This window comes from Pontibacter amylolyticus (genome assembly GCF_014638845.1).
GTDB lineage: Bacteria > Bacteroidota > Bacteroidia > Cytophagales > Hymenobacteraceae > Pontibacter > Pontibacter amylolyticus.
Window position 1 is genome coordinate 403700 of sequence record NZ_BMFP01000003.1, and the last position, 57671, is coordinate 461370.

Annotated in this window: 43 protein-coding genes (2 of these 43 running past the window's edge); 29 read left to right on the top strand and 14 right to left on the bottom strand. The window is 54.7% G+C overall.

Annotated features, from left to right (window positions below; all coding sequences use genetic code 11):
- The 15 genes from IEV97_RS09880 to IEV97_RS09950 all read left to right on the top strand — a co-directional run.
- Nucleotides 1-155 carry the 3' end of a hypothetical protein gene (locus tag IEV97_RS09880; RefSeq protein WP_188501347.1) on the top strand. Its footprint begins 373 nt before the window's first position, so only the last 155 of its 528 coding nucleotides appear in the window; its start codon lies off the left edge, out of view; it ends in the stop codon at nucleotides 153-155.
- A 285-nt stretch (nucleotides 156-440) separates the two neighbouring features.
- Entirely contained in the window at nucleotides 441-905 is a 465-nt protein-coding gene (gene nuoE, locus IEV97_RS09885) for an NADH-quinone oxidoreductase subunit NuoE (RefSeq protein ID WP_188501348.1), read from the top strand.
- Between the two features lie 19 nt (nucleotides 906-924).
- Nucleotides 925-2226 (top strand): NADH-quinone oxidoreductase subunit NuoF, encoded by a 1302-nt coding sequence (gene nuoF / locus IEV97_RS09890; protein ID WP_188501349.1) that lies wholly within the window; start codon nucleotides 925-927, stop codon nucleotides 2224-2226.
- Nucleotides 2208-4943, top strand: a complete 2736-nt coding sequence (nuoG, locus tag IEV97_RS09895; RefSeq protein ID WP_188501350.1) for an NADH-quinone oxidoreductase subunit NuoG — start codon at nucleotides 2208-2210, stop codon at nucleotides 4941-4943. The genes nuoF and nuoG overlap by 19 nt, the downstream gene beginning before the upstream one ends.
- Nucleotides 4913-5890: an NADH-quinone oxidoreductase subunit NuoH gene (gene nuoH, locus IEV97_RS09900; protein WP_188501351.1), complete on the top strand. Its 978-nt coding sequence runs from the start codon at nucleotides 4913-4915 to the stop codon at nucleotides 5888-5890. Before nuoG ends, nuoH begins: the two co-directional genes overlap by 31 nt.
- A 425-nt stretch (nucleotides 5891-6315) precedes the next feature.
- Complete coding sequence (nuoI, locus tag IEV97_RS09905; protein ID WP_188501352.1) at nucleotides 6316-6831, top strand: NADH-quinone oxidoreductase subunit NuoI; 516 nt, start codon at nucleotides 6316-6318, stop codon at nucleotides 6829-6831.
- A 3-nt stretch (nucleotides 6832-6834) separates the two neighbouring features.
- A complete protein-coding gene (gene nuoJ / locus IEV97_RS09910) occupies nucleotides 6835-7392 on the top strand; it encodes an NADH-quinone oxidoreductase subunit J (protein WP_188501353.1) in 558 nt (185 codons plus the stop codon).
- An 11-nt stretch (nucleotides 7393-7403) separates the two neighbouring features.
- Nucleotides 7404-7697: an NADH-quinone oxidoreductase subunit NuoK gene (gene nuoK / locus IEV97_RS09915; protein WP_018477630.1), complete on the top strand. Its 294-nt coding sequence runs from the start codon at nucleotides 7404-7406 to the stop codon at nucleotides 7695-7697.
- Between the two features lie 4 nt (nucleotides 7698-7701).
- Nucleotides 7702-9588, top strand: a complete 1887-nt coding sequence (gene nuoL / locus IEV97_RS09920; protein ID WP_188501354.1) for an NADH-quinone oxidoreductase subunit L — start codon at nucleotides 7702-7704, stop codon at nucleotides 9586-9588.
- Entirely contained in the window at nucleotides 9585-11207 is a 1623-nt protein-coding gene (nuoM, locus tag IEV97_RS09925) for an NADH-quinone oxidoreductase subunit M (RefSeq protein ID WP_229733888.1), read from the top strand. Before nuoL ends, nuoM begins: the two co-directional genes overlap by 4 nt.
- A complete protein-coding gene (locus IEV97_RS09930; protein WP_188501355.1) occupies nucleotides 11204-12658 on the top strand; it encodes an NADH-quinone oxidoreductase subunit N in 1455 nt (484 codons plus the stop codon). Before nuoM ends, IEV97_RS09930 begins: the two co-directional genes overlap by 4 nt.
- A 312-nt stretch (nucleotides 12659-12970) precedes the next feature.
- Nucleotides 12971-13921, top strand: a complete 951-nt coding sequence (locus tag IEV97_RS09935; protein ID WP_188501356.1) for a GNAT family N-acetyltransferase — start codon at nucleotides 12971-12973, stop codon at nucleotides 13919-13921.
- 43 nt (nucleotides 13922-13964) lie between these two features.
- On the top strand, nucleotides 13965-15107 hold the full coding sequence (locus IEV97_RS09940) for an alpha/beta hydrolase-fold protein (RefSeq protein ID WP_188501357.1): 1143 nt from the start codon (nucleotides 13965-13967) through the stop codon (nucleotides 15105-15107).
- 281 nt (nucleotides 15108-15388) lie between these two features.
- Nucleotides 15389-16309 carry a lytic transglycosylase domain-containing protein gene (locus IEV97_RS09945; protein ID WP_188501358.1) on the top strand — a complete coding sequence of 307 codons (921 nt, stop codon included), beginning with the start codon at nucleotides 15389-15391 and terminating at the stop codon, nucleotides 16307-16309.
- Between the two features lie 142 nt (nucleotides 16310-16451).
- The gene (locus IEV97_RS09950; RefSeq protein WP_188501359.1) at nucleotides 16452-16970 is read left to right on the top strand and encodes a GreA/GreB family elongation factor; all 519 of its coding nucleotides are present in this window, start codon (nucleotides 16452-16454) and stop codon (nucleotides 16968-16970) included.
- A gap of 107 nt (nucleotides 16971-17077) precedes the next feature.
- Here IEV97_RS09950 and IEV97_RS09955 read toward each other — a convergent pair whose 3' ends face one another.
- The 4 genes from IEV97_RS09955 to IEV97_RS09970 form a co-directional block, all read right to left on the bottom strand.
- Entirely contained in the window at nucleotides 17078-18850 is a 1773-nt protein-coding gene (locus tag IEV97_RS09955; protein ID WP_188501360.1) for an efflux RND transporter periplasmic adaptor subunit, read from the bottom strand.
- A gap of 186 nt (nucleotides 18851-19036) precedes the next feature.
- Nucleotides 19037-20473 (bottom strand): TolC family protein, encoded by a 1437-nt coding sequence (locus IEV97_RS09960; protein ID WP_188501361.1) that lies wholly within the window; start codon nucleotides 20471-20473, stop codon nucleotides 19037-19039.
- Nucleotides 20470-24231 carry an efflux RND transporter permease subunit gene (locus IEV97_RS09965; protein ID WP_188501362.1) on the bottom strand — a complete coding sequence of 1254 codons (3762 nt, stop codon included), beginning with the start codon at nucleotides 24229-24231 and terminating at the stop codon, nucleotides 20470-20472. Before IEV97_RS09965 ends, IEV97_RS09960 begins: the two co-directional genes overlap by 4 nt.
- Nucleotides 24232-24331: 100 nt before the next feature.
- The gene (locus IEV97_RS09970) at nucleotides 24332-24751 is read right to left on the bottom strand and encodes an HYC_CC_PP family protein (protein WP_188501363.1); all 420 of its coding nucleotides are present in this window, start codon (nucleotides 24749-24751) and stop codon (nucleotides 24332-24334) included.
- A 225-nt stretch (nucleotides 24752-24976) separates the two neighbouring features.
- Between IEV97_RS09970 and IEV97_RS09975 the strand changes: the two genes are divergently transcribed.
- The 3 genes from IEV97_RS09975 (at nucleotide 24977) to IEV97_RS09985 (ending at nucleotide 27842) form a co-directional block, all read left to right on the top strand.
- Complete coding sequence (locus IEV97_RS09975) at nucleotides 24977-25435, top strand: DUF2892 domain-containing protein (protein WP_188501364.1); 459 nt, start codon at nucleotides 24977-24979, stop codon at nucleotides 25433-25435.
- Between the two features lie 76 nt (nucleotides 25436-25511).
- Nucleotides 25512-26579: a COX15/CtaA family protein gene (locus IEV97_RS09980; RefSeq protein ID WP_188501365.1), complete on the top strand. Its 1068-nt coding sequence runs from the start codon at nucleotides 25512-25514 to the stop codon at nucleotides 26577-26579.
- Between the two features lie 12 nt (nucleotides 26580-26591).
- Nucleotides 26592-27842: a GAF domain-containing sensor histidine kinase gene (locus IEV97_RS09985; protein WP_188501366.1), complete on the top strand. Its 1251-nt coding sequence runs from the start codon at nucleotides 26592-26594 to the stop codon at nucleotides 27840-27842.
- 3 nt (nucleotides 27843-27845) lie between these two features.
- On the opposite strand, the gene IEV97_RS09990 is transcribed toward IEV97_RS09985, so the two are convergent.
- Both IEV97_RS09990 and IEV97_RS09995 read right to left on the bottom strand, forming a co-directional pair.
- Complete coding sequence (locus tag IEV97_RS09990) at nucleotides 27846-28841, bottom strand: PorP/SprF family type IX secretion system membrane protein (protein WP_188501367.1); 996 nt, start codon at nucleotides 28839-28841, stop codon at nucleotides 27846-27848.
- A 6-nt stretch (nucleotides 28842-28847) separates the two neighbouring features.
- Nucleotides 28848-32861, bottom strand: coding sequence for an Ig-like domain-containing protein (locus IEV97_RS09995; protein WP_188501368.1), 4014 nt, complete (start codon nucleotides 32859-32861; stop codon nucleotides 28848-28850).
- A 232-nt stretch (nucleotides 32862-33093) separates the two neighbouring features.
- Here IEV97_RS09995 and IEV97_RS10000 point away from each other — a divergent pair, with 232 nt between their 5' ends.
- On the top strand, nucleotides 33094-33972 hold the full coding sequence (locus tag IEV97_RS10000; protein ID WP_188501369.1) for a patatin-like phospholipase family protein: 879 nt from the start codon (nucleotides 33094-33096) through the stop codon (nucleotides 33970-33972).
- A gap of 47 nt (nucleotides 33973-34019) precedes the next feature.
- Here the strand turns inward: IEV97_RS10000 and IEV97_RS10005 are convergent, their stop codons facing one another.
- From IEV97_RS10005 to IEV97_RS10020, 4 genes are read right to left on the bottom strand one after another with little or no spacing between them, the layout of a single operon-like run.
- On the bottom strand, nucleotides 34020-35651 hold the full coding sequence (locus IEV97_RS10005; protein ID WP_188501370.1) for a phospholipid carrier-dependent glycosyltransferase: 1632 nt from the start codon (nucleotides 35649-35651) through the stop codon (nucleotides 34020-34022).
- A 6-nt stretch (nucleotides 35652-35657) separates the two neighbouring features.
- On the bottom strand, nucleotides 35658-36308 hold the full coding sequence (locus IEV97_RS10010) for a lipid-A-disaccharide synthase N-terminal domain-containing protein (RefSeq protein ID WP_188501371.1): 651 nt from the start codon (nucleotides 36306-36308) through the stop codon (nucleotides 35658-35660).
- Nucleotides 36295-37071 (bottom strand): glycosyltransferase, encoded by a 777-nt coding sequence (locus IEV97_RS10015; protein ID WP_188501372.1) that lies wholly within the window; start codon nucleotides 37069-37071, stop codon nucleotides 36295-36297. The genes IEV97_RS10010 and IEV97_RS10015 overlap by 14 nt, the downstream gene beginning before the upstream one ends.
- A gap of 40 nt (nucleotides 37072-37111) precedes the next feature.
- Nucleotides 37112-38170 carry an NAD-dependent epimerase/dehydratase family protein gene (locus tag IEV97_RS10020; RefSeq protein WP_188501373.1) on the bottom strand — a complete coding sequence of 353 codons (1059 nt, stop codon included), beginning with the start codon at nucleotides 38168-38170 and terminating at the stop codon, nucleotides 37112-37114.
- 333 nt (nucleotides 38171-38503) lie between these two features.
- Between IEV97_RS10020 and IEV97_RS10025 the strand changes: the two genes are divergently transcribed.
- The 5 genes from IEV97_RS10025 to IEV97_RS10045 all read left to right on the top strand — a co-directional run bounded on the left by IEV97_RS10025 (nucleotide 38504) and on the right by IEV97_RS10045 (nucleotide 48694).
- On the top strand, nucleotides 38504-42877 hold the full coding sequence (locus IEV97_RS10025) for a CusA/CzcA family heavy metal efflux RND transporter (protein WP_188501374.1): 4374 nt from the start codon (nucleotides 38504-38506) through the stop codon (nucleotides 42875-42877).
- A gap of 4 nt (nucleotides 42878-42881) precedes the next feature.
- The gene (locus IEV97_RS10030) at nucleotides 42882-44027 is read left to right on the top strand and encodes an efflux RND transporter periplasmic adaptor subunit (protein WP_188501375.1); all 1146 of its coding nucleotides are present in this window, start codon (nucleotides 42882-42884) and stop codon (nucleotides 44025-44027) included.
- Nucleotides 44028-44054: 27 nt separating this feature from the next.
- Nucleotides 44055-45188, top strand: coding sequence for a VIT1/CCC1 transporter family protein (locus IEV97_RS10035; RefSeq protein ID WP_188501376.1), 1134 nt, complete (start codon nucleotides 44055-44057; stop codon nucleotides 45186-45188).
- A 7-nt stretch (nucleotides 45189-45195) separates the two neighbouring features.
- A complete protein-coding gene (locus IEV97_RS10040) occupies nucleotides 45196-45900 on the top strand; it encodes a phosphatase PAP2 family protein (protein WP_188501377.1) in 705 nt (234 codons plus the stop codon).
- Nucleotides 45901-46027: 127 nt separating this feature from the next.
- Nucleotides 46028-48694 carry a cation-translocating P-type ATPase gene (locus IEV97_RS10045; protein ID WP_188501378.1) on the top strand — a complete coding sequence of 889 codons (2667 nt, stop codon included), beginning with the start codon at nucleotides 46028-46030 and terminating at the stop codon, nucleotides 48692-48694.
- 42 nt (nucleotides 48695-48736) lie between these two features.
- Here IEV97_RS10045 and IEV97_RS10050 read toward each other — a convergent pair whose 3' ends face one another.
- Genes IEV97_RS10050 through IEV97_RS10065 form a run of 4 tightly spaced genes read right to left on the bottom strand, consistent with a single transcriptional unit; the run spans nucleotide 48737 to nucleotide 51739 of the window.
- On the bottom strand, nucleotides 48737-49954 hold the full coding sequence (locus IEV97_RS10050) for a DUF3570 domain-containing protein (protein ID WP_188501379.1): 1218 nt from the start codon (nucleotides 49952-49954) through the stop codon (nucleotides 48737-48739).
- On the bottom strand, nucleotides 49945-50172 hold the full coding sequence (locus IEV97_RS10055) for a DUF4266 domain-containing protein (RefSeq protein ID WP_188501380.1): 228 nt from the start codon (nucleotides 50170-50172) through the stop codon (nucleotides 49945-49947). Before IEV97_RS10055 ends, IEV97_RS10050 begins: the two co-directional genes overlap by 10 nt.
- 4 nt (nucleotides 50173-50176) lie before the next feature.
- On the bottom strand, nucleotides 50177-51238 hold the full coding sequence (locus IEV97_RS10060; protein ID WP_188501381.1) for an FAD:protein FMN transferase: 1062 nt from the start codon (nucleotides 51236-51238) through the stop codon (nucleotides 50177-50179).
- A 30-nt stretch (nucleotides 51239-51268) separates the two neighbouring features.
- Complete coding sequence (locus IEV97_RS10065; protein ID WP_188501382.1) at nucleotides 51269-51739, bottom strand: thioredoxin family protein; 471 nt, start codon at nucleotides 51737-51739, stop codon at nucleotides 51269-51271.
- A 312-nt stretch (nucleotides 51740-52051) separates the two neighbouring features.
- Here IEV97_RS10065 and IEV97_RS10070 point away from each other — a divergent pair, with 312 nt between their 5' ends.
- The 5 genes from IEV97_RS10070 to IEV97_RS10090 form a co-directional block, all read left to right on the top strand.
- Nucleotides 52052-52894, top strand: coding sequence for a universal stress protein (locus tag IEV97_RS10070; protein ID WP_188501383.1), 843 nt, complete (start codon nucleotides 52052-52054; stop codon nucleotides 52892-52894).
- 132 nt (nucleotides 52895-53026) lie between these two features.
- The gene (locus IEV97_RS10075) at nucleotides 53027-54364 is read left to right on the top strand and encodes a rhodanese-like domain-containing protein (RefSeq protein WP_188501384.1); all 1338 of its coding nucleotides are present in this window, start codon (nucleotides 53027-53029) and stop codon (nucleotides 54362-54364) included.
- 118 nt (nucleotides 54365-54482) lie between these two features.
- Nucleotides 54483-55130: a Crp/Fnr family transcriptional regulator gene (locus tag IEV97_RS10080; protein ID WP_188501385.1), complete on the top strand. Its 648-nt coding sequence runs from the start codon at nucleotides 54483-54485 to the stop codon at nucleotides 55128-55130.
- Between the two features lie 444 nt (nucleotides 55131-55574).
- A complete protein-coding gene (locus IEV97_RS10085) occupies nucleotides 55575-56432 on the top strand; it encodes a sulfite exporter TauE/SafE family protein (protein ID WP_188501386.1) in 858 nt (285 codons plus the stop codon).
- 123 nt (nucleotides 56433-56555) lie between these two features.
- A protein-coding gene (locus IEV97_RS10090) for an MBL fold metallo-hydrolase (protein WP_188501387.1) crosses the window boundary here: on the top strand, nucleotides 56556-57671 show its 5' portion. It continues 297 nt past the right edge of the window; only the first 1116 of its 1413 coding nucleotides appear in the window; the start codon lies at nucleotides 56556-56558; its stop codon lies off the right edge, out of view.

Genomic DNA, 57671 nt, shown 5'->3' on the forward strand with positions numbered 1-57671 from the left:
GGTCAGCTTCGCTGAACTATATGCTGGGTTCACAAAACCGAAAACGCTATCTCAGTATAGGACCGGCACTTCTGCTGCATCATATAAAAGATGATGCAAGTTATAGCCGAACTGCAGCGCAGACGAATTGGCTGGTAGGGTTTAACGCCAGTTAAACGGCCCATCTTATAGATAGACCAGAGTGGTTTTTAGCTATCAAAGCTAGTACCCGGCTCTCCCCAGAATCAGAGATTGGTCCCTTTATAGCAGAACATGAAACGGGTATAGCATTACCTGAGCCTGAAAACCAACGCTCTGAATTCAGGCAAACGAAAGTCCGGACGAGCGGCTTCAACATCGGCCTGACCTTTGGCCTGAAGCTAAAGGGGAAGACGGGATGACGCCATACCTGAACAGGAAAACAACCATTTAACCATGTAGTAATTTAACCATATATCCACATGCTGACCACCGAAGAAAAACACAAAATCGACCACGAAATCAGCTTGGTGCCATCACCGAAAAATGCGTGCATCGAAGCGCTGAAAATCGTGCAGCACAGCCATGGTTGGGTGTCGGACGAAAGCCTGAAAGATGTGGCGGATTATGTGGGCATGTCGCCGGCGGAGCTGGACAGTGTGGCTACTTTCTACAACCTGATTTTCCGCAGACCGGTGGGGCGGCATGTGATTTTGGTGTGCGACAGCATCAGTTGCTGGGTGATGGGCTACGAAGGTATACGCGACCGCCTTTACGAGAAACTCAACATCCAATACGGCCAGACCACTGAAGACGGCCGCTTTACTTTGCTACCCAATTGCTGCCTCGGCACCTGCGACCGAGCCCCGGCCCTTATGATTGACAACGATCTGTACCGTGACCTAACGGTGGAACAACTGGACGAGATTCTGGAAAAGTATACCTAAAACCCAAGCGGGCATACCCATGGAGAAGCCCCTGACCCAACACATTGTCCCCGGACGCGCACCGCTCTCGCTCAAAGAGTACGAGAAAGTGGGCGGCTACCAGTCTGTGCGCAAAATCCTGAAAGAGATGGCCCCTGCCGACGTGCAGAATCTGGTCAAGGCCTCCGACCTGCGCGGGCGCGGTGGTGCGGGCTTTAACACCGGCCTGAAATGGAGTTTCGTGCCGATGGGACCTGAAGTGGCCAAGCCCAAATACCTCGTGGCTAATGCCGACGAGATGGAGCCCGGCACCTTTAAGGACCGCGTGTTGCTGGAAGGCAATCCGCACCAGTTGATAGAAGGGATGATTGTGGCGGCCTATGCCATCGACGCCAGCATTTCCTACATCTTCATGCGCTGGGCCTACAAGGTGGCGGCACGAGAAATCATCAAGGCACTCGACGAAGCCTATGAAGCGGGTTACTTGGGTGAAAATATTCTGGGTTCAGGCTTCAATTTGGACATGCACCTGCACACCGGCGTGGGCCGGTATATGTGCGGCGAAGAAACGGCTTTGCTTAATGCGCTCGAAGGCAAGCGGGCGAACCCACGCGCCAAGCCGCCTTTCCCTCAGGTGAGTGGCTTGTTTGGCAAGCCTACGATCGTGAACAACGTGGAGACGCTCTGCTGTCTGCCCCACATCATCAATAACGGAGCGGAGTGGTTCAAAGGCCTGAGCAAAACTGGAGACGCCGGCACCAAACTATACGGCATCAGCGGCCGCGTGAAAACACCTGGTTGCTGGGAACTGCCCATGGGCACCACCATCCGCGAACTGATTGAAGAACACGGCGGCGGCATGCAGGATGGTTACCTGTTCAAAGGCCTTCTGCCGGGTGGCGCTTCCACGGATTTTCTGGTGGAAGAGCATCTGGATTTGCCGATGGATTATACCGCCATACAGGCTGCCGGCAGTCGCATGGGTACGGGCACCATGATTATCCTCGATGACCAGACCTGCCCGGTTGGTTTTGTGCACAACCTGCAGCATTTCTTTGCGCAGGAGTCCTGCGGCTTCTGTACGCCTTGCCGCGAAGGACTGCCATGGGTAGAGAAAATCCTGTTGGCTATCGACCGGGGCGAAGGCAAGCCTGAACACCTCCTCACACTCGACTTTCATACCAAATACCTCGGCCCCGGCAACACGTTTTGTGCCCTTGCCCCCGGCGCCATGGAACCCCTGCAGAGCGCTCTGAAATACTTCAGAGAAGATTTTGAACGACACATTCACGAACAACACTGTCCCTGGAGCAAAGCGAAAGTATGGCAACCATCTATATAGACGACAAACCCTACGAAGTACCTACAGGCAAAAACCTGTTGGAAGCCTGCCTCACCCTCGGCAAGGACCTTCCCTACTTTTGCTGGCACCCGGCCATGGGCTCCATCGGTGCCTGCAGGCAGTGCGCCGTGAAGGTATACAAGGACGAAAATGACACCAAGGGCAAGCTCTTTATGTCGTGTATGGAACAGGTGCGCGACGGCATGCGCATTTCCATTGCCGACATGGAAGCGAAGGAATTCCGTGCACACATCATCGGCTGGCTGATGACTAACCACCCGCACGACTGCGCCGTTTGCGACGAAGGAGGCTCCTGTCACCTGCAGGACATGACCGTGATGACAGGCCACAACTACCGCGCCTATCGTTTCGACAAGCGCACCTATGTCAACCAGTACCTCGGCCCGTTCATCAACCACGAAATGAACCGCTGCATACAGTGCTACCGCTGTGTGCGCTACTATAAAGACTATGCAGGCGGCAAGGACCTCGATGTGTTCGCCGCCCACAACCACCTGTATTTTGGTCGCCACGAAGACGGCGTATTGGAGAGCGAGTTTAGCGGCAATCTGGTGGAAGTCTGCCCGACCGGCGTGTTCACCGACAAGACCCTGAAACAACACTATACCCGCAAATGGGACCTGACGATGGCGCCATCGGTGTGCCACCACTGCAGCCTTGGTTGCAACATTTCGGCAGGCGAACGCTACGGCACCTTACGCAACATCACCAACCGATATAACGGCGAAGTGAACGGCTACTTCCTTTGCGACCGCGGCCGCTTCGGCTACGAGCATGTGAACCATGTCGGCCGCATCCGCAAACCGCTGGTGCGGGCGAAACTCCCCGAAGCCACTGATAAATTGACTGCCCTGCAGGCAGCCGCAGCGGCATTCCGGACCGGCAGTGTGATTGGGATTGGCTCTCCACGGGCTTCGCTGGAATCGAATTTTATGTTGAAGACACTAGTGGGCGACGACAACTTCCATCACGGTGTTTCTGACACCGAGCATGACTTGGTATGTTTGGCACTGAAGATTCTGAAAGAAGGTGCCGCCCGAACCCCATCGCTGCGGGAAGTGGAGCAAGCCGACGCCGTGTTCATTTTGGGTGAAGATTTAACCAACACCGCTCCCATGCTGGCGCTGGCTGTGCGGCAATCGGTGCGCAAACAGCCTTCGCTGGAGCACATTTCCAAAGCCAACATACCGGTGTGGCAGGATGCCGCCGTACGCGAACTCATGCAGGACGAAATGGGCCCGCTCTTCATCGCCACCATCCACAACACTAAACTCGACGAAATCGCCACCCATACCTACAACGATTCCCCGGACGCTATTGCGCGACTGGGTTTCGCGGTGGCCAATTTTATCCATGCTGATTTCCCGGAAGTGACTGGGCTGAACGAAAACGAAATCCAGTTGGCACGACAGATTGCCGATGCCCTGATGGCGGCGAAAAAACCGTTGGTGATTTCCGGCACGCACTGCGGCAGCGAACGGGTACTCATGGCCACGGCCAACATTACCAATGCGCTGGTAGCGAAAGAAAAAGAAGCGGGCATTGTGCTCACCTTGCCTGAGTGTAACAGCATGGGCTTCGCCATGCTGGGCGGTCACAGACTGGAGTCGGCATTCGAGGCGATACTTAACGACTATGCCGATACAGTCATCATCCTGGAAAACGACCTTTACCGACGGGCCAACGCAGGTATGGTGACCAATTTCCTGAAGACATGCAAGAACGTGATCGTGCTGGACCACCTGCACAATGCCACTACCGAAGAAGCCAGCATCTTACTGGCATCGGGCACCTTCGCCGAGTCAGACGGAACGCTGATCAACAACGAAGGCCGGGCACAGCGCTTCTTTCAGGTATACCCGACGGGTGATGACCTGCAGGAAAGCTGGCGCTGGCTGGGCGAGTTGGGCACCATTCTCGCACACGACCGCATCAGTCACTGGCACGGCTTCGACGACGTGCTGCAGGCCATGGTGAAAGAAATGCCGGAGTTTAAAGGGGTTGACGCTGTGGCGCCGGGCACCGACTTCCGCATTGCCGGTCAGAAAATACCGCGGGCACCGCACCGTTTCAGCGGCCGCACCGCCATGCTAGCCAACATCAACGTGAACGAACCCAAACCGCCGGTGGACCCCGACGCGCCGCTTTCCTATACCATGGAAGGCTACCGCGGACAACCGCCTTCGTCCATCATTCCATTCTTCTGGGCACCGGGCTGGAACTCCGTACAAGCTACCAACAAGTACCAGCAGGAAGTAGGCGGACACCTCAAAGGCGGAGACCCGGGTTTGCGCTTAATCAAACCGGACACCAGCCATACCACACCCTATACCCAGACGGTTCCGCAAAAATTCCAGCCGCTGGAAGGCCATCTGTACATGCTGCCGCTCCACCACATTTTCGGTTCCGAAGAACTCAGCATGTACTCCCCGCCGATTGTGGAGCGGGCGCCGGAGCCTTATGTCTTGCTCAACGAAGCAGACGCCATCCAGATGAAACTACAGGTGGGCCAAAGTTTGAGCTTCACCATCGAAGGGCAGGTATACCAACTGCCTGTGAAAATAAGTACGCTTATACGCAGCGGCACGGCGGGCATGCCTGCCGGATTGCCGGGTATACCTTATGCCGAATTGCCTGCCTGGGCCACACTTAACCGAGAACTCAAATGGAAACAGCAACCCCAAACTACTTACTGATTATCGGCGGCGTGCTCTTCGTCATGCTGAACGTGGCGGCCCTGCTCATCTGGGTCGAGCGACGCGGGCTGGCTCTGTTGCAGGACCGCTATGGACCCAACCGAGCAGGGCCCTTCGGCTTGCTGATTGTGGCCGCCGACTCCATCAAGTTGTTCTTCAAACAGGACTGGATTCCGCCTTTCGCCGACAAACCCGTGTTCATACTAGCCCCGGCCATCGTGGTCGTCACAGTGCTGATGTCCTTCGTCGTGATTCCCTTCGCGCCGGGCATTGTCGTGGCAGACCTGAATGTCGGTTTGCTCTTCTTTCTGGCGATGTCTTCGATGGGAGCTTACAGCATTATTCTGGGTGGCTGGGCCTCCAACAACAAGTACAGTTTGCTGGGTGCCATGCGTGGCGCGGCGCAGATGATATCCTACGAAGTGTTCATGGGCCTGTCGCTGATGGGCGTGGTGCTGATGGCGGGCTCGTTCAATCTCAGCACCATTGTGGAAGCGCAACGCGGCATGTGGTTCGTGGTGCCACAGATCATAGGCTTCGTCATCTTTTTCATCGCAGGTATAGCCGAAACCCACCGCCTGCCCTTCGACATTCCGGAGGCGGAAAGTGAGTTGATCGCCGGTTTTCACTCCGAGTACTCCGGCATGAAATTCGGCATGTTCTTCATCGGCGAATATATGGGCATTACCCTGATTTCGTGTATGATGGTGGTCCTGTTTTTCGGCGGCTGGCTCGGACCGGATTTCCTGCCGCCTATCGTGTGGTTTATCCTAAAGACAGCTTTCTTCCTTGGCATTTTCATCCTTTTGCGCGCCTCCATGCCGCGCCCTAGGTATGACCAACTGATGGAGTACGGCTGGAAGTATTTGCTGCCTCTGACGCTGCTGAATCTGGTGGTGACGGCGGGGGTGTTGCTGTGGTTGAATGATGGGTTTGAGGGAGTTTAGGAGTTGGGGAGTTTAGGAGTTAAAAAGTTGAAAAATGGATAACACGAGACTATCCCCTTGAGGGGACCATAAGGGTATAAAGCCAGTTGGGAAGTCTTTCACTAAGAGCTTACATCTCACGCCCTCGCTCACCTCTGGCGAGTGTGAGCTATCCAGTGGCGTCCCGCCACTTGTGCCGACAAGTACAAACTGAAGCGGCCAGAGCCCGTCCAATAGCACACATTCGCGGGACGCGAGCGAGAGCAAATACTAGAGAAAAAGTCCCTCTTGGGGGTTAGGGACCCTCGACAATGAAGGGGGCGGGGGATGATAATCGTGCATGATGATCACCCTTTTAATCCCCTCAAGGGGATAGTTGTGGAGATTACATCGACTAAACCTTCAAGGTGAAAGTTGAAATAAAACGATAAACGAAAGGAGGACTTATGTTTAGTTTATTGCGCAGTATGTGGCTCACGTTTCTGCATGCGTTTCACAAGCGGGAAACCATCCAGTATCCGGAGCAAAAGGCCATTCTCCCGACCCGCTGGCGGGGCCGCATTGTGCTGTCGCGCGACCCGGACGGGGGCGAACGCTGCGTGGCCTGCAATCTCTGCGCCGCCGCCTGCCCCGTGGACTGCATTGCCTTGCAGGCCACCGAAGACCCGACCGGGCGCCGCTATCCTGAGTTTTTCCGCATTAACTTTTCGCGCTGCATTTTCTGCGGCTTCTGTGAAGACGCCTGCCCGACTTACGCCATCCAGCTCGTCCCTGATTTTGAGATGGGCGAGTACAACCGCCAGAACCTCGTCTACGAGAAAGAAGACCTTCTTATCAACGGACAAGGCAAGTACCATGGCTATAACTACTACAAGGTAGCGGGCCTAGCTATCGGCGGAAAAGGCAAGGGCGAAGCCGAGAACGAATCCCCTCCTGTTGACATCAAAAGTTTACTCCCATAGCCTATGGAACTGACATTTTATATAGCCGCAGCCGTTGCCGTGCTGGCCACCATCATGGTCATCACGCGCTACAATATGATTCATGCCCTGCTCTACCTCGTGGTGTCTTTTCTGGCCGTCGCCGTGGTGTTTCTAACCATGGGAGCCCCCTTTATGGCCGCCTTGGAAGTCATCGTGTACGCCGGGGCCATTGTGGTGCTCATCATTTTCGTGATTATGATGCTCAGCCTCACCCGCGAAGATGTGGAACAGGAAAAAGCGTGGCTCCAGCCCAAACTCTGGATGGGTCCTGCCCTCCTCTCCTTTGTGTTGCTGGCTGAACTGGTATACCTGTTGGTCATCGCTGAAATGCCAGCTGCTCCTGCTGCCGGTAGCTATGTCGATGCGAAGGCTGTTGGGCTGGCACTGTACGGGCCGTACGTGCTGAGCGTGCAGCTATCCGGTATCCTGCTGATGGCAGGTATCGTCGGGGCATACCATTTGGGCCGCCAGAAGAAGAAAGTCATTCACCGCTTCCTGCAGGAAAAGGAACCACAAAAAGAAAGGAGCGCAGCGATATGAGTGCTATACCGATGGAAACAGGTTTGTTGCTGGCGGGCGTGCTCTTTATGCTCGGACTCATCAGTGTGATGATTCGCCGCAACATCATATTTATGCTCATTTCGGTGGAGATTATGCTCAATGCCGCTGGACTGGCCTTTATCGTGGCGGGAAGTCACTGGGCGCAGCCCGACGGACAGATCATGTTCATCTTCATCCTCACGATGGCCGCCGCTGAAGTGTCGGTTGGTCTGGCCCTGATATTACAGATTCATCACCAGCTGAAGACGCTCAACAGCGACGCGGCTAACTTTATGAAAGGATAATGCTATGGGAGAATTACTCTGGTTAATCCCCGCCCTGCCTTTTGCCGGCGCCCTACTGCTAGTGCTGTTCGGCAACCGCATTTCGCGAGCGCTAGTCTCGGCCATTGGGGTCGGGAGTGTGGGTATTTCGGCGGCCGTTACGCTGGTATTAGGTATAGAATACCTCACCTCGCGCCCTGCCTTTATCCGGCAGGAAGTATGGCAGTGGTTTGATGTGGCGGGCTTCAGTCCGGCCATCGCTTTCCACCTCGACGCCCTCTCGATAGTCTTTATCTTTGTCATTACCTTTGTCGGATTTCTGATTCACATTTACTCCACCGAGTACATGGCCGAAGACAAAGATTATGCCCGCTTCTTCGCCTGCATGAACCTCTTTGTGGGCTCCATGCTGGTGCTCGTGATGGCCGATAACTTGCTGTTGCTATACCTTGGTTGGGAAGGCGTGGGCCTCTGCTCCTACCTGCTCATCGGTTTCTGGTACAAGGAACCGGCCAACGGCTACGCAGCCCGAAAGGCCTTCATCATCACTCGTGTCGGTGATACGGCCATGGCCATCGGACTCTTCATGCTCTTCCAGACTTTTGGTACGTTGCACATCCAAAGCATTTCCATGGAAGCGGCGCAGGTATGGACCATAGGCAATGAAACGGCGGTCATCATCGCTTTCCTGCTGTTAGGCGGTGCAGTTGGTAAGTCCGGACAGTTGCCACTGCAGACATGGCTGCCGGACGCGATGGCGGGCCCGACGCCGGTGAGTGCGCTCATACACGCGGCGACCATGGTGACGGCTGGCGTATACCTGATTGCCCGTATGCACGTGGTGTTCGAATTGGCTCCTGCCGCCATGATGGCTGTGGCCGTAATTGGCGCTATCACCTTGCTGATTGCAGGCTTTGCGGCACTCACGCAATACGACATCAAACGAGTACTCGCCTACTCCACCATCAGTCAGGTGGGCTATATGTTCCTGGCTTTGGGTGTAGGCGCCTGGTCGGCGGGCGTGTTTCACTTCATGATTCATGGCTTCTTCAAGGCGCTGCTTTTCCTTTGTGCCGGGGCGATTATCCTGGCATTGCACCATGAACAGGACATGAGGAAAATGGGTGGCCTCAGTAAGAAACTGCCCGTCGTATTCTATACCTTCCTGATAGGCGCTGCCTCGCTGGCGGCCTTCCCGCTTGTGTCGGCGGGCTTCTACAGCAAGGACCAGATTCTGTGGCTGCAGCTGGCTGGTGAGAATGGCAATATCTGGTTATACCTTGCCGGTTTGCTGGGCGCGTTCATCACCTCCATCTATACCTTCCGGATGGTCTTTCTCACCTTTTATGGCGAAGAGAAAACACATGTCGGACACAAACCAACCATGGCGATTACCGTGCCGCTGATTATACTGGCCGTGCTGTCTTTTGCAGGTGGCTTCATCGAGCTACCACACAATTTCGGCCACGTCGTGCTGTTCTCCGACTTCCTCGCTCCTATACTTCCAGCTGTGAGCGTGGTGCCGGATTTCACGCAGTATGAATGGATGTTGCAGTTGCTGGCGGCGGTGATTTCACTGGGTGGTATTTTCATTGCCTACCTTTTCTACTACAAAAAACCGGAGCTCATCGAGAGCATTCACCGCTCCGAATTAGCCATGGCGATTCACCGCTTCTGGCACTCGGGCTGGGGCTTCGACCAACTATATGACACGCTGTTTGTGCGGCCTTATGTATACTTGTCGCGGGTGAATAAAAGTGACTTCATTGACTCCATCTATACCTTCATCGCCAATAGTACTCAAGGTGTGCACCAGCTCTTTTCCACTACCCAAACCGGTGTGATGCGCAATTACGTGGCAGGCATTGTCGTCGGGGCGATCATGATTATAACCATAAGTCTACTGCTATGATACTGGTCTGGCTGATTGTGATACTGATGGCCGGCGGCGTGCTGGCCTGGATTTCCGGGAAGGTGAACCGCGCCCTATCCCGCTGGATAGCGCTGGCCTCGGTACTGGCTGTTTTCGGGATGACGCTCTACCTGTGGCTGAGCAACCCTATACCTGCGCCAGGTTCGGCCTGGCTGATACAATTCAACCAGCCCTGGATTCCGCAATGGGGCATTAGCATCAGCCTGGCGCTCGACGGATTGAGTCTTATCCTGCTGCTGCTCACCTTTTTCCTGGGGCTGCTGTCGGTGCTCATTTCCTGGCGGGAGATCCAGAGCAAGGTCGCTTTCTTCCACTTCAATCTGCTGTGGGTGCTGGCAGGTATAACCGGCGTGTTCCTCACCATGGACCTCTTCCTATTCTACTTTTTCTGGGAGGTGATGCTCATTCCGATGTACTTCCTCATCGGCATCTGGGGACACGAGAACCGTCGCTATGCCGCTTTCAAATTCTTTCTCTTCACACAGGCCTCTGGTCTGCTCATGCTGCTGGCTATCCTCGGACTTTACTTCATTCACGGGAACCAGACGGGCCTCTATACCTTCAGTTATTTTGAGCTGCTCAACACCACGCTGGCACCGGAAGCGGCACGCCTGCTGATGTTCGGTTTCCTGGCTGCTTTCCTGGTGAAGCTCCCCGTCGTGCCCTTCCACTCCTGGCTGCCCGATGCGCACTCACAGGCGCCCACGGCGGGCAGCGTGATTCTGGCGGGTCTGCTGCTCAAGACCGGGGCTTACGGACTGCTACGTTTTGTGCTGCCGCTCTTTCCTACGGCTACCGTGGAGTTTGCCCCCTGGGCCATGCTGCTGGGCGTGGTCGGTATTCTCTACGGAGCGATGCTGGCCTTTTCGCAAACCGACCTCAAACGGCTGGTGGCCTATACCAGCGTGAGCCACATGGGCTTTGTGATACTGGGCGTGTTCTCCTTCAACGAATGGGCACTGCAGGGCGTGGTCATGCAGATGATTACGCACGGTTTGAGCACAGGCGCTCTTTTTATCATTGCCGGCTTCCTCTATGAGCGACTCCATACCCGCGACATCCGGCAGATGGGTGGCTTCTGGTCCACGGCTCCCAAGATGGGCATCATCGCGCTCGTCTTTGTCATGGCCTCGCTCGGCCTGCCCGGCCTCGGAAACTTCATCGCGGAGTTCCTGACCCTGGTCGGCTCGTGGCAAGCCAACAACTGGCTGACGGTTTTCGCGACCATCGGCATCGTGCTGGCCACTATCTACTCGCTGCGCATCATGCAGAAGATCTTCCTGGAGGAGTATAAGCTAAAACAAACCCTACCCGACCTGAACGCCCGCGAAATGCTTATTGCAATACCGATGGTGGTGCTGATTTTCTGGCTGGGCCTCTACCCGCAGCCTTTTCTTGACACGACCCGACCCAGCGTACAGGAGCAACTGCAGGCCTATACCGGATCGGATAAAGAAAGAGAACCCATTGCACGCGCTGAAGAAAGTACAGAGGAGCTTAGCTCGGAAAAAGCTGAAGACGCGAAACCAGCTTCAACTCTTCAAATTTCCAAATCTCCAAATCCTCTCATCTCCAAATCTTCAAATCTAAAACCATGACGCTGACTGATTTCCAACACCTCATGCCATTGCTCATCCTCACCTTTGCGGTGCTGGTGTCCATGCTGGTGATTGCCGTGGGGCGCAACCACAAGATCATGTACGTGATCACGGCCCTCTCTTTCTTAGCGGCTTTTGTCTCGCTTTTTGAGTTGCGCGATGTGGGGCGCTATACCATCGGGCCGCTGCTGGTGATGGACGGATTCGGTGTCTTTTACATCGGCATGATGTTGCTCACAGCCCTGCTCATCAGCATGCTCTCCTACGCGTATTTCGAGCAACGGGAAGAGCGCAAGGAGGAGTATTACATTCTGCTCCTGCTGGCGACCATCGGGGCCTGCGTGCTCGTCATCAGTACCCATTTTGCTTCGCTTTTCTTAGGTTTGGAAATCCTCAGCGTTTCGCTTTATGGCCTTATTGCCTACCTGCGCACCCGCGAGCGTTCCGACGAGGCAGGCATCAAATACCTGATCCTGGCAGCTTTCTCCTCGGCTTTTTTGCTCTTTGGGATGGCGCTCGTCTATGCCAGTACCGGCACGATGGAGTTTGCAGGTATCGCCACGGCTATTGCGAGCTTCACGGAACTGCCGCTGCTCCTACTCACCGGCTTCGGGATGATGATCGTGGGGATTGGTTTCAAGCTGAGCGTCGTGCCCTTCCATATGTGGGCGCCGGATGTGTATGAAGGCGCACCGGCTCCGGTCACGGCTTTTATTGCCTCTGTTTCCAAAGGCGGCGTGCTGGGCGTGCTCATTCGATTTTTCATGGAAGTCGATGGTTTCCGTTACCCGACCCTTGTACTGATCTTTACCATCGTAGCCATTGCCTCCATGCTGGCGGGCAACCTGCTGGCCTTGCTGCAGCGCAACGTCAAGCGCATTCTCGCTTACTCTTCCATCGCGCACCTGGGCTACCTGCTGGTGGCCTTCCTGGCGGGCAACCAGATGGGCGTGGAAGCGGTGACCTTTTACCTGGTGGCCTACTTCATCACCACCGTGGGTGCCTTCGGGGTAGTCGCCATGCTCTCGGACACAGAGCGCGACGCGGAGCAACTCGAAGACTACCGCGCCCTGTTCTGGCGGCGTCCCTGGACGGCGGCGGTCTTCACGGCCATGCTGCTTTCGCTGGCAGGTATACCGCTCACGGCGGGCTTCGTCGGCAAGTTCTACATCCTGGCGGCGGGGGTGAACACGCAGCTCTGGCTGCTGGTGGTGATGCTGGCACTGAATAGTGTCATCGGTCTGTTCTACTACATCCGCATTGTGGCCGTCATGTTCCAGCAACAGGAGGCAGAAACTGCCATCCAGCCGCGCAGCAGGCTGCGCCCTTCCATTTACCTGGCCAGTGTAGGCACACTCACCGTGCTGGCCCTGCTGCTGGTTTACATTGGCGTATACCCGTCCGGCTTATTGCAGATCATCCAAGGCTTAATTGCAACGGCTGCGCCCTAGTTATTCATTCAAACATCTTCAGGAAAAGCCCTTCAATCGGAGGGCTTTTTGCTTTTGAGCCAACGAGCCAAACGCTTGTTTTGGCCACTCCCTCAAAAGAGGAACTTGTCCAGATCCTTCATCGTGCTTTAGCAACAATTCAGACGATCGCCTCATAAGTCACAGCAATACAAATACTCAGTATAATCAAATTTTATATTATCTTATTTATAATTAATATCGTATTCAAAAGAACACCAAATTCTCTTTACTTACCACCAGCCCTACCCGCAGAAGTTCACGAAGCGCAAAAAAGGGGAGTTACTTCACAACATGATGGCCAAGAAAAACAAGGGTTTCAAAATAGTGCCCTATCGTCCTGAACATGAACAGGCCCTCTTGGAAATCGAACGTCTGTCACCGCAGGGCTTTATGGTGAAGCTCGAAACCGTGCGTCCGGAATTCCTGAGCAGGGCTGCCTTGTTTGAAGACCATACCGCCTTTGTCGCGGTCGGGCCGGAGGCCAGGGTGCTGGCAGGTGTCACCGCTGCACAGGCTCCCATGCGCATCAAGGGCGAACTGCAGCAGACTGGCTTTGGTTTCGACGTCGTGGTCGATCCGACTGTTCGGAACAGGGGAATTGGGCGTGAACTCGCTACCTGTCTGCGTAAGCGCTTTTTTGAACCCAAGGGACTGACAAGACAGTTCACCAGCCTGCGGGCGGGTAACCTTACCATGCTGAACCTGATCTCCAAATCCTATCGCAATACCTTCCTGTACGAATTTCTATACCTGACCTTTCCGACAGCACGCACCATACGTGTCGAAAACACGGCTATCGGCGAGCCCATTTTCAATGTCTCGCTCCTCTCGGATAGTGATAAACTAAGCGACTACTACGAAGTGACGGAAAGTGGTCTCGGCTTGTGGCACACGCACCAGGTATACCAGTTTAAAGTAAAATCAGTGAACCCGGTGTTGAGCGGTGGGCTATGGCTCGGAAACCGGTTTATCCGGACGAACAAGTATGTGCCCCTGGTTGGTTCGATGCTGAAAACGACAACCATCTACAACCTGACCCAGGACAACATCCATACCTTGCCGGAGGTGTCGCTGCAACTCTACAAGCAGGGCATCAACTACATGCAAATCTGCTGTCAGCCCAGCGATGCGGTATACCATGCGCTGCAGAAAAGCGCCCTCAACGCTTTCAGCCACTACATCGTGGGCACCAAAGAACTCAATCCCGACGAGCCGCTCACGCTCGACGTCCGCTGTCTGTGACATTTCCCCTATCTTTACGGCATAACTACCTGCTGCAAAACCCATGAGATGCTTCCTGTTGACTTTATTGGCTGTGTTTTGCCTGTGCCTGCCTGTCCGGGGCCAGCAACGGCCAGACAGTGTCCGCGTCACCTTCCGGGTAAACGCCGCCACACTCCCGGATTCGCAGCGCGTATACCTGAGCGGCAGTACGCCGGCGCTCGGTAACTGGCAGCCGGACAAAGTGGCGCTGCACCCTGTGGGCGGACATGTATGGGAAAAGACGCTATACCTGAAAGAGCCATCGGTTGCCTACAAGTTTACGCTAGGCTCCTGGGAGACCGAGGCCACCGATGCGAATGGCAAACCGCTGCCGAACTTCAGTCTGCAACTGGATGGCGACACCACCATGGAGCACGAATTAAAGCATTGGCTGAAGAAGGAAGCCCGTAAAATCACCGGCGGCATAACGGGTACAGTGCGCTATCATCACAACCTCACCGCCGACAGCCTCAAACCACGCGACTTGATCGTATGGTTGCCGCCGGGCTACGAGGAAGGCAGCAAACGATACCCGGTGCTGTACATGCACGACGGCCAGAACGTGTTCGACCCAGCCACCAGTTCTTTCGGGGTGGATTGGCGCGTCGACGAAATAGCCGACAGCCTGATTCGCAGCAGGCAAATGAAACCGGCCATTATCGTGGGGATCTACAACAGTCCGGACCGCATGGAAGAGTATGTGCCAGGCGCTAAAGGCAGTGCTTACGTGGATTTTGTGGTGAACAAGGTTAAGCCGCTCATCGACCAGAGTTACCGCACCAAACCGGGTACAAAACATACCCTGACAGGTGGCTCGTCGGCTGGTGGCATCATGGCCTTTATGCTGGCCTGGGAATTTCCGCAGGTGTTCGGCAAGGCCCTCTGCATGTCGCCCGCCTTCAAGATCATGCACATCGATTATGTGAAAGACGTGCAGGCCTACAGTGGCAAAAAGAAGAAGCTGAAGTTTTACATCGACAACGGGGGCATCGACCTCGAAGCGCGTCTGCAGCCAGGTATAGACGAGATGCTCCAGGAACTGCAGCAAAAAGGCTACCGCGAAGGCAAAGACTATGTTTGGATACTGGACAAAGAAGCCCAGCACAACGAAGCTGCCTGGTCAAAGCGCCTACCGAGGGCACTCACCTTTCTGCTTGGAAAGTAAGGGAACATCTGTAAAAAGAAGCTCTTCATCTAAATATTGCAAAACACATATATTTACAGGGCAGCAGCTCCCGCTCATCTGAGGTCCCACAGGCAGGCATTTTATACCCTTAGGTGTTCTGTAAGAGGCATTTAAGGTCGGAAATAATTTCTTAAAAACCATTCTTCGGACTTAAAAACCACTGCAACGAGTGGCATTCTATTGCATTTTTCCTTACCTTGATACACAATTCACCCACGATTTTCAGGTTATAACAGATAGGTATAGGAAAGGAGCACGCTATGAAACAGCAATTTATTAAGTATGGATGGGTGCTGGTCGCCCCCCTGTTGGTTTTACAATTCACTGGCGAGAACAGCCTGAAGCTGAACGCCACGCCTAACGAGCGCAGCGACCGGGCTTTTGAAACGAACAGGCAAATTTTCACTTCCCCTGCCCTGCCCGATGCCATTACCTTTGCGGGCGAACCCGTGCCGCTGCATGTGCCGGATGTAGCCGAGCGCCTCGACCGTGAATTGCTGGCCAATTCCTACCTGCATACCAGCACTTTGCTGGCCCTCAAGCGGATGCAGCGCTACGTGCCCGAAATCAAGCAGATGCTGAAGGAGAATGACATACCGGAGGACTTCGTATACCTGGCCCTTGCTGAGAGTCTGCTAAGCCATGTGACCTCTCCTGCCGGTGCATCCGGCTTCTGGCAGCTGATGCCCGACACGGCTCGCGGTTATGGCATGGTGGTGAACGGCGAAGTAGACGAACGTTACCATATTCAGAAGTCTACCCTGGCGGCCTGCCGCTACCTCAAAACCGCCAAAGCCAAGTTTGGCAACTGGACCAACGCCGCCGCCTCTTACAACCGCGGTATGGCAGGTATAGAACGCGCCATGAAACAGCAGGGCGTGACGGATTACTACGACTTATACCTTAACGACGAGACGTCCCGCTACATGTTCCGCATCCTGGCGCTGAAAGAAATACTGGGCAATCCGCAGAAATACGGCTTCGACCTGGCTGTAGAGCAGGGCTACAAGCCATTACCAAGCAAACCACTCACCGTAACCAATACCATCAACGACCTGCCCGCTTTTGCCCTGGAGCAAGGCATCAACTACAAAACGCTGCGTCTCTACAACCCCTGGATCAGAGGGTATAAGCTGACAGTTCCGGAAGGCAAAGAGTATGTGCTGCAGTTGCCGATGTAGTTTGGTTTTTTGACAAAGGAGTTTTTTGACAATGGATAAAGGACTTACTGTATAAATTATTTTACGGGTATACAGCTTATACCTGACCAATGGATAAGGGAGCGGCGGAAACATCTGCCGCTCCCTTGCTGTATAACGGGGCATGAGCCGTGCATTTGTAAAAGAAGACGACGCGGGCGAAGCGCCCATCATTCCGCCCCGGGCTGCCCTGCCGGCGGGAGTGCCCAACTACGTGCGCCCACAGGGACTGGAAAAATTACGCGCTGAGCTGGAAGAACTGGAGGCCGAGCGCAGCCAGGCAGAAGCCAACCGCGAAAACGAGGCCGACCGCACCCGCCAGCTCACCATTCTCAATGGCAAACTCAGCGCGCTGAACGGTAGAATCGCCAGCGCCAGAGTCATCGATCCGCAAGAGCAAACTCCTGATGAAGTGCGTTTCGGCGCCACCGTCAAGCTGCGCACCATCAACGGCGGCAAGCCCGGCACCATTCGCAAATTCACCATCGTGGGTGTGGATGAAGCGGATGTCATGCAAGGTTTGATTGGCTTCGTAGCCCCGATCGCTCAGGCCGTGACCGGCGCGAAAGTAGGTCAGCGGTTACAACTGAAATTGGGCCGTGTGGAAGAGGAAGTAGAGGTTATGGAGATCGGGTATAATTGAATTAGGTGTCATAATAAATGTCATTTCGAGCGAAGCGAGAAATCTGAAGATACAGTGACCCAGATTTCTCACTTCGTTCGAAATGACATTGAAAAAAAGGTTCGCTCTTAATGCTGGTGCTCCTGTGGCATGGAAGCCGGCTGATCTGAAGCTGCAGCTCCGGTGCTCTGCCCTTTCCTATAGGTTTCCTCCGTCTCCCCGCAAGCCAACATGGCTTCTCCAAAGTACGGGTTGCGAATGTCCTTGATCTCGCTCAGCCAGAACGCCCCTTTATCACCAAGTGCCATTGGGCAGGACTGAATATAGGCTACTTCATGCTGCATCCCGAACACCTTCACAGCTTCGATCACATGATCCGAAAGCGGTGAGAAAGCAGCTCGTTGCTTCTCCAGATCGCGACTCTTCTGGATGGCCTCGGCATTCGCCTTCAGCGTTGGCAGCAAGGCCATCCACTGGTCGTGCAGTTTGCCGTCGAGTTTGGTCATGTCCACTTCGCCCAGTTTCAGGACGAAGGTACCCGCCGCCTGACGGGCCGCAGGTATATCCGAAGCCACCAGCGCATTTTTCAAGGTATAGTACTGGTCAACAAGTTGGGTCAGTTGCTTTTGGAAAGCCTCTGGCGCCTTTGGTCCGCCGGCTGGTGGCGGCGACATCATGCTGTAGTTGCCGCGCAGTTGGGCGGCACCGTCTACGGCAAACACACCGTTCGTCACCACTTCCTCGCCTGGCTGCAAACCGGATTCCACTACATACCGCTCGCCCATACGTGGACCGAGCGTTATTTCGCGCATCTCAAATGCCGGCATCTCCTCTGCTGCCACTTTCACATACACCACCGAGCGTTTGCCGGTCCACAGCACGGCACTGCTTGGCACCGATAGCGACTGGCCTTTGACTCCTGTCGAGGTCTTGATGCGCGCGTCGGCAAACATGCCCGGCTTCAGCTGGTTGCCCGGATTCTGCACCTCCGCCCTCACCTCAATGGCACGTGTCGTAGGGTCGAGCACTGGGGTAATAAAGGCAACTTTAGCCGTGAATTCTTTGCCGGGTATACCGGGCACCGTGAAGGTGATGTTGCCACCCTTCTTTATCCACGACAGATCGGCCTCGTAGGCATCCAGCACCACCCATACCGACGACAGGTTGGCTACTTCGAATAGCGCGGAGCCTGTAGTCACGTAATCCCCGGTACTCACCAGGCGTTCCGTCACCACACCGGCGGCATCGGAGTAAATGTCGAAATTGGTGATGATGTCCGAAGCGTTTTCAATACGTTTGATCTGGGCATCCGTCAGTTTCCAGAGTTTGAGTTTGGCGCGGGCCGCCTGGTACAGTTCCGGCATCAGTTCTTTGGCGCGTACGGCTTCCTGCAGTTCGCGCTGGGCAGTGATCAACTCCGGCGAATAAAGCGAAGCCAGTCGCTCGCCGCGGCGCACTTCCTGGCCCGTGAAATTCACGTAGAGCCGCTCAATGCGCCCCGGAAACTTGGCCGTGATGGAAGAAACCTGCTGTTCGTTCAGCGACACACGTCCTGAAAGCGTCAGTTCGTTCTCCGGATTCACCATTTCCAGTTTGGTAGTCTGGATGTTGGAAAGCGCGATAGCTTCCGGTGTCATCTCCAGCACATAGCGGCTCGTGTTTCCACCGCCTCCGCCGTTGCTAAGGGGTATAAGGTCCATGCCACAAAGCGGGCACTTTCCTGGTCCGTCCTGCCTGATCTGCGGGTGCATGGAACAGGTATACTCGGTAGTGCCTGCCACCTCGCCGTCATGGTCGTGCCCCTGCTCAGAACCTCTGCCGCCAAACAGCAGCCAGCCCAGCAGCAATCCACCCAGGGCCACCAGTAGGTACGTTCCGATTCTTTTATTTCTAGTTGTCATCGTTTTTATTTTTAGAAAAAGGATTTTGTGACAAAGGACAAACGACTAACCGGGTAGCTACACAATTAATAGGTTCTGAAAATCCATTGCAGCCCATTTGTGTCAAAAGTTCCCAGTATTTCATCTATAGTCCTTTATTAAACATCACTCTTCAAAAAGACTTTTATCAAACAGTCAATTTTATAATTAATTATCCCCCTGCATCATCCGGTTTATACCTGACACGGCAATGTGCTGGTTGGTGATGGCCTGCACCTGCTGTTGCTTGTAGCTGAGCAGGGACTGGCGCTGGCGGATGATCTCGTCGATACCGGTGCCTGAAACGGAGTAGTTGATCGTGAGCAGGCGGATGGTTTGTTCCGTTAGCGTGATCTGGTCCTTCAGCAGGCTGATGCGGCTCACGGCGCTTTGGTACTGGTACAGGAGGTTTTCCAGCTCCGTGAACAGCTCCCGCTCCGTCGCTTCCTTCTGGTAAACAGCTGCCTGTTGTGAGTACTCCGCTTCTTTCCTGGCCGCACTGTATTTTTTACGGTAAATGGGCAGCGTTACGCTCACCATCGGCATGATCATATTCTCACCGCCCATCATCATACCATCATCCATGCGCGGTTGAAAGATCATGTAGTTCAGTCCTAGTCCGAACATTGGCCGGCCCATCAGCTGCGCCATGCGCAACTGCGACTGGCGCGCCTTCTCGTCCCACTCGTACATTTTGAGCATCGGGTGGTTTGAGCGGATCGAGTCTTCGATCAGGGACAAGGTAGCTGGCAGTGGCACAGGCAGCAGCGTATCGGCTGATAGTACGGTCATGCTCGGCCGTCGGCGCAGCAACTGGTTAAACTGTACCTGCAGCGGGCGACGGGCTTCGTGATGAATGTGCATCTGGTTCTCGAGTTCCTTCAACTGCAGGCGGATCAGCATCACATCGACCATAGAAGAGCCGCCGGAGCTGCCCATGCTGGACATGCTACTTCCTGCCGCCATATTGCCACTGCTGCCAGCATTGCCTGCTGCGCTGCCACCCGAGCCGCCCATACCTGCCATACCGGAGCTTCCGCCACTCACAGCTCCTGACGAGCTACCTGACCCGCCTGCGGTACTGCGAGCGGGGGTGGCGGCCCCAGAGTTGCCGCCTGCCGGCGCTGACGTATACTTAGCCAGTGCGAGCCGTTCGAGCGTCTTCATGATCTCCACTTCCCGCTCCATCAGGATAGATTCCTGGTCATTCAGGTATAGTTGGTACCAAACGGTACGTATGTCGTGGTACAGGTTTATTTTCGCCTCGATAAAGGAAGTGAATTTCATCTGCGCCATGTAGTTTGCCTCGTCTTTGGCCGCTTTGTTAGAACCGAACCAGGGGAACATCTGCATCACCGACACACCGCCCACCTCGTTGCCCATGTAGCGCTCCATCGGCTGCAGGAAGAAGTTAAAAGAGGCCTCCGGATCCGGCAAAGCACCTACCTGCGGGGCTCGCTGCAGGGCCGCCTGGTACTCGGCGTAGCGGGCTTTCAGCGTGGGGCTATTTTCGCCTGCTTCCACCAGGTACTCCTCCAGGGTCTGTGCCTGTGCCAGGGGCATGGCCCCCAGCAGCAAGCTTATAAAAGCCAGTATCTTTTTCATACGGTTTCTTTTTTGATTTTGAGTTCTTCGCGCCAGCTGTACAGCACCGGCACAATCAGCAGCGTGATCAGGGCCACGAACATCCCCCCGAAGGAAGGGATCGCCATCGGGATCATGATGTCGGAGCCCCGTCCGGAGGAGGTGAGCACCGGCAACAGCGCCAGCAAAGTGGTTGCCGTCGTCATCAGGCAAGGACGCACACGGCGTATACCTGCTTCCATCACGGCTTCCCGTACTTCAGCCCGTGTTTGTGGTGTACTTCGTTCAAAGCTTTGCTTCAGGTAGGTGCCCATCACCACCCCGTCGTCTGTCGCGATGCCGAACAGGGCGATAAAGCCAACCCAGACCGCCACACTCAGGTTAAACGTGCGCATCTGGAAAAGCTCCCGCATGTTGGTCTCCCCGAACGAGAAATTCATGAACCAGTCCTGGCTATAGAGCCACAGCATCATAAAGCCGCCGGCAAAAGCCATGGCAATCGCTGTGAAAATAAAGAAAGTAGTGCTCACCGAACGGAACTGGAAGTACAGAATCAGGAAGATGATCAGTAAGCTGAGCGGCACGATAAAGGCCAGTCGCTCCTCAGCCCGCACCTGGTTCTCGTAATTGCCCGAGAACTTGTAGCTCACACCGGTTGGCACCACCAGTTCGCCGGAAGCGATCTTTTCCTGCAGGTAGCGCTGCGCATCTTCCACCACCGTTACCTCGGCAAAGCCCTCCCGTTTATCAAGCAGCACATAGCCAGTCAGGAAAGAGTCTTCACCGCGGATCATCATCGGTCCCGGGCGGAACTCGACTTTGGCGATGGCCGCCAGCGGAATTTGCCCTCCTTGCGGATTGGCGATCATAATGCGGCTCACGGATTCCGGATCGGTACGGTACTCCCGGGCATAGCGCGCCCGGATGGAGTAGCGCTCACGGCCTTCCACTGTTGTGGTCAATGCCATGCCCCCCATGGCCACCTCAATGTACTCCTGCACGTCGGCCACGTTCAGACCATAGCGGCCCATGGCCCGGCGGTCCAGGTCAATTTCCATGTAAGGCTTTCCTAACGAGCGGTCCGCAAAGACCGCCTCCGGTTTTACCGACGGTACTTCTTTGAGCAAACGCTCCATCTGCATGCTGAAGTCCTCAATGGTCTGCAGATCGGGGCCGTATACCTTCACGCCCATGGGGGCGCGCATACCGGTCTGCAGCATCACCAGACGGGTTTCAATCGGCTGCAGCTTCGGAGCAGAAGTCACGCCCGGCAGTTCCGCCACAGCCACAATTTCGTTCCAGATATCGTCCGGCGTCCGGATGTGGTCGCGCCACTGGCGGAAGTATTCGCCCCGCTCGTCTTCGATCAGGTCGCCTTTTTCGTCGCGGACAAACTCACCTTCGTCATCTACCTTGAAGCGTACCTTATACCCGTTTTCGTCCGTGATGTATTCTGATTTGTACTGAATCACGTTCTCGTACATCGACATTGGAGCCGGATCCAGGGCCGTTTCCGCACGACCGGCCTTGCCCACGACCATCTCTACTTCAGGTATAGCTGTGATCAGCATGTCGAGCTGCTGCACGTAGCGTTTGTTCGCCTCCACGCCGGTGTGCGGCATAGAAGTCGGCATCAGCAGAAAAGCACCCTCGTCGAGTGAGGGCATAAACTCCTTGCCCATGCCCGGAAAGGTATGCACCATGCTACTCCAGGGTGATGACGTGCGTACGTTCACCCCCACTTTATCGAAACCCGTTGCTACCCAGCCGAACACGCCATTGAACCCAACCCAGATGTTCAGACCCAGCAGCATGATGAGGGCCGGGATCAACAGAAAAGTCCCTTTGTTGGCCAGACACCAGCCCAGCACGCGTGGGTATAGCTTGATAAAGAGCGAGAACATGCCCAGCACCAGGCCAATGATCAGCAGGATGAAAATGAAGTTGACAAAGTAGCTAACGGACACGCCCAGCGGCACCCATTCTGTGGCCAGTAGCCACGACACGGCCAGCACGGCAATGGCGACCATGATCAGGCTGTGGTGGCGCCCGAAGCGCTCCGGTTGGTAATAGTTGAGCAGGTTGTTTGCCGCAATCAGGATCAGCGTTATACCTGCCAGCGGCAGGATGAACAAACCCGTTATGCCTATACCTGCTAGGGCCCAGTTGAGGATCTTGCTCCAGGCCACGTTGCGCGACTTCAATCCGAAAACCACATGTGCAAAGGCAGGCATGAACACAAGCGTGAACACCAGCGAAGCCACCAGCGCGAAGGTCTTGGTATAAGCCAGCGGTCCAAACAGTTTGCCCTCGGCCGCCTCCAGCGTGAACACCGGCAGAAAAGAAACCACAGTAGTAGAAACAGCCGTCAGAATGGCGGTGGCTACTTCGGTGGTCGCATTGTAGACCGTCTTGCCAAGCGACTGCCCTGGCGGGGCCTCTTCCATGTGCCGCAGGATGTTCTCGTTGAGGATGATCCCCAGATCGACCATGGTGCCGATGGCGATGGCTATACCTGAGAGGGCCACGATATTCGCGTCCACCCCGAAGTATTTCATCAGAATAAAAGTCATCAGCACCGCCAACGGCAAGAGCGCAGAAATAAGCAACGATGCCCGCAGGTTATAGACCATCACGATGATCACGATGATGGTGATCAGGATCTGCAGGATGATGGCGGTGTTGAGCGTACCTAGTGTCTCGTTGATCAGCTGCGTGCGGTCATAAAATGGCACCACGGTTACTTTGGAAACACGTCCATCGGCCAGTTTTTTGGAGGGCAGACCGGCGGCGATATCGTCCAGTTTGGCCTTCACATTGTTGATCACCGCCAGCGGATTGTCGCCATATCGGGCAATCACCACGCCACCCACTGCTTCGGCACCGCCCTTGTCGAGCACGCCCAGCATGGAGCGGTCAGCGGGACCAATGTTCACCCGCCCGATGTCGCGGATACGAATCGGCACGTTGTTAGCCACCCGCACCGTCGCGTTTTCGATGTCGCTGATCTCCTTCACGTAGCCCAGTCCGCGTACCAGGTACTCCACCTGGTTAATCTCCACCGTGCTGGCACCTACCTCCTGGTTGCTGGCTTTGAGGGCGTTCATCACCTCCATCATGGAGACGTTATTTGCTTTCATGGCCACCGGATCGAGGTCTACCTGATACTCTTTGATATACCCGCCCACAGAGGCCACTTCGGCTACGCCCTGCGCTCCGGCCAGGGCATATTTCACATAGAAATCCTGAATACTGCGGAGTTCGTGCAGGTCCCAGCCCCCGGCCGGGTTGCCCTCTTCGTCTCGCCCCTCCAGGGTATACCAGTATACCTGCCCGAGTGCCGTGGCGTCTGGCCCCAGCTTGGGCGTTGTTTCGGCAGGGAGTAAATCGGCAGGTAAAGAGTTGAGTTTTTCGAGTATGCGGGAGCGGCTCCAGTAGTACTCCACGTCATCCTCAAATATGACATAGATGCTTGAGAAGCCGAACATGGACGTGGAGCGGATGGTCTTCACGCCGGGCATCCCCAGCAGGGAAGTCGTGAGCGGATACGTGATCTGGTCCTCCACGTCCTGCGGAGAGCGTCCCATCCACTCGGTAAAGATAATTTGCTGGTTCTCGCCAATGTCGGGAATGGCGTCGACCGGAACCGGGTCGCGTGGCAGGAAACTCACGTTCCAGTTAAAGGGCGCCACGATAATGCCCCAGCCCACAATAAGGAGCAGTAGCAGGACCGTTACCAGCTTCTGTTCCAGAAAGAATTTTATAATGCTGTTTAACATGCTTTGTTCGATTGAATGCAAAAAGAAATGGCGCTTCCCCTTCGGGAAAGCCAATAGCTATACCTGACCAGAAAGGCCGGGCATCATCGAAAAAGCAGATTTATAGCAGGAAGGATTGCACCAGGACGGGAATATCCTGCGCCAGGTATGGCGGTGCGTAGTCCGGCACATGGGTGTAGACCGGTTCGTAAAGTTCGAAAAGGGCTGACCACACCGCCGTAAAGGCTGCGATAAAGGTCATATCCGGAACGGATAGCTTGAAGGTCGGACTGAGTTGCTGCTCGTCCTCCACTTCCAGCACCGTGGTCTGGTTCTGGCAGCAGTCGTCGTCCATGGCCGGTTTGTGGCAGTCCGGCAGCGACTCGCGCTGTTTCTCCATGTCGCATTCGGCGCTGTGCGAGAAGATAGCCGTCGACATGATCTCACCCGCACAAAGGTGCTGCGTGATCGTCATCCCCAGTGAGGAGAAAACAACCAGCAGAGCCAGCGTCAGGGTCAATATGGTGCGAGTCAGCTTCAATATTGCTTGTGTTCGTTCTAGCGAAGATACAGTTTCTTTTGCAAAAGTAGGCAGGAAAAGCCGGAGGCACTTACAGATTTTGTATTAAAACTTACAAATATCGACAGAAGCCCTCCGATTTACGCTATAACGCACCTTAACCTTGACATGATTCAATCTCGGCACAACTAAGTATTCACGTAAAGACGTATAGCACTATAGTAAGATAACCACGACAGCAACCAGATGGCAAATACAGAACAGGAAGAACAGGGGCGTGTTCGGGAGAGCACGGCTGACAGTATCAATGAACGAATTGACACATCCATCCGGCAGAGCATTGCCCGTTACAAAGGCCGCAGTCACGGCGAGATATCAGAGCGTATCCGCGAGCTCGATCAGGAATGGAGCATTGAGCGCACGTTGGAGATAAACGCCTCCACGCTAGCCTTGTCCGGCACGCTGCTGGGCGCTTTTGTGAACAAGCGCTGGTTCATTTTGCCGGGCATTGTGAGCACATTTTTGCTGCAGCACGGCCTGCAGGGCTGGTGCCCTCCCCTGCCCGTCCTGCGGTCGCTGGGCATCCGCAGCCGGCGGGAGATAGACGAGGAACGCTATGCCCTCAAGGCCCTGCGCGGTGATTTTGACGATATTTCCCCTAAAAGCTCCCCCTCCGAAATTCTGGACACAGTGCGGAATACGTAGGTATTTAATTTTAGAAAAGTGACAATCATCATCTTCTGACAGGGCAAAAACATGGATATTTGTTCTTTTCCATGTTATGCGTCAAAAATCTGTTTCTATACCTGTCGTAGGCTGGCTCATCAGCGGCATTGTGCTGGTGGTGGCCATGGTCATTATCGGGGGCATTACGCGCCTGACCGGCTCCGGACTTTCCATTACGGAGTGGAACCTTATCTCGGGCACGCTGCCGCCGCTTTCAGAAAACGAGTGGCTCGTGATGTTCGAGAAGTACAAGCAGTTTCCGGAGTACCAGAAGCTGAACTTCGGCATGACGCTCTCGGGTTTTAAGCAGATCTTCATGTGGGAGTACCTGCACCGCCTGCTGGGCCGCTTCATCGGCATCGTTTTTATTGTACCTTTCCTTTATTTCCTGTACCGCAAAATACTGGCTCCCTGGCTGGTAAGACGCCTCGTTTTCATCATGCTGTTGGGTATGGTGCAGGGCGTGATGGGCTGGGTGATGGTGATGAGCGGCCTGAGCGAGATGCCCCATGTGAGTCACTACCGGCTGGCGGCACACCTCACGCTGGCCTTGCTTTTGGTAGGTGTTATCCTCTGGACAGTAGCCGATCTGGTTGCTCCTGATGAGCATAAGTCCACAGCCAAACGTCCCGCTTATACCTTGTCGTGGCTGGTGCTGGGTGCCATCATGGTGCAGATCGTGCTCGGGGCCTTTGTGGCGGGACTCAAGTCTGGTTTCTCCTACAACACCTGGCCGCTGATGCAGGGGGAAATCTACCCGGCTCTTCTCAGAGGTGCTTCTATTTCTGAGTTCTTTGACAATGGCGTGGCCGTCCAGTTCATGCACCGCTGGTTCGCTTTCGTGGCGCTTGCGGGCATTGTGCTACTGTGGTACAAGGTGCGACAGCAGGTATGGAGGGGGCGCACGCAACAACTTGCCAACTTATTGCTAATCACAGGTATAGCACAGGTCCTGCTGGGAATTTTTACCCTCGTGCTGGTAGTGCCGATCAGCCTGGGCGTGCTGCACCAGTTGGTGGCAGTGCTCCTGTTTTCCGTTTCTGTACTGACCGTACACCAACTACGGCAGCCGGAACCGGTGAAAGCAGGCTATGCAACTTCTCCCTTTCCTCAACACGTTTAATTTATAGTCCCCATGTCTACTACCTACATGCCCCAACCTGCCTCTCAACAAGCTCCCTACCCTGAAAACGAAAGCAAAAGGGTCTTCGACCTGATGGCTCTTGACTTAGACTACAGTGCCCTTGAGAAAGAGTTTGAGGAGCTTACGTCCCTGGCGGCCCGCGTGGCCGGCACTGAGATCTCCCTGCTCAACCTGATCGACCTGTACACGCAGTGGACGGTGGCCGGCCATGGGTTCCCGATGGTGCAAACGCCCCGCGAAAACACGGTTTGTCAGTACACGATCCTGGAGGAAGACCATTTTGAGGTAAAGAACCTGCAGGAGGACGAGCGCTTCAAGGACCTGGCCGGCATCAAGGACGGGCCGATGCTGCGCTATTATTTCGGAGTGCCGCTGCGCACCCCGGACGGACACAACATCGGGTCGCTCTGTGTAATGGATAGCAAGGAAGTGACGCTTACCACTGATAAAGCAGACCTGCTCAAGTCCCTGGCCAAAGAAATTGTAAAACGTCTGGTTTTACTGAAAGAGGTGCACACCCTACGCGTCGACCTGGCGGAGGCCAGAGCGGTTAACAAACGCGTGGCACATGATGTGCGCGGACCAATCGGCGGCATGATCGGATTAACAAAAAGGCTGATTCAAAAAGAAGGCAGCAGAAGCCCTGAGGAAGTGCTTAAGGTCAGTCAGATGATCCACAAGAGCGCCTCTTCGCTGCTGGCACTGACAGAAGAGATCCTGCAGCCCAATCAAAAGCCTGCAGCTCAGCCAGAGATCGAGGACGGGATGACGCTGGCGAGCTTTAAAGAAGCGCTCGAGCAACTGTTCCTGCCGCAGGCCACTGAAAAAGCCATCAGCTTTGAGGTACGCATCAACGAAGCGCTCAGCGATATAACCTTCAACAAAACCAGGCTGATGCAGATCGTCGTCAACCTGGTTTCGAATGCGCTTAAATTTACGCCTCCCCTGGGCGAGGTCTCTGTCGAGCTGGATCTTACACTGACGCAGCACAACCGGGTGCTGAAGATTCTGGTGCAGGACACCGGCATCGGCCTTAGCCCGGATCAGGTCGATGCCGTGGTGAAAGGACAAACGCCGAGCACTTCCGGCACGCAGGGCGAACTAGGCTACGGCATGGGACTGCAACTGGTTCGCCAGTTGCTCGCAAGCCTGCACGGTACGATGCAGGTAGAAAGCACACCGGGTCTTGGGTCTTCTTTTGAGCTCATCATCCCGATTGGCACTGTTTCCCATACTGGCTAAACGCTACCAGAATAAAGGCCCGCTGTTTCTCTCGCGTTCTGTGGTAAGTTGACGCAAGGTATAGGCTAAACCGATTTCGTTGGTGGAGCGGCTGATGGAGCGGGCCTCCCGGATGGGGCTTTCGTAGGCGTAGGTGATGCGGAACTGGCGGTAGTGCAGACCGGCTCCTACATGAAAGGCCTGGTCGTTGCGATAACCTCCGCCCGCCCATAGCAGGTCGTTATACACCAGTTTCACCTGCCCTTCCACAGTACCCTTCAGCTGCTCGTCGTACTGGTAGAGGCCGTTAACGATCAGCCCAAACGGTTCTGCCAGAGCGGTTCTGAAACCTGCCTGCGCGATGTGCTTGCGTGTATAGACATCTTTCATAAAGTTGTTGCCGCTCTTCAGAAAGTGGCCTTTGGTGATGTCCTGCATGGCGTAGCCCAGGTAGTAATGGGCAGAAGTCAAGGCAAAACCCAGGTTCAGGTCAAACTTGCTCATGCTGTTCTGGTCGCCCAAAACGTGCTGGTAGCGCGGATCACCTGTGTTGTCCACTACCAGGCTGTTACCGTCGAGCCGGAAATTGTTGAAGGTAAGCGAGGTGCCGAAACGCAGGCTGAGCGACTGCGAAAGCCGCACGCCGGTGCCGTAGTTCAACCCAAGCTGCGTTTCCCTTGTCGGGCCGAAACGCTCCTGCAGCGCGATAATACCAAAGGCATGCCGGGCACCCAAGTAGTTGCTGCGCGAGTCACGGTACTGGTAGTGACGGGTACGGTCCGTTGTCTTGTTCATATCCGCCAGATCCAACTCCCCCGAGAAAAGGAGCGTTTTGGGCGCATCCTCAAAACCCGTCCACTGATTGCGGTAATAGGTCCGGAGCATAGAGCCCTCGCTGCCGGTGAGCGACGGATTGTAGAAATGCTGGTACGCTGAAAAATTGCTGATATGTTTGCGGTTCTGCGCCTGCAGCCCCGAAATGGTCAATAAGAATAGTGCTGTTATGAATAATCTGTTCATGTACGCTTACTTAAGTACTGTTAATACACCCTTCTGCACCAGGTTGATATCCTTCACCTCGATGATGTAGAAATAAGAGCCCTCCTTGACTTGCCCATCCTGACTGCGGCCGTCCCAGCCCTGCTCAGGATTGGTGGTATGGAAGAGTCTCCTGCCTGCACGGTCAAACACCTGGATGCTGATCTCATCGTAAAATTTGAGTTCAGGCACGGTCCAGGTGTCGTTCACCCCGTCTCCGTCGGGCGAGAAGGCATTCACCAGTTTGATCGGGTTGGCCGGCTGGTATACCTCCTTGTTCAGGGTAAAGGTCTGCTCGAAGCTGTTCTGGAAAGGATCGGTGGTGCGCACGCGGATCTGGAAGTTGCGGATGCCCGTCAATCCGGCAGTTGACTTCAGGTATAGCTTGTCGTCTCTAAGCTCAAAGTAATTGTTGTGTTCGGCGCCCTGTCCGCTCACAAAGGTATAGGTATGGGTTTCATCATCCGGATCGGTGGTACTGAAGGTCAGCAGCACTTCATCGGAACTTGCGTTCGGTTTGAATGAGTTTTGGCTGATGGCAATGGCTGTCGGCGGCAGATTTGGCTCCACGGTCACGGTAATGGTAGCCATGCGATTGTCCTGATTGGTCGTATTTGGCTTCAGCACCAGCTCGCCGTTTAAGGTATAAGTGCCGGGCTTTAGTCCATTGTAGTCGCCCTGCTGCCATTTTACCTCCAGCTCTTCTTCCTCGCCATTGGTATAGCGCACCTTCACTTGCGTTGGCAGCGGCAGGTCCTCGAAGCTGGTCCGGAACTTGACCCTGATCGCCTCCAGATTATTGACAGTCGCAATGTTCTTGGTCATCTTCACCACCTGTGCCGTGGCATCCGCACCCCGGTTACCGGCGGCGTCCACCTGGTAGAACGTGAGGGTGAGTGTGCCGTCATGCAAACCGCTCAGGTCAAGCTTCTCGACTTGGAAGGAAGAAGCCGTCGAGTTAGCAGTGCCATTCACATCAGTACCGCCCTTGTCGCTGCTAATGGTATAGAAGTAAACGGCGGTCTGCTCTGCTCCTTTCACGCTGAAGGAAACCTGCTTCTGGTTGCTGTGGTCTACTTTTTCGGTGCCAAAAGCCACGGTATAGCCGGAAGGACCGGTTCCGTCAAACCGTACGCTTAACGCGTTGGAGGCAGCATTGGGGTTGCCTGCCGCGTCCTGTGCTATACCTGCCACGAGTCGAACCGTCACTTCGCCATCGGCTGACGGCCTGATCACGGCGCTAAACGCCTGATCGTCAGTTTTCTTAAATTCGCTGGCTGCTCCATTTGCTACAGATATATCGGTGACAGCGAACCCTTCGACCGCTTCACTGAATCGGAAGTTCACGGTAAAAGGCTTGTTAGTCAGCTCCGGAGCGTCTGTGCTCAGCACCACGGTGGGCGCTGTGGCATCGTACCGGCGTTTGAGGACATTCGAGGCCGTGTTGCCGTTGCCGGCCTGGTCTTCCACTTTACCAGCGGCCAGTTGCAGGCTAACTTCCCCGTCTTTCTCGGGCGTCAACACAACAGTATAGGTCGTGTTGTCGGTTTTCTGCAGGTTGCTCAGTTTGCCATTGGTCGCGCTGAAGGAGGCCAGGGCAAGGCCGGACACAGGCTCGCTGAACGTGACCGTGACAGGTATAGCGGCATTCGTCAATTCACCCGCCGTGGTGGCCAGCATAACGGTTGGCGGGGCCATGTCATAGAGGCGCTTCAACTCGGCAGAGGCTTCGTTGCCATTGTCGGCTTCGTCGGTTGCCTTGTTCTCCGACAGACGCACCACTACTTCTCCGTCGGATGACAGGTTGATGGTGGCCGTATACACCGTGGCGCTCTCAGCCTTCAGGTTGCCTGCCGTCCCGTTCTGCACACTGATATCAGCTGCCGCAAAGCCTGTCACGGCCTCATCAAAAGTGAATTTCACCGTAAACGGTGCTTTCACGAGCTGCGGGGCATCAGAACTCAATGTCACTTTCGGGCGCTTCAGGTCGTAGGCGATCTCCAGTTTATTAGAGGCTGTGTTGGCGTTGCCCGCCATGTCGGTCGCTTTGTCGGCGGCTAGAATGATGGTTACTGTACCCTGTCCGTTGGCAGGTGGGGTGATGGTGGCGGTGTAGGTGGACTTGTCTACTTCTTTCAGATCGCTCAGGGTTGCGCCCGTCACAGCAATGTCGGCGGCAGCAAGTCCGTATACCTCTTCCGTGAACTTGAGCTGGACAGGGAAAGCTTTGGTCACCGGCGCTTTTGCATCAGAACTAATAGTAACATCCGGACGGGTCAGGTCGATGGTGACGGTAAAGGTGCTGCTGACCTTGCTCTCGTTGCCCGCAATATCAGTTGCGACAGCGGTGAAACGGTAAACACCCGCGGGCAGGACAGTGCCTTCGTGATTGAAAATCCAGTCGCCGCTGTCGTTTGCTTTTACTTTGCCCAACACGCCACGTTCGGCTTCGCTCACGGTCACCTCTACCCCATTCTGCGCCTTGCCAGCCAGACGGATGGTGTTGTCAGAAGTCACACGATCATTGTTAACCGGCCCCCGGTCTTCGGTTACAGCTGTGAAAGTAGGCGGTGTGGGAGGCTCTGTGATGATGGTCCAGGTATAGGTGGCCGGTGTGGCGTCTTTTCGCCCGCCCGCATCCACAGCCCGCACCGATAAAGTATAGCGCCCGTCGGCCAGGTTGCTCAAGGTATACGGATTGCTGACAGCTTCATAAGCCCCTCCGTTCAGGCTCACTTCAAAGTATACAGGGCTTTTATTGCTGGCAAATTCAAAGGTGGCCGACTTCTCTTTGGAGATTTCGGTCGGTTTCCTGGTGATGGTGGTTTCCGGGTTGCTGGCGGTAATACTGGCTGGCTTCAGGAGCGGGTTCAGGACCTTAAACCACTGGTTGGCCATTTTCTGATAGCCGGATGGTGCCGGGTGCAAGCTGTCGTCCATGTCTCCGCCATTGCCTGCCAATTTGTAGATGATGCCGGCCGCTTTTTCCATGTCCACCACAATCAGCCGGTCACTTTTAGTTTTGATGCGGTTCTCAGCCATGGCTGCCACTTTCGCATTGAAACGCGAGGTATACTCCACCGCCGCCGGGTCATTTTCCTGCGGAACACGGTTGATGATGAGCCCCAGCAGGACGGTTACCTCTTTGTTGGCTCTGGCTTCATAGGCATCCACTTCGTCGAGTATGGCGGCCATCTCCGCAATGGCCTGCTCGTCGTCGGTGACGCCCCACTGGCCGCCGTTGGTGCCCAGGTGCAGGAGCACGACATCCGGGTTAAAGCGGTCGAGGTATAGGCCACTGCCACCTGAAGTCACCAGCTCGTTTGCCTGATTGCGGTAACTGCCGGTGCGCAGCAGACTCAAAATGTCGCCGGTGCGGGATCCCGAAAAACCTGCGTGCTGATCGTTTGCCAGCGTGGCACTACCCGAGCGCTCACTGCCCACATAGGTGAACTTGGCATTAACCCCCATCAGCAGGTCGTAGAGCTGCTTGCGGTAAGCGATGCGCTGCGCGTCTGGTCGGGTGTCACTGAATTTGGTGCCGTGGGTGTTGGAATCGCCAAGCGGCATGATGTTGAAGGTCTTGTTCTGCGCATGCGTTGTGGCGTTCACCGTACTACTCCAGGGCGAGTCACCGGAGCTCGTCACGGCTTTCACGCGGTAGTAATATCGTTCATCGTAGCCCAGACCGGTATCGCGGTAGGTATAGATCGTTTTGCCGCTGGTGGCGGCAACGGTGGCGTGCGCCTGAAAGCCGTTGTTTGCAAACAGCGAACGCTCCACCACATACTGGGTGGCACCTGTTACGGCATTCCACTGAAGGGTGATGGCACCTACTAAGGAGGGCTGCGCTTTAACTGAGGCGGGTGCAGAAGCAAAAAAGGCATAAGTAGACGAAGCGGCCGTGCTTCTGAACCCTGAAAATGCCACTACTAAAAAGAATACTATAAAAACTGTCAGTCTGGTTTGTTCTCTGTAGACGAACGAGTAGATTTTATTCATACAAACTTAATGAATCGAATGAAAACACCCTGCTAAGCTAATGTTATGGAGGTTCAGAGGGCTAAACGAAAATTGCCTGTAGGGGTTGAGTAATTGGACAAGAATATATAGTAATGCTGGCCTTCACCCTCCTTTTAAACTTAGTGCAGCCCACCTCCTTTGGCATTGATTTTTGGACTAGTTGGTGACTGTTACGAAGATGTTGGATGAAAAAATTATAACTTGGTGCAGCATGGAACACAGGAAGGTACATCTGGTGCTTGGAAGCGGCGGCGCGCGCGGATTGGCACACATCGGCGTCATCGAGGTGCTGGAGGAGAACGGCTTTGAGATCGCCAGCGTCATCGGCTGCTCAATGGGAGCCGTGGTAGGCGGTCTGTACGCTGCGGGGTATAACCAGGCTTACAAAGAATGGGTGCTCACCCTGACCAGAAGTGCTGTCTTCAACCTGCTCGACTTCACCTTTACAAGGCAGGGCTTTCTCAAAGGCGAAAAAGTATTCAACCTGCTGCGTGAGGTGACAGGCCCTCAGGAAATAGAAAACCTGAAGGTTCCCTTTACAGCCGTGGCCACCGATATGCTCCGAAATGAGGAAGTCAATTACACCTCCGGTGACCTGTATAAAGCCCTGCGTGCCTCCATTGCTATACCTGGCGTATTTACGCCCGTGCTTGAAAACGGACAGTTTCTGGTGGATGGCGGTGTGCTTAACCCACTCCCCCTCAACCTGGTGCGTAAAAAGGAGAACGACCTGGTGGTGGCGGTCAATCTGAACGGCCCGGCTACCGAAGACAGGCCGATGCTCAAAGTGAACGAGCGTCCGGAGGCTGTGTCGGCCCTCTGGAAATGGATGCACCTGACCGGCCAGGACACCCAAAACGCTTCCGGTGACTTCTCGCCACTCTCGGATTACTCTTTAAGAAAGCTGCTGTTGCTGGCCTACCAAATGACACAGGACCGCCTGACCAGTTTGATGCTACAGGTACACCCGCCCGATGTGCTGGTGGAAATACCGGTGAACTCCTGCTCTATTTTCGAATTCTACAAAGCCAAAAGCCAGATCGAGCTGGGCCGTGAAATCTGCCGGAAGGCCTTGCTTAGCTATACTTGAAAATTGCCTGACAGGCAAAAGGCCTCACGCTTCGATACGCAAGCAGTTTAGTAATACACCATCCAGACTCCCACCTGCCTGCTATGGAGCAACTGACTTCTCAGCCAGTTCCGGTTGGCTGGCAATTCCCTTTTAGATACAAGAACAGCCTGGCTGTTCAGCAATTCCCGAAGCCTGGTGGAGTCCTGCCTGTCCTGAATACGGAGCAGATGATTGCGCCAGGCATTGCCTGTTTCAAACTGTGTTTCGCGTTTAAGGCTGTGGTGTTGATCGCTCACCGATACGATGTCCTTGTTTAAGGCAAATGCCAGGGAGGGCAGCAGACGGTCATAGACGACGATGGTTCGCCCCTGCAGATTCTCCTCCCTGATCAGATTGGCCACCGCTCTACTGGAGTTCATCTGCACCGCATTGGCACCCAGGATGTGCGTCGATAAAGGAATCAGAAATATGGTGAAGGCAAGCACAGCAGCCACTACTTGTTGTATACTTTGCCTCATGTACCGCCAAAGCAAGTATAACACCCCCAGCATCAGCACAGCAAATAGAACCAGAGGCAAGGGGACGGTGTAGCCCAGCGGCAGGAACCGGAGCAGGACCAGGCCAAGGACAACCAGGCCCAGGTATACGAAGGTGATTCTGGAGATAATCCGTAGCTCGTTTGCGGTCAGCTGGTAAAGCAACCAGGAAATCAGCAGGGCTATACCTGCCAGCATCGGCAGGACGTACAGGATCAGCTTGGAACTTGAGAATGAGAAAAAAAGAAGCGGCACGAGTAGCCAGAGCACAAAAAGCCGCTTCTGTTCCGGCACTAATTTTCGAAGTGCAGGTAAATGAAGCAGCAGCATGGCCGACCAGGGCAGGCTCAGAACAGGTATAAAGGCCAGGTAAAACCACCACGGTTGGGACCGCCCAAAGGTTTCCGGACTGGTATAGCGCTTCACGATGTGGTTGAGCAGGAAGTAATCGACAAACTGCCTGTTTTGCCACATCAGGTACACATACCAGGAGGCGCTTAAGATCAGAAAAAGCGAGAGGCCTACCAAGTGATGCATGAGACTGGGACGAGCGTTTGCTCCTTTTACCCTATAACCTAGCACGACGAGCACAGGAAAGATCAGGCCCACCGGGCCTTTGGTCAGAAATGCGAGGGCCAGTGCCAGGTAGAACAGGTATAGCCAGGACGGCTTTTTGCTTGGTTTATACTTCATCCAGGCCCAAATGGCCAGCAATTCGAACGTAGCCAGAAATGAGTCCGTCGTCAGGTTGCGGGCAGCGATCAGAACGGCAGGCAAGGTCACGTAAATGACCAGTGCGGTGAATGCTATTTTGCGTGACTGAAATAGCTCCCGCGCGATGCGGTATACCAGCAAGGCCTGCGCAAGCAAAGAGATTTGCAGGAAAAAACGCACCCCGAATTCATTCACACCGAACAGGCCCATACCTGCGGCAGAAATCATATAAGTGATGGGGGGCTTGTGAAAGTGCTGGATTCCGAGCAGGTGGGGGTACAACCAGTCACCACTCAGCAGCATTTCCCGGCTGATCTCGGCGTACCGGGCTTCGCTGGTTTCCACCAAACCCCAGCCGCCCAGGTTATAGAGCAGGACCAGCAACAACAAAAAAAGCAATGCTGCCACAAGGGTATGGTGGCGCAGACCCGCAAAAGCTCGCTTCATATCCAATCAGGAAACAGTGCGTTGGCTAGCAGATTGTTTTTGCAGCCCCAGGTATAGGTTCCGGCTATAGGCCACTACGCCGACCACCTGCCCCAGCAGCAATACCGGATCCAGGCGCAGGACGGCATAGGTCACGATCATCAGACTGCCGACCAGGCTGATCACCCAGAAACCGTTCGGCAAGATGGATTCCTGGGCAAGTTCTGAGTAATACCACTGGTACACAAAACGCAGCGTGAAGATGACCTGCCCCGCCCCACCCCAGGCTATGAGCAAACCCGAGACCTTGCTGTGCTCCCAGATATACGTCAGGCTATACGCATCCCCGAAAACCAACCAGACCACTGCCCCCAACGGGAACAGCACCGCCGGCCACCGCACCGAGCCAGGCAACTCATTCCAAACCCCTTTGAACTGCAGATTGCGCAGGTAGATCAGGTATGAGATCACTTGCCCGCCAATGATGACCAGATCCTGGCGGAACATCCCGTAGAGCATCAGCAGGAAAGACGCCAGCAGGCTGAAGGTCCAGAACGAAGTGGGCGACAGCACCCTGCCCGCCCGCTCCGATGTGATCCATTGCACCAGTATGCGGGCAGAGAACAGCGCCTGCGCCATCAGTCCCAGACTCAATATGCCTATTTCAGACCTGCTCATGCCGCACTGCCGCCTTGTTGATGAATTGCTCAGAGATGGTATACCGGATGTAGCGTTTGCGCATCCAACGGAAGGCGAAGGTATCGTTCAGCGGACCCCAGAGGCGGTTGAACAGGTGGTATTTGGAAGTGCCTGCGTAGCGTTCAAAATGCTGCACCGGTATCTGCTTTACCTTTCCGCCCTGCAGTTGGATAAGCGCAGGCAGGAAGCGATGCATGCCGTCGAAAAAAGGGACGCGTCTGGCAAACACCGCATCCATGATTTTGAGCGGACAACCGGTGTCGACAATCCCATCGTTGATCATGCGCCGCCTGAAACCGTTGGCGATCCTGGAGGAGATTTTCTTCACAAACGTATCCTTTCGCTTCATCCGGATGCCGCATATCATCTGGTGCTCGGGCAGATGCTCGAAGAACAGCAGAAAATCCATTGGCGACGTCTGCAGGTCGGAGTCGATGTAGCCGATGTACGTGCTTTGGCAATGATCTATACCTGCTTTGATGGCCGTGCTCAGGCCACTGTTACGGCTCAGCGAAATGTAGTTGTACAGATTTTTGCGCCCGCATATCTCCCGGATCATGGACAAGCTGTCGTCAGTCGACCCATCGTTGATGAACAACACCTCCGCCGGTATCGGGGACTGCGGAAGAAAGGCGTCCACCGCCTCGCTCAACCGCAGGAGGCATTCCGCTTCGTTAAAGACGGGAACAAGAATCGTGAGGGTAGGTTTTGCAGGCCCCTCATTGTAGTGTTCATTTACCATACCTTGCTTTTTTTAAATCCAGTGAATGCCCAAACCCTTATCAGGCTGCTTTTTCAACAGGGTGTGCCGTATAGTAGGCTTTAAACCAATCCAGAAACTTCCCTATACCTTCCGCCAGGCTGGTGCGCGGCCTATACCCGATGGCCGTCACCAGCGACTCCACATCGGCATAGGTTACAGGCACATCGCCCGGCTGCATGGACAGCAGGTCGATACTGGCCTTTTTATGCAAGCCACGCTCCAGCAGCGCCACCATCTCGAGCAACTGCACGGGCTGGTTATGGCCAATATTGTACAGGCGATAGGGCGCTTCGGGAGCACGCTTCTTGTTAGCAACCTTTGGTGCGCGTAGCAGCAGTTTCGTTACGGCGGTCACCACATCGTCGATGTAGGTAAAATCGCGCCACATGTTCCCTTGGTTGTAAAGCCGGATGGTACGTTCCTCGGCAATGCATCTGGCGAATTGCAGGCAGGCCATGTCCGGTCTGCCCCAGGGACCATACACGGTGAAAAAGCGCATGCCCGTGGTTGGTATACCATACAAATGGGCATAGCTGTGCGCCATTACTTCGTTCGCCTTTTTGGTGGCGGCATAGAAAGAAATCGGCTGGTCTGTCCTATGGCTGGTCGAAAAGGGGATCTCCAGATTCTGGCCGTAAACCGAACTGGAGGAGGCAAAGAGGAAGTGTTTCACCGGATGTTTCCGGCAAGCTTCCAGCATGTTGGCGAATCCTACCAGGTTGCTCTCCACATAAGCCATCGGGTTTTCCAGGCTGTACAGCACCCCGGCCTGCGCGGCCAGGTGTACCACGATGTCAAATGCTTGTTCCTGAAAGAGCTTCTCAAGGGTCCTTGCATCTGTTAGATCAAGCAGGATAAACTGTCGGGAGGGATTGTCGGAACTGCGGATGCAGGTATTGTACCCGATCCGGGATCTGTCAAAGCCCTGTTCTTTGAGGCGATCGTATTTCAGGGCCGGATCATAGTAATGATTGATGACATCAAGCCCCACTACCTCAAATTGTGCCTCCCGCAAAGCCATCACGACATGATGCCCGATGAAGCCTGCACTGCCTGTAACCAAGATTCGTTTTTTCATGCTCATAGGTATTCCGAGCTATTTACGATTTCGAGCTTTACCATCCGTACTTGAAACCTTAAATACGTATAACACTAAAAAACAACAATCAAATACAAATTTTATTTGATTCACGCTTTTGAAAGCTACCCACATACACTTGCTACTGCATCATATCCCGGTTCAAAGAACGTTGACTGGGGCCTCTGCCCTGCTTTGGGGTATGGTTCGGGGCCAACACACAGTGAAAGCGGGAGCGGTTGTCCGTCTTTTGGCCAGGTCGGGCATGGCTATAGGGTTAAACCTGACAGGTATGAAAATGAATAGCGGCATCCTACTGACAGGCCAATAAGCATGCTGACCAGGATCATTTCCTTTTCCATACACAACAAGCTCATCATCGGGCTGTTGGTGATAGGGTTGGTAATCATCGGTATATATAATGTTACCCGGTTACCGATCGACGCGGTGCCGGACATCACCAACAACCAGGTACAGGTCATTACGGTAGCTCCCTCCCTGGGTGCGCCGGACATCGAGCGGCTCGTCACTTTTCCGGTGGAACTGGCCAACAGCAACATTCCCGGCATCATGGAGATCCGCAGCTTCTCCCGCTTCGGCCTTTCGCTGGTCACCATTGTGTTTGAAGATGGGATCGATGTCTACTGGGCCAGGCAGCAGGTAGCGGAGCGGCTGCAAATCGTGCAGCAACAAATCCCGGAAGGCGTGGGCACGCCAGAGTTGGGCCCTGTCACCACCGGCCTGGGCGAGATCTACCAGTACGTGGTCCGGCCCAAAGCCGGTTACGAAGAAAAATACGATGCCACGGAATTGCGCACCATCCAAGACTGGATCGTGCGGCGCCAGCTGCTAGGTGTGCCGGGCGTAGCCGATGTGAGCAGTTTCGGGGGCTTTCTGAAGCAGTATGAAATCGCCATTGACCCCTCCAGGCTCAAGTCCCACGGCCTCACCATCGCCGACGTGTTCACGGCCCTGGAAAACAACAACCAGAACACGGGCGGCTCCTACATCGACAAAGGCGACGCCGTGCTCTTTATCCGCAGCGAGGGACTGCTCGGTAACCTGGATGATATACGGGGTATAGCCGTGAAAAACACCGGGAGCGGCACACCCCTGTACCTGCGCGATGTAGCGGAGGTGGGCTATGGACATGCCAACCGCTTTGGCGCCATGACCTACAACGATCAGGGTGAAGTAGCCGGAGCCGTGGTGATGATGCTGAAAGGGGCCAACAGCAACCAGGTTATCAAGCTGGTAAAAGAGCGCATCGCACAGGTGCAGGCGTCTTTGCCGGAGGGCGTGGTGATCGAGCCCTTCCTGGACCGCACCAAGATGGTGAACAATGCCATCAGCACCGTCGAGAAAAACCTGCTGGAAGGCGCCCTGATCGTGGTCTTTGTACTGGTGCTGTTCCTGGGCAACCTGCGGGCAGGCCTGATCGTGGCGTCGGTCATCCCGCTCTCCATGCTCTTTGCCGTCACCATGATGAACACGTTTGGCGTAAGCGGCAACCTGATGAGCCTGGGCGCACTGGACTTCGGCCTGATCGTGGATGGCGCCGTGATCATCGTCGAGGCGGTGCTGCACGCCCTCCATTCGAACAGGCAGTTTGCCACCACCACACAACTGGCGCAATCCCAGATGGACGATACCGTGAAGCAATCAGCCAGTCGCATGATGAACAGCGCTGTTTTTGGCCAGATCATCATCCTGATTGTCTACCTGCCCATCATGGCGCTGGTAGGGATAGAGGGTAAAATGTTCAAGCCGATGGCCCAGACGGTTTCCTTCGCCCTGATAGGTGCCGCCATCCTGTCGCTGACCTATGTGCCCATGATGAGCGCCCTGTTTCTGAGTAAAAGAATCAGCCATCAACCTACTTTCTCTGACCGCCTGATGGCCAGACTGGAGAATTTTTACCAGCAGCACCTGCGACGGGTACTTGCATACCCCAAAACGGTCATTGCGGCGTCTTTGGCGCTTTTTGCGGGTGCGGTGTTGGTACTGATGTCGTTGGGCGGCGAGTTTATACCTGCGCTGGAGGAAGGGGACTTTGCCGTGGATACCCGTGTGCTCACCGGCAGCAACCTGAACACAACCATCAGGGCAACACAACAGGCTTCCGGTATCCTGTTGGAGCGTTTCCCGGAAGTAGAGAAGATCGTGACAAAAATAGGCTCCGGCGAAATCCCAACCGACCCCATGCCAATCGAGGCAAGCGACATGATGGTGATCCTGAAGCCAAAAGCGGAGTGGACCTCCGCCGCGTCCTTCGACGAGCTGGCCGAGAAAATGGGCCACGCCATACAGGAAGTGCCCGGCATTACCTCCGGTCTCCAGTACCCCGTGCAAATGCGCTTTAACGAACTGATGACGGGTGCCCGCCAGGATGTGGTGTGCAAGATATTCGGTGAAAACCTGGACACGCTGGCGCTCTACGCAAACCGGATGGGAAAACTGGTCTCTACCGTCCAGGGTACCGCAGACCTTTACGTGGAGAAAGTGACCGGTATGCCTCAAATCGTGATCAAGTACAACCATGCCGCCATCGCACAGCACGGCTCCAACATTGCCGAGATCAACCGGACCGTGAATGCCGCCTTTGCCGGCGTGAGCAGCGGCCTGGTGTTTGAGGGGGAAAGGCGCTTTGACCTGGTCGTGCGGCTGCAGGGAGAACTGCGCCAGAACCTGAACGATGTGCGGAACCTGCTGGTACCCACCCCTTCCGGGCAACAGGTGCCCCTATACCTGCTGGCGGAGGTGCAACTCGAAGAGGGCCCCTACCAGATCCAGCGTGAGGATGCCAAGCGGCGCATCATGATTGGTTTTAACGTACGCGGCCGCGATGTGCAGAGCATAGTGGATGAGCTGCAGCAAAAAGTACAGCAACAGCTGACGCTGCCACCCGGCTACTACGTGGTGTACGGCGGCGAATTTGAAAACCTGGAAGCCGCCCGTAAACGCCTGACCGTGGCAGTTCCTATTTCACTGGCGCTTATTTTCCTGCTGTTATTCTTCGCCTTCCACTCGGTGCGCTACGGGTTGCTTATTTACTCGGCTATACCTTTGTCGGTTATCGGCGGCATCTTTGCCCTTTGGCTGCGGGGCATGCCGTTCAGTATTTCGGCGGGCGTGGGTTTTATCGCCTTGTTTGGGGTGGCCGTGCTGAATGGGATCGTGATGGTGGCTGAGTTCAATCGGCTTCGGTTAGCCGGAGGAGGCCTGAGCCTGCAGGAAATCGTGCTGGAAGGCACCAAGACACGCCTGCGCCCGGTACTGATGACGGCCAGCGTAGCAAGTATGGGCTTCCTGCCCATGGCTTTGAGCACGGGCGCTGGGGCCGAAGTACAGCGCCCTCTGGCTACCGTCGTAATCGGTGGTCTGATCGTGGCCACTTTCCTGACGCTGTTCGTACTGCCAACGCTCTACATCCTTTTCGAGAAAGGCGCCCATCATGAGGACAAAAAAAGCAAGCCAATTGCCACCTCAGCTGGAATTCTACTCTTGTTGCTTCTTCCCCACCTGTCTGCGGCGCAGCAGCCCATTTCTTTAGAAAAAGCCATATCCAAAGCCCTGCAGCAGCATGTTCCCTTGCAAAACGATCGCCTGCAGGAGGCAAGCCTGCAAAAGCTACGGGGAACGGCCTGGGATATTCCACAGACAGCCTTGTCGGGCGAGTACGGGCAGATCAACTCAGCCTACAAGGACACGCGGTTTGTCGTTTCCCAAAGTATGCGGTTCCCGACGGTGTACGCACAGCAAAGGCAACTGCTGGAGCGTGAATGGCAACAGGGCACACGGCGAACGGAGCTGAGCGCATACGAGCTGCAATGGCAGGTGACACAGGTTTTCTACGACTTGCGTTTTACCCGCGAGAGACAAAAACTGCTGCTCCGCACCGACAGCCTGTACGCCAGTTTTCTGCGGAACGCCGAACTTCGCTTTGCCAAGGGTGCCAGCAATGTTCTGGAGAAGATCACGGCCCAGACACAGCGCGGCCAGGTGGGCATACAGCTCAAACAAAACGAACAGGAATTAACCGCGCTGAAACACCAGTTCCAGTTGCTACTCAACACGGACACAGTCTATTTGCCCTCAGAAGGCCCGCTAAAGATGGCATTGCCTGTTGCCGGCGACACGGCAGCTGTGGAGGCGCACCCTTATCTGAGGTTCCTGCAGCAGCAACACGAGGTGAACCAGGCCAGGACCAAAGTAGAGCAGTCCAGGCTGCTGCCGGACCTGATGCTGGGCTACAACAACCAGAGCATAAGAGGCCTTCAAAATATAGAAGGCCAGGAAAAATACTACTCCACCTCCGACCGGTTTTCTGCGGTGCAGATGGGTGTTGGCGTGCCTTTGTTTTTCGGAGCGCAGCGAGCGCGCATACAGGCGGCCAGATTGCAGGAACAGGTTACGCGCAACAGCTACCAGGCTGGCAGGTTGTTACTGGAAACACAGCTGCGCAAGGCGCTGACACAGTACCGGCTGGCAGCCGAGAACCTCTCCTACTTCGAGCAGACGGCCCTACCCAGCGCCACGTCTATCATCCAAACTGCCGATGAGCAGTTCCGGGGCGGCGAAATAGACTACCTGGAATGGGTGCTGCTCACAAACCAGGCCATCACCCTGCAGGCCGGCTACCTCGACGCCATCAGAAGCTACAACCAACGTTTGCTTGAAATAAAAGCCCTCACAGGAAACAGATAACGCCATGATAAAGCTACTACTTCTATCGCTGATCGCCACAATGGCACTGCTGACCGGCTGTGGCACCGAGCAGCCCGCCGGTTCCGTCGCTGCCGATAAGCCGCAGGAGACCAACCTGGTGCAGCTCTCCCCGGCGCAGATGCAGAACGCAGGGGTTCAGACAGGCAGGCCCGAACGCAAGTCCATCGCTACCATACTACAGGTGAACGGAGTAATGGAGCCGCCTCCCCAAAGCATGATCTCTGTAAGCGTGCCGCTGGGTGGCTACCTGAAAAAAACTACGCTGCTGCCCGGCATGCACCTGAAAAAAGGGCAACTGATGGCAGAGCTGGAAGACCAGACTTACATCCAGTTACAACAGGACTACCTGACTGCCAAGGCCCGGCTGGCTTACCTGCAGCAGGAATACAACCGGCAGCGCGAGCTGAACCAAAGCAAGGCCAGCAGCGACAAGGTGTTTCAGCAGACAAAGGCCGACTACCAAAGCCATCGGGTGCTGCTGCAGGCCCTTGCCGAGAAACTGCGCATGGTGGGCATCAACCCGGGACAGCTAACGGAAAATAACCTCACCCGAAAACTCCGGCTCTTCTCCCCTATCGATGGCTATGTGACGAAGGTGAACGTGAATGTTGGCAAGTATGTGGTGCCGACGGATGTGCTGTTCGAACTGGTAGACCCGCGCGACCTGCACCTCATGCTGACCGTGTTTGAAAAAGACCTGGACAAGCTGGATATAGGGCAGCGAGTGGAAGCGTACCGGGCTAACCAACCGGAGAAAAAGTATCTTGCCCGGATCGTCTACATTGGCAAGGATGTGAGCGAAGACCGGTCCGTGGAAGTGCATTGCCATTTAGACAAAGCCGACGCAACCCTGATACCAGGCATGTTTATGAATGCGCAGATAGAGGTGCAAAACGTGGAGGCCTATACCTTGCCCGAGGAAGCAATCGTGCGCTTCGGGAGCAAACAATATGTGTTCACGGCGCGGGACAGCAGTGTTTTTGAGCTGGTAGAAGCACAGACCGGCAATTCCGAGAACGGGTATACGGCCCTGGTGCCAAGCTCAACGCTGCAGCCCGAGCGCCAGACGTATGTCACCAAAGGCGCATATGCCTTGCTGATGAAACTGAAAAATAAAGAAGAAGAATAAGCACTCCTGTTTAAACTGTTTAAACCCATGGCCACGACCGATACCCTTCCAGATAAAAAGTACACCGACAGTCTGCAGACTGAGGTAGACGCCGCTTTTCTGTATGAGCGCATCGCGGCAGCCGAAGAAGTACCGGCCATTGCCCGCATGTTCCGGGAACTGGGTGCCATTGAGCACGAACACGCCACTAAAATGGAAGCCGGCCTGCGCAGCAAAGGGATAGCCGTCGCCTTGCCCCCGCCCTCCTGGCGCGCCCGCTTGCTGGACCGGATCGGGAAGACGTTCGGGTATGGCTATGTAATCGGGGTGCTGCTGGATACCGAAAAAAGCATCTCCGCCGCGCAGCTGGCACAAAAAGAAAAAAGCCACATCCCCATCTCCGGTGACGAAGCGAACCATGTCCGGATCCTGCAGACTCTGCTCAACAACAAAATCAAAGTCACTGGCGAGCACATTTCACGTATCGAAGGCAAGCACCGCACTATAGGGGGAAACGCGCTGCGGGCTGCCGTGCTGGGCGCAAACGACGGTTTGGTGTCCAACATGAGCCTGGTGATGGGGGTGGCCGGCGCCACAGACGGGCAAAGCGGCGTCCTGCTGGCAGGTATGGCCGGCTTGCTGGCCGGAGCCCTGTCAATGGCCCTGGGCGAGTGGATATCCGTCAAGAGCTCACAGGAGTTGTACGAACGGCAGATGGCACTCGAAATGCTGGAAATCGAAACCAACCCGGAGGGTGAGATGCGCGAACTGGCCCTCATTTACATCGCCAAGGGCATACCCGAGGCACAGGCCCACCAAATGGCTGCAGCAGCTATTCTGGACACCGAACACGCCCATGAAATACTGGTGAAGGAAGAGCTGGGTATAAACGCCGAAGAACTGAAAGGCTCTGCCTGGGAAGCGGCCATCATGTCCTTCATCCTATTCGCCGTCGGGGCCATACTGCCTGTCATTCCCTTTTTTTACGCGTCCGGTTACGCGGCCATCCTGCAGAGCCTGGCGTTCAGTGCGCTGGGACTGTTTGTGATTGGCGCCGCCATTACGCTTTTCACGGGCAAGAGCATCTGGTTTTCAGGCTTCCGGCAGGTACTCTTCGGCCTGGCTGCAGCGGCCATTACCTACGGCATCGGCAAATTGATCGGTGTGAGCATTGCCGGATGATTTTCTGATGAGGGGGCTACTTCATACGATCTGGCACCTGGTGGCGCTGCTTACCGTTAAAGTAATCCTGATCGGTCTGCTGTTCCTGGTTAGCCTGCTTGTCCTGTTCCACCTCATCCATGATGTGTTTGCAGACGGCGACACCGGTTTTGACCAAATGCTGTTTGCCCTTTCCGATCATATTCGCTCACCGGGTATGACCCGTGCGATGCGCTCCATTTCTTTCCTGGGCTCCTACCATTACCTCATCGTTATGCCCGCCTTGTTGGTGCTGGTATTTTCCTTCTACAAGGGCATGCGCTGGAACGGGCTTCGGGTTCTGATCATCTCTTTCACCACCTCTCTGCTTAACCAGTTTCTGAAAAATTATTTCGGGCGACCGAGGCCGGCGTTCTCCCTGCTCGAAATGTCCGGCTTCAGTTTCCCAAGCGGGCATACCATGATCGGAGGCGTTTTCCATGGTCTTATCGTTTACATCATCTGGACTAACGTTAAAAACAAGGCGTTGCGTTGGGTACTTTCGTTGTTTTTCACCTCGTTTGTGGTGCTGGTTGGCTTAAGCCGTATATACCTGAAGGTACACTATGCGACGGACGTAGCGGCAGGCTATCTCATGGGTTTGCTGTGGCTGATGCTGTCGCTATACCTGCTCGGACTGATCGAGAAGCTATACCTGGCCAGGTATAAGCCCGGACCACAAAAACAGGTATAGCAGCACTGCTCATCATTTTATACCTTGTGCATGATTCCCGTACACCTGCTGCTGAAAAATGCAAGCCCGCTTTGCTCATGTTTTTCAGTAACCTGCTGTATTCGACGCACCCTAATGACGTAGCGACATGTGGTTCTCCAAATCAAGAGAGGCTGTTCTGAAAGAACTGGCGGTAGACCCGGCTCAGGGACTTTCCGAAGCGGAAGTAAAAGTCCGACTGGAAAAGTATGGTCCTAACAAGCTGACTGCAAAAAAGAAGAAGAGCATCCTGCAGCTATTCCTGGCACAGCTGCAGGACTGGCTCATCTACGTGCTGTTTGCCGCGGTGGTGATCACCGTTTTCATGGGCGAATACATCGACGCCATCATCATCCTGGCCGTGATCATCCTCAATGCAGTATTGGGTGTGGTGCAGGAAGTGAAGGCGGGCAATGCCATCGAAGCGCTGCAAAAGATAGCTTCCCCCAAAGCCCTCGTGCGCCGCGAGGGTGTCGTGAAAGAGGTTGACTCTGAAACCGTAGTGCCGGGCGACATCCTGGTGCTGGACGCCGGCAGGTATATTGCCGCTGACCTGCGCCTGCTCGAATCGGCCAACCTGCAGATAGAGGAGTCGGCCCTGACCGGCGAGTCCGTTCCCTCGCCCAAAGACGCCACCATTACCTTGAAAGCGCCTAACACACCCCTTGGCGACCGCGACAATGCCGCCTTTATGTCCACCTTGGTAACGGCGGGCAGAGGCGTGGGGGTGGCCGTGGGCACTGGCATGCAGACCGAGGTGGGCAAGATCGCCACCATCATCGACACAGAAGAAGATTCTAAAACCCCGCTGGAGATCCGGCTGAACAAACTCGGCAAATCGCTTGGCAAATTCGCGATCGGCATCTGTGTGCTGATTTTTGTGGTGGCCCTGCTGCAAGGGAGAGACTTGGCGGAGATGTTCCTGATCTCGGTTTCACTGGCGGTGGCCTCTATACCCGAGGGACTGGCCGCCATCGTGGCCATTGTGCTTTCGATTGGCGTCACGAGCATGTCCAAACGCAACGCCATCATCAGGCGTTTGCCAGCGGTGGAGACATTGGGCTCTGTCAACATCATCTGTTCCGACAAAACGGGCACGCTCACCCAGAACAAGATGACGGTGCTCAGGTACTTTAACGCGGATGGGGAGGTGGCCGTGGAGCGGGAAAAGGGCAACTCCCCTACCAACGATGCCGCGCTGCTCGCCAAAGCCATGGTGCTCTGCTCCGACGCCACCTACGAAAATGGCGAAGGAACCGGCGACCCCACCGAAATCGCCCTGTTGATACTGGGAGACGACTTAGGGATAGACCGCGAAGCATTATGCAGGCAAAACAAACGCATCGACGAGTTTTCGTTTGATTCGGACCGGAAACTGATGTCGACCCTGAACGAGGAAAACGGCAGGTATACGGTGTACACCAAAGGCGCCATCGACAACCTCCTGCAGCTGACCACACATGTACACGAAAAAGGGCAGGTGGTCCCGATCTCTGAGAAACACAAAGAGCAGGTGCAGGAAGCCACCGCCCGCATGTCGGAGCAGGCCCTTCGTACGCTGGGGGTCGCCTACAAGCCCGTTGACTCGGTGATTGGCACCGACGAGATGGAGCAGGACCTGATCTTGCTGGGGCTTGTCGGGATGATGGACCCTCCGAGAACCGAGGTGAAGGACTCCGTGCGCAAAGCAAAAGAGGCGGGCATCAATACCATCATGATCACGGGCGACCACAAGATCACCGCCTTCGCCATCGCCCATGAACTGGGTATAGCCGATAACCTGGACCAAGCCATAACGGGTCAGGAGATAGACAGGCTAAGCGAGCGCGAATTCAGCGAAAAGGTCAATGACTACCGCATCTTTGCGCGGGTTTCTCCGGAACACAAAGTTAAGATTGTGCGTGCCCTCAAGGCGCAGGGCAATGTGGTGTCGATGACCGGAGATGGCGTGAACGATGCGCCCTCGCTCAATGCCGCCGACATCGGGGTGGCCATGGGTATTACGGGGACAGACGTGGCCAAAAATGCATCAGACATGATTCTGACCGATGATAATTTTGCCACGATTGTATCGGCTATCGAGCAGGGCCGGAACATCTACAACAACATCCGGAAAGCCGTGCTCTTTCTGCTGAACTGCAACCTGGGCGAGGTGGTGGCCATGTTCATCACGCTGATGATTGGCTGGGAAGCGCCTCTGATCGCCACCCAGCTCCTTTGGATCAACCTGCTCACCGACTCCATGCCGGCCGTCGCGCTGGGCATGGACCCCGGCGACCCGGATGTGATGCAGGAAAAGCCCCGCAACCCGAACGAAAGCTTCTTTACCGGCATTGCGGGCTGGCGTGTGTTGGGCGGCGGTTTGCTGATCGGCGCCCTCACCATTTTTGCTTTCTGGTTTGGCTACTATGAGCACGGCTATACCCCTTTTGATGATGTTGTGCCTGTCGCCACGCTGGAGAACGCCAGAACCCTGGCCTTTATGACACTAGTGGCCTGCCAGCTCTTTTATGCGCTGGCCATGCGGCATCCGACGAAATCCATTTTCCAGCTGGGCGTTTTCTCGAACAGGTACCTGATAGGCGCCATCGTGCTGGGGCTGGCATTGCAACTAGTCGTGATAGCCGTTCCTTTCATGCGGAAAGCGTTCAACCTGACCATGCTCGACACAGCCGGTTGGTTAATGGTCCTGACCTTAGGCTTAGTACCGCTGCTGGTGAATGAATGGGGCAAAATATACCTGCGGGCCCGCAGAAAGAAACAATCAATAGGATAATACATGCCTTTCACCTATTGCCATGGTGCTTTAGGTCCTAGATCACTTTCTGGACGGCAGCGTGAAGTTAAGATCCGTGCTGATGATGAAGGCCTTGAGACCGTCGCTGCGCCAATAGTTGGCACCCCGCAGTTCAATCCCTTTCAGTGAGGTTTTGTTCTTCGAAAATGGCAGTCCGAATTTGGCTATACCTGACAGAGGTGAGTAGCGCAACCCTATACCTGCCTTGTGGCTGGTAAAGCCCGACAGATCATAGTCGGAGGTGTAAAATTCCTGGCTCAGACTATGATCTTTGTAAGGTGCAAAGTAGTCGGCCGCCGTTTGGGTATGGAAGCGGTAAAAAGGATAGAACGAGAAGAAAGGCCCGAACTTGATGGGTGTCTCCAGCTCGATGGTGTTGGCCGTCACGCCCCAGTTGTCGCTGTAGAAACGGTAGAAGAAGCGCGAAGTCAGGTAATCATTCACATAGTAGTTCACCCGCAATCCCAATGGGTACTTCAGGCGCTGGTCGGGCAATTGCTCTACCTGCGCCGCCTCCTGCTCCCGGAAATACACCCTGTGAAATGGCGTGGAGAGCAAACCAGACTGGTAGACGATGTCGGCGCTTAGCGAAGCCTGCATTTTTTGGTTGATCACCTGCGACAGAGTAGCCGAAAGGTTATAGGATTGCCGCTTGTTGGTGCTCACCAGGCGCTTGCCGTTGCGCAGCTCCTCCGGGTAAATCAGCGTCCAGGTGTCGTAGTAGATCATACCCGTCAGGCTGAGTTCCCGGTTGCCGTCCCGCGACTCCTGCGCCCAGCCAGCCCCCACTGACAGCGACTGGTAATCGTATTCGGTAGAGCCACCTATGCTCAGACTTTTCGTCGTCCTTGTCAGGCTGTTGCGGCGGCTTATACCCAGGTTAAGGTGTGTGCGCAAATCAGATTTGGAGGCGGATGAGACGTTAAAATCGATGTTGTCGGTAGAAGCCGAGGAGTAAAAGTCCATCCCGAAGTTCACATTCAGGTTGGTGACCGAGTCGAGCGGCACGTTCACGATAATGGTCGGCGTGACATCCGTCAGCTGCTCGGTGCCAATGCCCCCGGTCACCGGCGAATGGTCGCCGTCCTGGCTGTAGTAACTGCCGAGGATGTTTACCTCGGTCGGTTCCAGCTTGCGCACGCGGCGCGAAGGGGCCGTAACAGTCGTGCTAGTGCTTTGTGCGAAGGCCGTCGTGACCATGGCGCAGGCCATCATGAGGCCGATATACCTTAGTTGCATCCGCACCCCCCTCCTACTTTACCGCCGTTTGCACCCGAGGCACCTTCGCGGTACGATTGAAAATTCGTTTCAAAGGCCTCTATTTTCCGTGCGCTCAGCTTCATCTCCTCCTCGTTCAGCAGGGTTTTCTGATAGGGTTTAACGACTTCGCAGCCACCCAGCGAGCCAAGCAAAACGGCACCAGTGGCATACCATGCGACACATCTGATCAACTTCATGGGCTTAGATTTTAGAGGTTTTGGCAGGTATAGGAGCTTTGGCTGAAGCCGGCTTGTTTTTGTAGTAGTGCAGGTGCAGCTGGTCTGAGGTTACCATTTCGTTTTCATCTGTCACCAGCAGGCACTCCACTCCTTTTAGCTGGTTGACCAGGTATAGCCCCTCTTCTTTCCCCAGCACAAATACGGCTGTTGCAAGCGCATCGGCAAGCTCGGCATCGGGGCAGATGATGGTGACGCTTTTGAGGCCGCTTACCGGATAACCGGTGCGCGGGTCTATGATGTGACCGTAGCGTTTGCCATTGATTTCGGCGTACTTCTCATAGCTTCCGGAAGTCACGACGGCGGTGTGGTCGGCAGTGAGCCAGGAGAAAACCTTTTCCTTGTCGGCAGGGTCGGCTATACCGATGTACCAGGGCTGGCCATCAGCCTGCTTGCCCCAGGTGATCAGGTCGCCGGCGGCATTCACCACGCCGCTTTGTATACCCATTCTGCGCATCAGGTCACGTGCCCGGTTGGCGGCGTACCCTTTGCCGATGGCCCCAAACCCGATCTTCATCCCTTCCTCCTTCAGAAACACACTGTGCGTCTCAGGTATCAGCTGAATCTTATGGTAACCGATGTGGCGAATGGAATTCTTCACAGTCTCCTGTGATGGCATCTCTTTCATGGAACCATCAAACTTCCATACCTTGTCGGCCGCTGCCCAGCTGATGTCGAATGCCCCGCCCGTGAGCTCCGAAATGCGGAGGCTGCGCCGGATGAGCTCGTAGAGTTCCTCATCCACTGAGACGGGCATACCGCCGGCACTCCGGTTAATGGCGCTGGTCTGGGAGGTCGGTTGCCACTCCGAAATGAGCGCCTCAATCCGCTGGATTTCCGTTATACCTGCCTCAATGGCCTCGTTGGCCTGTTGTTCGTCCTCCGACACGGCCACCAGTTCAAATCGGGTGCCCATCAGCAACAACACTTTCTTCTGCGTCTTCAGCTCCCGGGCAGGAGTCTGCGCCTGCGCGGCGTTGCATACAAGCAACAACGCCACCAGCCAGAATTGCATGATTCTATACATAAAATACAGCGGTTAAGTGAAAGCGGCCTATTACTTCTGGTGAAGGAGTTGCTCCAGGTGCGCGATGTACTTGTCGGGACCGCCAGGCTGATAGCCCGTTTTGCCCAGTACATTTCCTTGGTCATCTGTCAGGACGACGAGTGGGAACAGGCCCTCCTGGTTATATTTGTCTGCCAGTTGTTCGTTGTATTTTTTCTGTTCTTCCGGCAGCTGGTTTTTCTTGAAACGGGGGAAATCGAACTCGAGCAGCACAAAATGATCTTTGGCATAATCCCGGAAGGCTGGCGTATCCCATACCTCTCTGCGCAGCAGGATGCAGGGCTTGCACCAGTCGGAGCCGGCAAACACCATCAGGATGGGTTTGTGTTCTGCTGTGGCCTGTTTGGCAGCTGCTTCGTAGCTGTGTGCCCATTTCACATCATCAGTCTTGGACTGTGCATTGGCAGTATAGACAAGCGAGAGCAGCGCCCAGAGAAGGGCAAAAGAAAAAGCACGTTGCATATTCACCTTTTTTGTAGTTTGACATAATAAGCCAATCCTGCGGACAGGTATAGGCTACTCTCAAAAATTGAAGGTGTAAAGCTTAGTGCTTCATGATGAGGCTGTTCGTTGTCCTTTAAACGCCGCGCAACCGCCACACGTTGTACTGTTGCCTGTTTATTTTTTCAGTCAATTTATACCTGCGCCTCTCTCCTCCCTTTCTGCACCGGCATCCACCCTTGTGTAACCATAGTCACTGAACGCTACCGGTAGAGCGTTGACATTTGTACCGTCATCCTGATAAAAACAGAACAGCTAACCAAACAACAGACAATGGAAAAGAGACTCAACATCATGGTGCCGATGGACTTCACAGCGGTATCATTCAAGGCGCTACAATTCCTGAACTTACTGCTTGAGAAAAACCCGGTCGATCTTCACCTGGTGCACGTCATTCAGGTAAACGCCGCTGAATGGGCCGGCACGACCGATTCTTCTGAAAGTATAGACAGAGCCAGGCTGCATGCCCAGGAGCAGAAAGCTAACCGGCAATTCGACGAACTCAGGAAGCAGGCCAGCATCGGCTTCACCAGCGCCGTGGTCTACGGCGGCCTTACGACCAGCCTGACCAGGTATGCCGAACAGCAACGCATTGACTTGATTATCATGGGCACCGAGGGGGCTGACGGCTGGTTCGAACGCATTTCCGGTTCAGAGGCGCAGCATGTGGTGCGCCATACGCACATCCCTGTCATCACCATCCAGAAAGACGCCTCCATCACCCCAATCCATAACATCCTGTGGGTGGCCGACTTCGCTGCCGAAAAGCAACCCGAGCAGTCAGTTCAGACCATCAAGACCCTGCAGCAGCTGTTCGGTGCACAGTTGCACCTGCTGCAGATCATTCAGAAAGACGACGCTCCGAAACTCGACAGCACACTACAGCAGATGCAGCGTTTTGCCACTAAGCTGGAGCTGGAACACTACGAGATTCACTTCAAGAGTGATGATAAGGTGCCGGACGGCGTTCGAAACTTTAACCGCGAAACAGACATGGACCTGGTGCTGATCGGCACGCACGGACGCAAAGGTTTCAGCCACGTCTTTTACGGCAGCATCGCCGAGACACTCGTGAACCACTGCATCCGTCCACTACTAACATATCACTTAAAATAATAACATTTTAGCCATGATTAACGCTATGTGACTTACGTCACTGTGTGCCGTAACGGTTTACATTACCTTTGTAGTGAAATCAGGGGGTACGGTTATACCTCCCGAAGTTTTGAAATTAAATACCCAAAACCCATGAAAATAGAGCAATTCGAAGACAAAGGCCTGGCACATTACGCTTATGCCATCCTGAGTGAAAATACCGGCGAAATTGTGTTGGTTGATCCGGCGCGTAATCCGCAGCCTTACTACGATTATGCCGCGCAAAATAATGCGAAGATCGTTGGCGTGATCGAAACGCACCCGCATGCTGACTTTGTGAGTTCGCACCTCGAGATCCACAAAAAAACCGGGGCCACCATCTATGCCCACAGCCTGGTGGGGGCCGACTATCCGCACAAAACCTTCGACGAGGGCGCCGTGCTGGAGATGGGCGACATCAAACTGAAATCGCTGCATACGCCTGGCCACTCCCCGGATGGCATCAGCATTGTGCTACAGCACGAGGGCAAGGACGTAGCCGTGTTTACGGGCGATACCTTGTTCATTGGTGACGTAGGCCGTCCGGACTTGCGCGAGAGTGCTGGCAACATCACCGCCAAGCGCGAAGAACTGGCCCGCCAGATGTACCACAGCACCCGCGAGAAGCTGATGAAGCTGGATGACGATGTGCTGGTATACCCTGCCCACGGTGCCGGTACGCTTTGCGGCAAGGGACTGAGCGAAGCCAATAGCAGCACGATTGGAGCTGAGAAAATGAGCAACTACGCCCTGCAGGACATGAGCGAAGACCAGTTTGTGAAAGTGCTCACAGAAGACCAGCCGTTTATACCAAAGTACTTTGGCTACGACGTGGGACTGAACAAGAAAGGCGCGCCTGCCTACCAGCCCAGTGTGGATGGTGTGAAGCGGCTGGAGAAAAACTACAAGCCATCAGCGGGTGCTGTAGTTGTGGATGCACGCAGCGAAAAGGTCTTCAAAAAAGGACACCTGAAAGGCGCAATCAACATCCAGAACGGGGGCAAATTTGAAACCTGGCTGGGTAGCATTGTAGGTCCGGACGAACGCTACTACCTGATCGCTGAAACAGAAGAAGAGCTGGATGATCTGATCCGCAAGGCTTCTAAGATCGGATACGAACTGTTGATCGAGGGGGCATTTGTACAAACTGAGGCAGCCGAAGAGAAATCGCCTGTGATCGACGTGGCAGAGTTCAAAGAGAATCAGGATGAGTATACGATTGTGGATATCCGCAACGCTTCAGAAGTGAGGGGCGGTAAGTTCTTCGACAAGGCCATTAACATTCCGCTTCCGGAACTACGCGAGCGGGCCAAGGAGATTCCTGCGGACAAACCTGTTGTGGTGCATTGTGCGGGTGGTTACCGTTCTGCGGCAGGGAGCAGCATCGTAGAGGCCGCCTTACCAGATACCACAGTGCTTGACCTGAGCGAAGCCGTTAACGACTTTAAATAAGCTATCCATAAGTTTTTCATTGCCAGTGCAGGTACTTTTGGTGCCTGTACTGGTTTTTTGCTTTATACTTGCCATACCTTATAATCTATCCAAAGCTTTACGACACGTATACTAAACTATGGAAATACAGCAGAGAGAAGACATCCTGAAAAAATTCCCGCAGTTCGAACAGCCGCTCCTCGATGACATTCTGGCGCACAGCACCATCCGGCAGGTGGAAGAAGGCGAAGAGGTGATGCGCACCGGGCAGTACATCCGCTCCACGGTATTGCTTCTGAGCGGGCTGCTCAAGGTATACCGCGAGGACGACGAGGGCAACGAGTTTCTGATGTATTACCTCGAGCCAGGCAATGCCTGCGCCATGTCCATGATGTGCACCGCCCGCGACGAGCAGAGCCAGATCATGGCCAAAGCGGTCACAGAAGCGGAAGTTATCCTGATCCCCTCCCACCTGTCCGAGCAGTGGCTGGCCAAGTACAAGAGCTGGCACAACTTCGTGATCGCTTCCTACCGCCAGCGCTTCGAAGAGCTGCTGCAAACCCTCGACAGCATCGCTTTCAAAGGCCTTGACGAACGCCTCCTGTTCTACCTCAAGCGCCATGTGAAAGTAAGCGGAAAAGAGATACGCCTTTCCCATCAGCAAATCGCCCTCGAACTCAACAGTTCCCGCGAAGTCATCTCCCGCCTCCTCAAAAAACTGGAACAGACCGGCGCCATCGCCCTACACAGAAACTACATCGAAGTCCATGATCTGGAGGTGGTTTAGCAAGTTGGGGAGTTTGGGAGTTACTAAATTTTAGAGATAGGTCGCGACCCCAATGCCGTCAACTCAAGCAAATGCTCTTCGGGACATCCATGTCCCGATGCTTTATAGAGGGCCCCTACCCCCAACTGTTGGGGATGTCCACATCCCCGTGCGCAGGTTTGCAGGTATACGGGGACAAGGATGTCCCAAGCAGACAAAGATTCGGACATGGAAGTCCGAATCAGCAGTGCAGCAGATCTCTCACCATGTTCTAGATGAAAGTTTGGGTTATTATTCCTTATGTTGACGGCATTGGGTCGCGACCTATCCCTACAAACTTACCTCCCCAACTCCTAAACTCTCAAACTCCTAAACTCAAAAATCCCCCTCTGTGATAATAGTCACTGCCAGGTCCTGCGGATCGCTATACCTTTGTATTATATTACAAAGCAAACAACTAAATCCATGGAAATTCTAGGTTATCTGGCGGCCATGCTGATTGGCCTTTCGCTTGGTCTGATTGGTGGCGGCGGTTCCATTCTGACGGTGCCGGTATTGGTATACCTGATCGGTCTGAGCCCTGTTATCTCAACAGCATACTCGCTCTTTATTGTTGGCCTGACCAGCTTGGTAGGCTCTTATAAATTCTACAAAAACGGCCTTGTCAGCATGAAGACAGCCGTAGTGTTCGGTATACCTTCTATCGTAGCAGTTTACCTGACGCGCCGCTACCTGGTGCCCGCCATACCGGAGGAAATCTTCTCGGTGGGTGATTTTATGGTGACCAAAGGCATCATGCTGATGTTGCTCTTCGCCGGATTGATGGTGTTCGCATCCATCAGCATAATCAGGAAAAAGCAAGCTCCTTCTCCAACCGAAACCGTGGACATGGTGGACGAGAACATCGACACGGAAATTGATGTGGAAGGAAACGGCACCACACACCCGCAACCAAAATTCAACTACGGCGGCATTCTGGCCGAAGGACTGGTCGTAGGCACGCTCACCGGATTAGTTGGTGCCGGCGGTGGATTTCTGATCATCCCTGCGCTGGTGCTCTTCAGTAAGCTCGACATGAAAATGGCGGTGGGCACTTCCCTGCTCATCATCGCAGCCAAGTCCCTTTTCGGCTTTATCGGCGACATCTTCAACTACGAGATCGACTGGATGTTCCTGGGTATTTTCTCCGCCATCTCGATTGCCGGTATCTTCATCGGCACCGCCCTTTCCGCTAAAATACACGCCGACAAACTCAAAACCTCTTTTGGATGGTTCGTCCTGGTGATGGGGGTTTATATCATCGGAAAAGAGCTTTTCTTCTAAAAAAATCGCTTGCGTGACCTATGTCACTGTGTCGAGCAGATAATATGCTGATATTTGTATCGTCACCAGTTAAGCAGGTGACAGCATTAACCAAAAAATTAAAAGACCTAAACTCCTATACCCATGAAAGTAGAACAGATCTATACCGGTTGCCTGGCACAAGGCGCCTACTACATCGAAAGCAACGGTGAGGTGGCCATTATTGACCCGCTACGTGAGATCAGCTCATACCTGGAAAAGGCTGAAAAGGCCAACGCTAAGATCAAATATGTACTGGAAACGCACTTCCACGCCGACTTCGTTTCGGGGCACGTGGACCTTGCTAAGGCTAGTGGTGCTCAGATCGTTTTCGGACCGAACGCCCAGCCAACTTTTGAAGCGCACATTGCTACCGACGGCGAAGAACTGAAACTCGGTGACGTGACCATCAAGGTGCTGCACACACCGGGTCATACCATGGAGTCGACCACCTACCTGCTGCTCGACGAGAACGGCAAAGAACACGCGATCTTCTCCGGCGACACGCTCTTTATCGGCGACGTGGGTCGTCCGGACCTGGCCGTGAAGTCTGACCTGACAGAAGAACAACTGGCCGCGCACCTGTACGACTCACTGCGCAACAAGATCATGACTTTGCCGGATGACGTGATCGTATACCCTGCGCACGGCGCCGGTTCTGCCTGCGGCAAAAACATGAGCAAGGAAACCACCGACCTGCTCGGCAACCAGAAAAAGGTGAACTACGCCCTGCGTGCCGACATGACGAAAGAAGAGTTTGTGAAAGAGGTAACCGATGGTCTACTTCCTCCTCCGGGCTACTTCCCGATGAACGTGAAGATGAACAGGGAAGGCTATGCCAACATCGATGATGTATTGGCAAAAGGCCAGCAAGCCTTGTCGCCAGAGGCGTTTGAGGCGGCTGTGAACGAAACAGGCGCCCTGGTGCTCGACACACGCAAGCCGGAGACCTTCGCTGCAGGGTTTATACCTAACTCTATCAATATTGGCATCGACGGCAACTTTGCCCCGTGGGTGGGCGCCCTGATTCCTGACGTACAGCAGCCGATCCTGTTCATAGCCGAAGAAGGCCGTGAAGAAGAAGTGGTGACCCGACTGGCCCGCGTTGGCTACGACAACACCCTGGGGTATCTGCAGGGCGGTTTTGCGGCCTGGCAGGCAGCTGGCAAGGAAGTGGACTCCATCCGGTCGATCTCAGCTGCGGCCTTTGCGGCTGATTAT

Coding starts and splice junctions, on each gene's coding strand:
- nuoE (WP_188501348.1), top strand. CDS start 441: ATGCTGACCACCGAAGAAAAACACAAAATCGACCACGAAATCAGCTTG.
- nuoF (WP_188501349.1), top strand. CDS start 925: ATGGAGAAGCCCCTGACCCAACACATTGTCCCCGGACGCGCACCGCTC.
- nuoG (WP_188501350.1), top strand. CDS start 2,208: ATGGCAACCATCTATATAGACGACAAACCCTACGAAGTACCTACAGGC.
- nuoH (WP_188501351.1), top strand. CDS start 4,913: ATGGAAACAGCAACCCCAAACTACTTACTGATTATCGGCGGCGTGCTC.
- nuoI (WP_188501352.1), top strand. CDS start 6,316: ATGTTTAGTTTATTGCGCAGTATGTGGCTCACGTTTCTGCATGCGTTT.
- nuoJ (WP_188501353.1), top strand. CDS start 6,835: ATGGAACTGACATTTTATATAGCCGCAGCCGTTGCCGTGCTGGCCACC.
- nuoK (WP_018477630.1), top strand. CDS start 7,404: ATGGAAACAGGTTTGTTGCTGGCGGGCGTGCTCTTTATGCTCGGACTC.
- nuoL (WP_188501354.1), top strand. CDS start 7,702: ATGGGAGAATTACTCTGGTTAATCCCCGCCCTGCCTTTTGCCGGCGCC.
- nuoM (WP_229733888.1), top strand. CDS start 9,585: ATGATACTGGTCTGGCTGATTGTGATACTGATGGCCGGCGGCGTGCTG.
- IEV97_RS09930 (WP_188501355.1), top strand. CDS start 11,204: ATGACGCTGACTGATTTCCAACACCTCATGCCATTGCTCATCCTCACC.
- IEV97_RS09935 (WP_188501356.1), top strand. CDS start 12,971: ATGATGGCCAAGAAAAACAAGGGTTTCAAAATAGTGCCCTATCGTCCT.
- IEV97_RS09940 (WP_188501357.1), top strand. CDS start 13,965: ATGAGATGCTTCCTGTTGACTTTATTGGCTGTGTTTTGCCTGTGCCTG.
- IEV97_RS09945 (WP_188501358.1), top strand. CDS start 15,389: ATGAAACAGCAATTTATTAAGTATGGATGGGTGCTGGTCGCCCCCCTG.
- IEV97_RS09950 (WP_188501359.1), top strand. CDS start 16,452: ATGAGCCGTGCATTTGTAAAAGAAGACGACGCGGGCGAAGCGCCCATC.
- IEV97_RS09955 (WP_188501360.1), bottom strand. CDS start 18,850: ATGACAACTAGAAATAAAAGAATCGGAACGTACCTACTGGTGGCCCTG.
- IEV97_RS09960 (WP_188501361.1), bottom strand. CDS start 20,473: ATGAAAAAGATACTGGCTTTTATAAGCTTGCTGCTGGGGGCCATGCCC.
- IEV97_RS09965 (WP_188501362.1), bottom strand. CDS start 24,231: ATGTTAAACAGCATTATAAAATTCTTTCTGGAACAGAAGCTGGTAACG.
- IEV97_RS09975 (WP_188501364.1), top strand. CDS start 24,977: ATGGCAAATACAGAACAGGAAGAACAGGGGCGTGTTCGGGAGAGCACG.
- IEV97_RS09980 (WP_188501365.1), top strand. CDS start 25,512: ATGCGTCAAAAATCTGTTTCTATACCTGTCGTAGGCTGGCTCATCAGC.
- IEV97_RS09985 (WP_188501366.1), top strand. CDS start 26,592: ATGTCTACTACCTACATGCCCCAACCTGCCTCTCAACAAGCTCCCTAC.
- IEV97_RS09990 (WP_188501367.1), bottom strand. CDS start 28,841: ATGAACAGATTATTCATAACAGCACTATTCTTATTGACCATTTCGGGG.
- IEV97_RS09995 (WP_188501368.1), bottom strand. CDS start 32,861: ATGAATAAAATCTACTCGTTCGTCTACAGAGAACAAACCAGACTGACA.
- IEV97_RS10000 (WP_188501369.1), top strand. CDS start 33,094: ATGGAACACAGGAAGGTACATCTGGTGCTTGGAAGCGGCGGCGCGCGC.
- IEV97_RS10005 (WP_188501370.1), bottom strand. CDS start 35,651: ATGAAGCGAGCTTTTGCGGGTCTGCGCCACCATACCCTTGTGGCAGCA.
- IEV97_RS10010 (WP_188501371.1), bottom strand. CDS start 36,308: ATGAGCAGGTCTGAAATAGGCATATTGAGTCTGGGACTGATGGCGCAG.
- IEV97_RS10015 (WP_188501372.1), bottom strand. CDS start 37,071: ATGGTAAATGAACACTACAATGAGGGGCCTGCAAAACCTACCCTCACG.
- IEV97_RS10020 (WP_188501373.1), bottom strand. CDS start 38,170: ATGAAAAAACGAATCTTGGTTACAGGCAGTGCAGGCTTCATCGGGCAT.
- IEV97_RS10025 (WP_188501374.1), top strand. CDS start 38,504: ATGCTGACCAGGATCATTTCCTTTTCCATACACAACAAGCTCATCATC.
- IEV97_RS10030 (WP_188501375.1), top strand. CDS start 42,882: ATGATAAAGCTACTACTTCTATCGCTGATCGCCACAATGGCACTGCTG.
- IEV97_RS10035 (WP_188501376.1), top strand. CDS start 44,055: ATGGCCACGACCGATACCCTTCCAGATAAAAAGTACACCGACAGTCTG.
- IEV97_RS10040 (WP_188501377.1), top strand. CDS start 45,196: ATGAGGGGGCTACTTCATACGATCTGGCACCTGGTGGCGCTGCTTACC.
- IEV97_RS10045 (WP_188501378.1), top strand. CDS start 46,028: ATGTGGTTCTCCAAATCAAGAGAGGCTGTTCTGAAAGAACTGGCGGTA.
- IEV97_RS10050 (WP_188501379.1), bottom strand. CDS start 49,954: ATGCAACTAAGGTATATCGGCCTCATGATGGCCTGCGCCATGGTCACG.
- IEV97_RS10055 (WP_188501380.1), bottom strand. CDS start 50,172: ATGAAGTTGATCAGATGTGTCGCATGGTATGCCACTGGTGCCGTTTTG.
- IEV97_RS10060 (WP_188501381.1), bottom strand. CDS start 51,238: ATGTATAGAATCATGCAATTCTGGCTGGTGGCGTTGTTGCTTGTATGC.
- IEV97_RS10065 (WP_188501382.1), bottom strand. CDS start 51,739: ATGCAACGTGCTTTTTCTTTTGCCCTTCTCTGGGCGCTGCTCTCGCTT.
- IEV97_RS10070 (WP_188501383.1), top strand. CDS start 52,052: ATGGAAAAGAGACTCAACATCATGGTGCCGATGGACTTCACAGCGGTA.
- IEV97_RS10075 (WP_188501384.1), top strand. CDS start 53,027: ATGAAAATAGAGCAATTCGAAGACAAAGGCCTGGCACATTACGCTTAT.
- IEV97_RS10080 (WP_188501385.1), top strand. CDS start 54,483: ATGGAAATACAGCAGAGAGAAGACATCCTGAAAAAATTCCCGCAGTTC.
- IEV97_RS10085 (WP_188501386.1), top strand. CDS start 55,575: ATGGAAATTCTAGGTTATCTGGCGGCCATGCTGATTGGCCTTTCGCTT.